This window comes from Wolbachia endosymbiont (group A) of Conops quadrifasciatus (assembly GCF_964027015.1).
Classification (GTDB): Bacteria; Pseudomonadota; Alphaproteobacteria; order Rickettsiales; family Anaplasmataceae; genus Wolbachia.
This window is the reverse complement of sequence record NZ_OZ034722.1, coordinates 403,699-461,369: the sequence shown is the minus strand read 5'-3', so window position 1 is coordinate 461,369 and position 57,671 is coordinate 403,699. Positions and strand designations below refer to the sequence as shown.

Here is a 57,671-nt window from a genome sequence, read left to right as displayed (position 1 = left end):
CGCAAAAAAATAGAAAGCAAAAGATAACTCTTTTTCTGAGTTCCGCAAAGTGCTCACAAAATGAAGCATATTTGTTTGGGTTTCCATTCATACTTTACTATGGCTCAATAATGCTATGTCTAACATTCTCAGCGAAAAAGCCCACTCATTGTCATACCACGCTGCAACTCTACAGATGTCGCCTGTAACATATGTACCAGTTGAATCCACAATTGCGCTATAAGGGTTATGCACAAAGTCTATTGAAACTAAAGGTTCCGTGCATACAGAAAGCACATTGCTTGCTGCATCCTTAAACATTTCATTTATTTCTTTAACGGTCGCTTTCTTATCAGTCGTAAATTTAAAATCAACCATAGAAACATTGCTAACCGGAACTCTGACGGCAGTGCCATCTAGCTTTCCCTTTAATTCAGGAATTATAGAACCAATTGTTTTTGCTGCCCCGGTTGTAGTTGGCACCATAGATAATCCGCAAGCCCTTGCTCTGCATAAGTCTCTATGATTGCCATCAAGAACATTTTGATCATTCGTATAGGCGTGTATAGTAGTCATAAAGCCACTTTTTATACCTAGATTAGAGTGTAGGACTTTCACAATCGGAGCAAGGCAATTTGTAGTGCAAGAACCTGCTGATATTACTTTATGCTCTTTTTTGAGCATATCATTATTCACACCATAAACTATAGTTACATCAGCATCTGGAACTGGAGCAGAGACAATCACTTTCTCTGCATTGTGCCTTATTGCTTCTTCACGCTTGTTAAATGCACCAGTACATTCAAGTATTACATCAACATTCCAAGGAATATTTTCAGGGCTCCGTTCTCTATATAAAGAAAATTTTCTGCCATTTATAGATAGCCAATTTTGAGACTCATTAAAGTCAATATCACCACTGAATTTGCCATGAACAGAATCATATTTAATCAAATGTGCATGCTGCTTTGCACTGAGCGATCCATTCACAGCTACAACTTCTATTTGTTTGCTATATTCTTCTATTTCGAAAATAGCACGCAATACGCCTCTGCCTATTCTACCCAGACCATTAATTCCTACACGAATCGTCATCTCTTCATTCAAAAAATTTAATTATAGAGGATATCGCTTGATATTTCATTTTATTCTTTTGACTGCTAATTGGCATTTCAATCTTTAGTATATTAATATTTATCTTGATTAGATAACTATAGTACTGTATTATTTCACTAAAATATTTAAATATTAATGATAATTATTATGGATTTAAAAAAAATTAAAAAACTTACAACAAGATTTGCTTGGAATAATTTTTCTCATAGTTGCAGAAGCTAGTGAAGAAGAAATAAGCAATATGCAAGATCGAGCGTTAAAGATTATCGATGAATTAAGAGATCATATTAATGATGATATAGAAGTGAATAATAATCTGAGAATGCCAACTTTAGACTGGATTGCCTTTTGTGATAGTCACGATGGTGTAAGGTTAAATAACAGATCGTTGTTAGACTTAGAAGATGCTGTAAAAAGTATCGGAGGGAAAACTTCACAAGAGTTAGAGCGAGTACGTGGAATTCCACAGCAAATAAATAATCTTGGATTAGCGGAAATTTTAGCACAATATCAGGCGCATGTGAGAGAAAGAGAAGAGAGAAATTTAAGGATTATCAACTCAATTGGAATATTCGGTGTAACATTCTTAGGAGCTAATCCTGGAGAATCAGAAGTAGGTGAAATTGTTGGGGCAACATTTGGAGGATTGTTATCTATGCCAATAATGGTTATGTTACCAGCGGCACTGGCATCAATATTTGTACGCGGAGAGCATATTACATCAAGAGAAGTAACACAAGAGCTAATACGCCCAATGAGTGAGCCGATGGCTGGATTATCAGCAGCTTTAGCAGGAGGCACAATAATGTTATTTAGAAGCATAGTTGGAAGCATAGCTGGAACAAATATGGAATTTGGAGAATCATTAAGATCTGGTCTTATAGCTGCAACTGGAGCTGGAATTGGTGCTGCATTGTCAACGGCTTTGGTGAGAAGGACGTTTGCTCCTGTCTCTACAAATTTGGAAAATGTTGCTACTGAACAACCAAATATCCAAGGACAGAACATATAGCTCTTTCCTACTTTCTCCTTTATCGTTATCCCAGTGTTGTGACACTGGGTGTTCCGCTATTTTTGTATTTTGTGGCTAAGCAAAGGATATTATTTTGATGCTAATTGGCAGTTCCAATCCTTAATATATTAATACTAATCTTGACTAAAGAGCTATAATACTGTATCATTTTATTAATAGTATTGAAACTTTAATGGGGGTTAGTGATGACTATAAGAGAATTACAAAAAGAGTTGCTCGAAGAAATTTCGAGTCTAGTTATAGAAGATAATGATAACTCTATAGAAACTAGGCAAAAAAGAGCACTAGAGATTATCAAAAAATTAGAAGGTCATATTAATGATGATATAGAAATTAATGGTAATCTCAGAATAACAGTTCTAGACTGTATTGTTCGTTGTGACAGTCAAAATAACATAAGACTAAATAACAAGTCATTAGTAAACTTAGAAAATGCCATAAAAAATATTGGATGAAAAACTTCACAAGAGTTAGGACGAGAACAAAATGTTGAAAGACTGCAAAATATTAGTCATGAGGATATTAGTCGTTTTGTAGAGCAACTTAGACGTGCAAGAGAAGTACTTGAATCAAGTAGAAAGCGTACAGAAGGGTTCATTAAATTTTTAGATGAACAGCAGAAGTCAAATGACGCAAGTATAAAGTTCTGTGCATTAACATTACCGGCACTCTTTGGAGCATTGATAGGAGTTGGCTTAGCTAAAGATTTGGAAACGATCCAATACTTGGGTTAGTGGTAGGAGCTCTAGTTGGTATAGCAGTTGTTAGTGTACCACTAGTATTATACCTAAAAAAGAGTTCAACCTCTACAAGTTTAGAAAATGTTGCTACTGAACAACCAAATATCCAAGGACAGAACATATAGCTCTCCCTACCCTTCTCCCTACTGTCATCCCAGCGCGTGACGCTGGGATCTTTATTGTTTTCATAGCCTCTTTATTTTGTAACTAAGAAAAGTGCTTCCCCCTTTTAGAGCACTGCATATAATAGAATTATATCGCAGTGCATTGCGAAATAAAATTCCCAATACTACAGGAGGCTTTATGAATAAGAAATTTCTCTATTCACCATTGTCAATAAAAAGCATAGGAGAAAACGGTGTATTTTCTGGTTATGCGAGCGTTTTTAACATAGTTGATAAACAAAATGACCTGATCTTACCCGGAGCATTTAAGGAAAATTTAAACAGAAATAAAATAAAACTCCTTTGGCAGCATAATCCAGGTGAGCCTATAGGTAGTATCATAGATATTTATGAAAATGATGTTGGTCTATATATGACTGCACATCTGCTTTTGGGTATCCAAAAAGCAGAGGAAGTATATTTAATGCTCAAAACTGGGGCAATTAATGGGCTTTCGATTGGCTATATACCTATAGAGTATGATGTTGATCATAAAAGCGGAGCTAGAGTGTTAAAACAAGTGGAATTATGGGAAGTCAGTTTGGTCACTTTTCCTGCAAACTTAGCTGCTCAGGTAATCAATGTGAAAAATCAGAAGAATGAACAGTTAAACGAAAGGAAAAAAAATACAGTTGGTCTACTGTATTTGCTTGGTTGTACTTAAAAACGATTGGACGAATACTACCAAAGAAATGGAACAAATGGGCGGAAAATATTCTATCTAATAAAGTAACATTTCAAGATACGATAATGCAGACCGAATGTGTTGAAACAACGGATAAAAATATTGGAGCTGACTTAAAACCTGAGGTTGCAGAAAAAGGGAGCCAGAGTGAAGTAATAAGTAAGGATGGAGAGGTTCAAACTAATAAAGTAACATTTCACGATATAGCAATGCAGACCGAGTGTGTTGAAACAACGGATAAAAATTTCCAAGCTAATTTAGAATCTGAAGTGGCAGAAAAAGGGAGCCAGAATGAAATAATGAGTGAAGATGAAGGAATTTACTCTGAAGTAAGTAGTGATCTACTGATGAGAGTTTTGATGCTAAATTAAATGATAAATTCATTGATGAAGACTACAATGGTATGGAAGAAGTATGCACAGAAGATGATAAAGAATTGAATGCACAACTGGAGGGTGTAAATCAGGAACTAGAACTTGAACATTCACAAAATGCCTTCTTAAAAAAGGAAAATGAGGATTTGGAATCTAAACTTGCAGAATGCGAAAAAGATTATACGGAATTGGAAGATGTTTCAGGCCAACTAGAGGAAGAGCTCCAAGCAGAATCAGAGGAAAAATCTCAGTTGATATTTGAACTAATCGAAAGATTAATTAAGCGCAGCATAGAATCTCTAAATGAAATAAGAAGACTTCCGGTTGAAGTAGAAAAGGATATGAAAATAAATAGTTTAATGCGGTTAAATGAAGGATTAGATGAAGATTTACAAGGAAAAAATCAAAAACTTGCAGAACAAGAGAAGTTGATTGAGCAGCTAAAAAAGGAACAGAAGCAAGTAGAAGATCAATTGAAAGCTGATATTAAGAAACTACAGGGAGAAAAAGAAAACATGGAAGGTGCGCCAAGAAGTGCGTAAGGAACAGTTGGTGAAAATCTAACTCAGGTAAAGCCTAGCCAGCAATCTGGAACGAACTATTATGCTACGTAAGGTAACAAGCGTAGTAGGGCTAATAGAACGGACAATATAAGACCTGCTGCAAAAGGTGATTGAAAAAATAATGTGAGAGAAGTAGAAGAAGAATAAGCAGATTGAGTAAGGTAAAAAAATGAGCTTTAGTTACTATAACATGAAGAAACACCCAAGAAACTTTCGTAATATAACAGGTTTAACTATAGAGGAGTTCGAAAAGGTAGTGGAAAAAGTGAGGTCTGGGTAGGAAAGACTTGAAAAACAGAAAAAGTGCCATGGTAGAAGATCACAACTACCAACTCTAGAAGATAAGTTATTTTGCGTAATTTTGTACTATCGCACTTACATAACACATAGATTTTTAGGGTGCCTGTTCAATGTTCACAACGCAAATGTATTTAGGTTACTGAAGAAAATAGAGCCATTACTTGCCAAAAAAGTTACTATAACAAAAGATAGAAGTATGACACCAGAAAAAATACTGAAGATTCTGGCTGATGTTACAGAACAGCAAATACAGAGACCAGAAGATAGTAAAAAACGGAAGAAATCATATTCAGGAAAAAAAAGAACCAACACTATGAAAACTGAGATTATTATCGAAGAAGGTGGAAGAATTTTATCAGTGTCAAATTCATATCGTGGTAGAATTAATGATTTTCGCATAAGGAAACAAGAAAAATATTTACCAATCGATAGCATAAAATATGCCGATTCTGGATATCAAGGTTGGCAAAAATTGCAAAGCAATGTTATAATTCCATATAAAAAGTATCGTAAAAAGCCATTAACTCCAGAGCAGAAAGAGCATAATAGAAGATTAGCATCATTTAGAATGAGAGTAGAAAATAAGATCCGTGAGATAAAGATATTTAAGATTATGTCTCATGTTTACCGCAATTTTCAGAAAAAATACAACCTGAGGTTCAATATTATTGCTGGTATTGTGAATCTTAAGCACGCCTTTTAGTTAACCTTGATTTTAGTCACCCTCCTTTCCTTCTTTTTATTGCTTGATTCTCAGCAGGTCTAATTAAGAATAATGAAACAACAACTCTTAAATAATCAAGAACAACAAAAGTTGGAAGAAAAGTTAAAGGATGTTGATAAAAGGTTAGAGGAGATTGATGGAGAAACTCAAAAATCACAAGGACAAACAAAAACTAAAGCGTCAGATACAGTGAGTTTGGTAAGCACAGTATCTACTGCAAAATCAACTACTGGTTCTATGAAATCAACTCGGTCAAACGTTTCAAAGGTTTTCTCTAAGCTTTTTAGGGATAAGAATCTTGATGACTTTTTATCTGATAAAAATAAAGAGTTGAAAGAAAATTTTCCTGAATTTAAAGAAAAGCACTTTTGCCATAACGTACATAATAAAACCATAAAATTTCTATCAAATCAAGATGATGGCAAATTTGAAAGCAGTAAGCTGCTTGAATTATTAGAAAGTAATTTGAAACAATCTGCAAAGGAGATCATAGAAGCCAAGGTTAAAGAAGTTGTCACCTTCTGTTAGAAAATGCGTAAAAAAATTAGAATTTAACAAACAAGAAGAAGGGGTAAATAAGATTGTAGACTCTATCTTGCACAGCTTTAATAGCAAAAATAATAATAATAACGACTCAGGAGAATTACTTAAAGAAATTGTTGTGAAAGAGCTAGTAGAAGCTAGAATGAGATTTTTTTCAGATAAGATTCAAGAGTTACAACTGACATCAAGCATAAGAGATAAATTTTTATCTCCAGATCAGAAAATGTGTAATCAAACTCAAGGAGGAGTAAACTAATACCAATTAACAGAAAAAGCTAAAAAAGAATACACACCTAATTCCTCGATGAGTCACACTAATATTGCAAGCATACATTCATTGAACAGTCGGAAAGCAGTTAGAGTAGGCTCTTAGCATAAAGCACCAGCTCCTCTTTTGTTAAAGTGTAGGAGCTGTCTTCCCAATGTTGTCTTAGCAATTCCAAATTTCTACCTAAACTTTTTCCTGGTTGGTGACCTATACTTATTAAATCATCGCCAGATAAAGGAAATTTTGGAATATTGAATGTATTAGCAAACGAAATGTATTTATCAACATTTTCTCCAGACTCAACACCACAAATTTTTACTAAATCACAATATAATTCTCTACCAAATAAAGATATGTATTTTTTTTGCTCTTTTTCTGAGAGTTCTGTTTTGGTATCGTTGGATAATAAAAATAACAGCTTTTTCTTTTGCTTGTTTGAAAGACGTAGAAACTTACTTACATATTCTCCAAGACTTAGCCTGTCATTTTTGGTGTTCCTAAGGAGTAACGCTAATTTTACTAGTGCATCAGTGCCGAAAAGAAGTGACGAAGACAGAATTTCGCATTTTACTTCTTTTGGGATAATCTTTTGCAAAACATCAGATTCTTGCATGCTCTTAAGTGTTGGAAAAGGATCATTGCACTCCAGCAATTTAAGTATTTCATCTCTTATTCTCTCTCCAGAGAGGTTTTGGATCATATGCGAATGCTTTTTGCATACGCTTAGTATTTCATCACTCAAATCTCCGACACATATTTTTGCATGAAAACGAAATGCTCTTAAAATACGTAGATAGTCTTCTTCAATTCTATCTTCAGCGTTGCCTATAAAGTTTAACCTTCGCGCCTTTAAGTCCTCTATACCACCAAAGTAATCATATATATGGCCATGCTTATCTGCATATAGAGCGTTAAATGTAAAGTCACGCCTTGAAGCATCAGCTTGCCAATTATTAGTAAATTCTACTTTCGCATGCCTGCCATCACATTTCACATCATGCCTTAATGTTGTAATTTCAAAAGACCTCTGATTTAAGATCGCAGTTATAGTTCCATGTTTTAAGCCAGTTGGAATAGTTTTTATATTACGGAGTTTTAGCGCTTTAATCGTTTGATTGGGAAGCAAATTAGTAGCTAAATCGATGTCGTGGACATCACACTGCAAAATTGAGTCTCTCACACACCCGCCGACAAGCCTAGCCTCACCACCAAATTTCTCTATAGCATCAATGATTAAACTAGTTTCATGGTCAACTTGCATTTAGGTTAGTACGTACTGCAAGTTCATATTATATGAAATGCTTGCAAAAGCCCTATATAAAAATATACAGGGCTATGAAAATTTATTTTACAAGTATTGGTTGTGGATGAAATGGTTGTTCTGCCATCGATTCCGTACCACATCTTGAACTTAGTAAACTTGAAGGGTTTTGCTCTTCAGAGCGCTCTATGCGCTGCTTTATATCACTAACGCACTGCTCTACAACATCACAAATTTTTCCATTAGCATTTTCTGCCAATAACTCATCAAATCTCTTTTCAACCTCTGCTCTCTCAGAGATATCCTTTGAAAGGTTACAATATTCCAAGATCTCATCTAGCTGCAGTTTTTTTGCTAATAGAAAGTCTTCTTGCTCTTGCTGCTTTCTTATTAATTCTTGAGTTACAATTTCAGCTCTAGAGTAATGATTCCCTCCAAGATATATTGTTTCTCGCTCTTTACTACCCCATAACTCGTCATTTAATTTATAACTCTCACGATTAAATACCTGATTTAACTGATCATCATTATTTATCATTTGTGGATCTGGCTCAAACTTTTGTTGCTTCTCTCTACCGCTAACTTCACAATGGACATTAATTTCAATATTAGCTAAAGAAGCTAATATCTGAACTTCTTCAATGAAAGGAAAATAACTTTTACTTTCTATTGCTTCTAGATAGGCTTGATAGAGTTCAGGTTTGTCAAGAAATGAGCGTGTAATAAATTCACTGTTATATTGGACATCGTACTCATTTTCATCAAGGGCCTCTGCATATTCTCTTAAATCACGCATAGCTTGATCATGCGATATATTAAATTTGCTAACAGCTTTACTTACTAACCTCTTCACATTACCTTCAGCATTTTTAATTTTCCTATTTGTTTGCTCAACCAACTCCTTTATTCTATCAGACTTACCAGTTAAATCCCCTGGCTTGTTTAAAAACATATTAAAAACCTTTTCTAGCTGAGCTCTTAAAGGAACTGGAATACTTACATCATCTAAAGATGTAAATTGACTTAAAAATTTGCGCCATTCCATTCTCATATCTTGCGCTCTTTCAGCTTTATATGGACCAGAGCTATTATCACCAAACACAGCATGAAAAAAACAATTGCCATCGCCCGCAGTATTATACTTAACTACTTGGCTATTAGTTGGTAATTTCCGTTCCCTAGATTGAAGCATAGTTTTTACCTTAATTTAAGCTATATATTACTATACCAACAAAACTGTCAATAAGTAACTAATTAAGTATAGCAGAAATTCTTAAATTGTGCAATAATTATGGCTTTAAATAGCAAATATGAGCTTTAACTGTGGTATAGTTGGGTTACCAAACATAGGAAAATCAACTTTATTTAATGCACTTACAGAGTCAAGTGCAGCCGAAGCTGCAAATTATCCTTTTTGCACAATCGAGCCAAATATCGGCAAGATTTCGATAAAAGATCAGCGTTTGAAACAAATCGCAGCAATTGCCGGTTCAGAGAAGACAATCTATAACCAATTAGAAGTTGTGGATATTGCAGGTCTTGTAAAGGGCGCAAGCAAAGGTGAAGGACTCGGAAACAAATTTTTGAGTCATATCAGAGAAGTTGATGCCATCGTGCATCTGCTCAGGTGCTTTATAAATGATGATATTAACCATGTACACAATGAAATAGATCCAATATCAGATGCTGAAGTGGTGGAAATGGAATTAATCCTAGCTGATATTGATAGCATAGAAAAAAGGCTTCCTCAATTGGAAAAGAAAGCAAAAAAAGGTGATAAAGAGCTAAAGAGACAACTTGAATTAATGCAAGAGGTATTAGCTACTTTAAAACTCGGTAAACCTGCAAGAAGTTTGGAAAACATGGACGAAGCCGAAATGAAGTCACTTCAATTGCTGACAACAAAGCCCGTTATGTACGTTTGCAATGTTGAAGATACAAATGTTATAACTGGCAATGAATTATCTCAAAAGGTAGAGAGAATGGCGGAGGAAAATAAAAGCAAATTTTATTGCATTTCAGCAAAACTTGAAGCAGATATTGTAAATCTTGATAGTGAAGAGGAAAAACAGAGTTTCTTGTCAGAATTTGGCTTACAAGAATCAGGCCTTGATGGAGTAGCGCGTATTATGTATGAAGTGCTGAGTATGATAACTTTCTTTACTGTGGGCCCCAAAGAAGCACGGGCATGGCCAGTAAAAATAGGATCAACAGCTGATAAGGCAGCAGGTGTAATCCACACTGATTTTGAGAAAGGCTTCATAAAAGCAGAAACTATAAGCTTTGCAGACTACATAAAGTATGGAAGTGAATCAGCTTGCAAAGACGCAGGAAAAATTCGCTTTGAAGGCAGAGATTATATCGTACAAGATGGTGATATAATGCACTTTAGGTTTAATGTGTAGCTTTCTGGGGAGAAGAAACTCCTCCTTCTACAGTGTATTCGTTTAGGGGAGAGGTTTAAGAAGCAATTGACCTTACCCAGAAAAAGTAATGCAAAAAATCTATTGGTTTTTTATAAATAAAATCCTAAGGCATTTTTTACTGTAGATTAATCATTTGATTATAGTATCATCTTAATTAAGCTTATGCTTGGAATATTTATGAAGAGTATTTTATACTTTGTATTATTAGTTGTTGTATTTGGATCACTGAGCCTATTTGCTGTAGAGCAATTTGAAGAAAAGAAAATTGAATCAGTTCATAAAAACGAAAATGTAGGTGTAAGGAAGCAAGATTTACTGAGCAGCACAAATCAAAAAGATGAGTTGAAAAGCAACGTCGATGTTAAACAAACACAAGAGGCTGAGAGCAAAAGAGTAACCGATAAAGAGAAGCTGCAACACAACGAGAATAAAGCTTCTGTGGTTGAAAAAACTATAAGTGAAGGTGAAAGGATTGATAAAGATTTGCCAAATGACCAGCTAGAAGAAAGTACAGGCGAATTTGCTCGAAATTTACCAAATGTGGCCAATAAAGAAGTGAATAAAGATTTGAAACCAGAGCCTTTGCCTTTAAGTGCTGATTTAAATGAGAATACAACTGACCCGCAAAAAAATCTACAAGCTGATCAGAAGATTGATATAAAAGATAATGAACTTTCAAAAAGTGATGCAAGTCAATTATTAGAGGGAAAAAAAGAAAAAGTAGAGAATCAGTTTGAAGAAAAAAAAGTGAAAGAAACAAACAATAATTCTAAGGACCGCAATAGAGTAAAACTTATAACTAAAAAAGATGAAGAAGAGCAAAGTGAAAAGAAAAATTTACAAAAATGGACAAAGCTAAACAGAGAACCAATAAAAGAATGGGGTCATAAAGATATACAAAGCAAGTCAATATATAAACGACAATATGATAGCCTTAATGAGCATCTTCCTACAACTGTATTTATTGATGATTACAGTAAGCAATTTTTTTACTGTATTAAGAAAAATAACTTACCTTGCTTAAGAGGAATAATGAGTAAGCTAGAAAAAATTGGATTAACAACTCAAGAGATACTAAGGTTTAGAAATAAATTGGGTGATACTCCTCTCATTTATTCAGTTAAACAAGGTGAGGTAGACATAGTGCGCTTTCTCTTATTACAAGGCGCTTATCTTAGAGTAGTTAATAATAATTTTCAATCTCCAATTGATATAGCAATCGAAAAAAAGCAGATCAATATAATAAATGCGATTGCCGAAATGATGCCACACCTTTTGGAGGATAGAAAAATAGACAATAAAGAAAGCTCAGCAATGTACGATTGGGCTGTGAAAACGAAAGAAAACAATGAGTCGCAGTGCGATAAGCAAGATGATTAGATTTTTGATATTAATTTTAGTTGGTCATTTATGTTATGGAAACGAAACAAATGATGAAAAAAATCAGATTAGTGATTTTTTAAACGCTCTACATGATGCAAAATACGTATCTTACAGTAAAAAAGACTTTGCTGAATTTTTGGTGCAGTGCCACAAAGAGGGCGTGCCAGAAGATTTTAAGAAAGGTTTTGGTTCTAACTTAAATGGAGCTAATTTTAGCCAACTGTACCTAAGTAAATCTGTTTTTGATGGAGTAAGTCTGATTGGTGCCGATTTTTCTAACACCGATTTATCCGACGTGTCTTTCATTGATGTTGATTTACGTGGTGCTAATTTCTCCAATGCTAATTTACATGGCATTAAAATAAAAGGTACAAATTTGAATTTTACAAAATTTGTTTCTGCAAACTTAACAGATATCGTATTTGATCAGTCTAATGTTAGTTATGCTGATTTTATCAGTTCCGATCTCAAAAAAGTAAGTATGCACAACGTAATTGGTTTGCATACTAATTTCTCGAATGTGAAAATGAATCTCTCCAACTTATCAAACTCGAATGTTAGCTACGTAAATTTTAATGATAGTGAAATAAACGATACTGTTATGCAGAAAAATAACCTTGATAATGCAAGTTTCTTTGGAGTGGATGCATATAAATTAAAGATACAATTTTCTTCATTAAAAAATGCTAACATATATGGTGCAGAGTTAAAAGAATCAGACTTTACAGGTAGCAATCTTTCCGATGCCTGCCTTAATTCTTCTATCATAATTAACAGTAACTTCGACGAAGCTAATTTAAGCAACACACAAATTTCCTATGTGAATGACGATAATTCAAGTTTTGTTCAATCTATACTAAATGGTTCCAAGATAAAACATGTATATGTTTCTGGAGCAAGTCTTCAGGATGCTGATTTATCCAATATTGATTTTAGTTTTAGTGAACTGCATCAAGTTAATGTCTCTAATGCTGACATTCGTCACGGAAAGTTTCATAATACTAAAGTTGCGAATTCTAACATGAATGGCTCATTTTTTGACCATTCACTATTCACCTCTGCGAAGATAGAAGATTCAGACCTTTCTACAACTTCAATGTATAAGATAAAAATCCAAGACTCTCAAGTTTATAACAGTACACTTTTTCACCATAATATTGATTCCAGTGAAATAGAAAATTCAACATTCTTTAATTTATTAGCTGATAATTCGAGCTGGTCCAATTTAAAAGTAACTAATTCAAATTTTATTGAAAGCGATTTCAGATCTTCTTTGCTTCACGCTAATGCCTTTAGGAAAACTAGCTTTTTTCTTAGCAATTTGAGCAATTCAACAATTAGTGATACGTCTTTTTACTCTTCAAGCATATATAAAAGTTCAGTTGCTGATGCTCATTTAACAGATTGCAAGTTTGATAATTCAATTTTGATTGACAATCAAGGGCAGAAAAAACTTGCAGGGTTAGAAAATGCTATAACTTCAATTGGAGATTTGCAAGAGAAAATATCACAGGGTGAAAAATTTAATGTAAATTATTCTTACTTTGAATTTAAGAATATGAATTTAGAAAATGCTGATTTTTCTAATTCAACATTGAGTAGAGCAAAGTTTGTAAACGTTAATTTGAATAAGGCAAATCTTGAAAAAACCGATTTGCGCTATACTGTCTTTGATAACTCTTCTCTCATTGGCAGCAACTTATCAAATTCTAATTTAGAAGGTTCTAGCTTTTTAAACTCTGATCAAAAAAGCGCAATGTTAAAAAATGCAAAGAAAAATGACCGTAAAAAGTGAGGGCGTATTATTGGTTCTATCCTCCCCTTCTGGAGCTGGAAAAACTACTATATCAGCAAAATTACTTGATCAATCAACTAATTTAGTTAGGTCTGTTTCTACGACTACGCGCAAGCCTCGCCCCGGCGAAATAAATGGAAAAGACTATTTTTTCGTTACCGAAGAAAAATTTCACGAGTTATGCGAAGCTGGTCAGATGATTGAATACGCCAAAGTTTTTGAGAATTTTTATGGTATACCAAGAGATTTTATAGAGCAAAACCTGAGCAGTGGAATAAGCGTTTTACTAAGCATAGACTGGCAAGGAGCATTTCACTTATTCAAGCTAATGAGAAAAAAAGTTGTGAGTGTTTTTATACTTCCCCCTTCAATGGAAGAGCTTAGGTTGCGTTTGCAAAAGCGTAATAGTGATGATGCAAGCGAAATAGAGCGCAGATTAGCCGAAGCTCAAAAAGAGATAAGCAAACGTGATAAATATGATTATGTAATAATCAATGATGATATTGATAAAAGTGTAGAAGAGATAAGCTCCATACTAAATAAAGAAAGACTTAAAAAACTAAAAGAAAAACCAAGTCTGGAAGATTTATAAAAGCATCGATCTGCAGCTATAGTTTCTTATCCTATAGCTAACACATCATACCGTCACGAACCGTCATACCGCGATTCATTCGCGGTATCTCAGCATAGATTCCGCTAACACGTAGCGGACCGTCATACCGCCTCGGCATAAGACCTGCTGAGAATCAAGCAATAAAAAGAAGGAAAGGAGGGTGACTAAAATCAAGGTTAACTAAAAGGCGTGCTTAAGATTCACAATACCAGCAATAATATTGAACCTCAGGTTGTATTTTTTCTGAAAATTGCGGTAAACATGAGACATAATCTTAAATATCTTTATCTCACGGATCTTATTTTCTACTCTCATTCTAAATGATGCTAATCTTCTATTATGCTCTTTCTGCTCTGGAGTTAATGGCTTTTTATGATACTTTTTATATGGAATTATAACATTGCTTTGCAATTTTTGCCAACCTTGATATCCAGAATCGGCATATTTTATGCTATCGATTGGTAAATATTTTTCTTGTTTCCTTATGCGAAAATCATTAATTCTACCACGATATGAATTTGACACTGATAAAATTCTTCCACCTTCTTCGATAATAATCTCAGTTTTCATAGTGTTGGTTCTTTTTTTTCCTGAATATGATTTCTTCCGTTTTTTACTATCTTCTGGTCTCTGTATTTGCTGTTCTGTAACATCAGCCAGAATCTTCAGTATTTTTTCTGGTGTCATACTTCTATCTTTTGTTATAGTAACTTTTTTGGCAAGTAATGGCTCTATTTTCTTCAGTAACCTAAATACATTTGCGTTGTGAACATTGAACAGGCACCCTAAAAATCTATGTGTTATGTAAGTGCGATAGTACAAAATTACGCAAAATAACTTATCTTCTAGAGTTGGTAGTTGTGATCTTCTACCATGGCACTTTTTCTGTTTTTCAAGTCTTTCCTACCCAGACCTCACTTTTTCCACTACCTTTTCGAACTCCTCTATAGTTAAACCTGTTATATTACGAAAGTTTCTTGGGTGTTTCTTCATGTTATAGTAACTAAAGCTCATTTTTTTACCTTACTCAATCTGCTTATTCTTCTTCTACTTCTCTCACATTATTTTTTCAATCACCTTTTGCAGCAGGTCTATAGATTCCCCTAACGGGTAGCGGAATGACAGCAATCCTACGTCATACCGCGATTCATTCGCGGTATAGATTCCGCTAACGAGTAGCGGAATGACGGTTTTTCAAATTTGTCGGTAAATCTAAGTCAGTTTAGCTATATTTTAGCCAGCAGCACGTTTTGCAGTTACTCACTTTAGCTATATTTATTATTTTTTAAGATTAAATGGTTAAAATAGTAGACAACTGTTCAAGTGAGGATTTGACTATGATAACAGATTTTCTAATAGAAACTAGTTTTCTGCCTTTCAACCTATATTTTGATCACATATACAACGTTTAGCTCAATTTAAAAGTCAAACTTCTTGGTTGTTAGTTTAGTGCTGACAACTTAAATAGCTTTTAATATTGGGGTTTTAGTATGGGTATAGATCTAAGCACACTAGCTACTAATGCAAATAAATTAGACGAATGCATAGATAAAAATAAAAAGCGAGAGCAGGATAAAAAAGACGAGCAATTGTATGGCACTATAGAGAGAAAGGTAAAAAAAGAAAAACACAAGCGTGAAAAACCAAGAGGTCAAGATGGAACCCTCAAGAAGTGCAAAAGGTTATTTGAGGAAGGTGCTAGCTCTGAAGTATTAACTAAATTAGAAGAATCACTTAGAGAACAAGAAAAATATTATAGGTATTATGTCCAATGCTTTCTTCCGGTATTGAATAGAAAAATATCGAAAGAACTAGACCCTATAAAAAAAGAGGAAATAGGACAAGTAATTTCAGAAATTACTTATAATAGCAGATATTGTTTTACCCACAACCAAAATGATCGTAGGGACAGTGAAACAGAGAGTGGCTACGGTAGCGATGTTGAAAACGATCATAAAGTAACGCATAATAATGTTCAATTATTAAAAGCAATCGAAAATGGAAATAACAGGAAATTTAAAAAATATCTCAAAGATTGCACGGATATTAGCAGCATAAAAGATGAAAAAGGAAATAATATTTTACACCTCATTGCGTCGTTGGAAAAGAAACAGAAATGCAAGTTTCTGGGTATCCTAATAAAAACGGTCACCGAGGAAGATTTAGCACAACTCATTAATAGTGAAAATCAGGACGCTCTTCAGGTGGCACTAATTAACAAGATAACAAAAGAAAAACATGAGTCTCATACGATCCAAAATAATGATAACACACTTAAGTTTCTTACAAAATTGTTAGAGCATGGAGCCAGCTCTGATAATTTAGGATTATCTACAAAAGAATTACAAAACTTAAAAGAAGAGCAAAAGACATACTACCGTAATTTCTTAGAAAAATTAGCAGAGCAAGGAAAGAAATCTAAATTAAAGCCAGAAATAAAAATCAATACAGAAGCAAAAATTAAAGAAATTATACCACGTACCATAAATACTCCAGATAGTAATGATAATTATCAATTACATTTAGCAATTAAAGATAATGATAAAGAACGTTTTGAAGAGTTATTGCAAAAAGGGGCAGATATTAGCCTTAAAGACACAGATGGTAATAATGCTTTACACTTGATTGTTAAACCTGAAACAAAACAAAAACTTAAACTTCTCAATATATTGCTAGAAGCAAGCCAAAAAGAACAATTTATAAAAGCTGTAAATGATAAAAAAGAAGGGCAAACACTGCTCCATCTGGTACTCCAGCGCATACAAGAAAAGAGTAAAGAACCTTCATTGAAAAATAAAATAAAAAATGTAGTAAAAAAAGAATTTAAGGATACTGGCAGGTATAAAGCCTTAGAGTTATTTCTACAAAATGGTGCAGATATTACTGTGCAAGATAAAGATGAAAAAAATGCTCTGCACTATATTGCTTCATTCAAAGGAGAACAAAAAGTTGCATGTTTGAAGTTGATTTCAGATAAAGATGGATTTAGTAATGCTGTAAATACTACTAACAAGGAAGAACAAACACCTCTTCATCAGTTGCTTCAGCATATAAAAGAAAAGAATGAGGATCGATCATGTACAGATAGAAAATTTGAAAAAATAAATAGATATAAAGCCTTAGAGTTATTTTTACAAAATGGTGCAGATATTACTGTGCAAGATAAAGATGAAAAAAATGCTCTGCACTATATTGCTTCATTCAAAGGAGAACAAAAAGTTACATGTTTAGAGTTGATTTTAAATTCGGTGGAAAAAGAGAAATTTAGTAAAGCTGCAAACGCCACTAACGAAAAAGAACGCACACCACTACAAGTAGCGCTAATTACTAAGACGACAAAAGATAAACATAATTTGGTCAATCCTAAGAGCCGTGATAACACGATCAAGTTCTGTGTAAAATTAGTGCAAAATGGTGTTGACCCAAAGCAGTTAATACTACCCGAAAGATTATGGAGCAAAGAGTATTATAAAATTATAAAAGGAATAGAGAAATCAATGGGTAGAGCGCTTATTCCAGATGATATGAGAACTGAACTGAAGTGCAATTTTGGTAAGAAGTTAAAAGCACGCGATATTGTGAAGTATGTCAATAATGTTGTTTGTAAAGTAGTGACAACGCTTGTATTTACTGCTTTAGCCTGTGCGGTAATATTCAGCGCTTCTCAAGGAAGTATTACAATTGCAACTGCCTCATCTATTATAGCAGTTATTGGAGTTTGTTATCTTATTTACTTGAATTTAGAAAATATTTATGAAGGATTTGGAAAAATTAAAGGAAAGTTTACTGAAGAAAAGCAACTTACACTTCAAGATAACGCACCAAAAAATGATACACAATGCAATAACTCTGTTAAGGATATAGAAAATAAGTCCAACGATTTAGAAGAGCAAGAGGTGCAAAAATCATCAAGTCAATCAGAATATACAGAAAACCCAGCTACTAAAATGAGCGATGTATCAATACTACGTCAATTCATGAATAAGCTAGTAGGGAACGTTCTATAGCTAGCTACAATTTGATATGCCGTCATTCCGCTACTCGTTAGCGCCGCGTTATAGCACATTTTGCACCTGTTCACTTTAGCTATATACCAATATTTATCCTTTCTTAAAACTAAACATTTAAAATAGTAGATAATCGTTGAAGTGAGGTTTAACTATGATACTAGCAGAAACGCTCTTCTGCCTGTATTTCGATTACATATACAACATTTTAAAATTTAAATCTAGCTTTTTAGTTGTTAGTTCTCAATCTCAAATTGTTAACACATACAACTACAAAAATATACAAATGGTTAATTTTTAGTGAGGCTTTGGTATGACAAAAGAAAATTCTACATCTAGTGAGTTAGTACACAACAATGAATTATTGAGCATTATAACGAAAAAAGTAACAAAAGGAAAGCACAAACACCTACACCCAGAAGTGGGGAAAGACAAGACTCTCAACAAATGCAAGGGATTGTTCAAGGAAGGGGCTAGTCCTAAGATATTAACCGAAGTGTTAACCAAATTAGGAGAATCACCTGAAGAACAAGAAAAATATTATAAGTATTATACTCAACACTTCCTTCCAGCATTGAAAAAAGAAATCAAACGGTCAAAAAAACTAGACCAACAAAAAAAGAGGAAATAGAACAAGTAATTTCAGAAGCTATTAACAAGAGCAGCAAAAAAGATCATCCTGATAACGTTGATCAAAATGAAACTGGTCGTAGAGGGAGTATGGAGAGTAAAACCGAAAGCGGCAACAGTGGCGAAGCTGAAGATGATCATGCTGACGAGAAAGACCACATTTCGGGTATACCAATTTTCCACACAGCAAATGAAGACCAAGAAGTAGAGAACGGAATAATGAACAGCAGTGTTCAATATACTGATAAGGAACAGCCAATATTCAAAGTAATCAAAAATGGAGATCAAGGGAAATTTAGAGAATATCTGAAAGGTTGCACGGATATTAGCAGTGTAAAAGATAAAAAGGAAAATAATATTTTACACCTAATAGTTACATAATTAGAGAAAAAACAAAAGTTTGATTTTTTAAATACAGTACTAGATGTGAGTAAGAAGGAAGGAAAAGAGCAACTTAAAGCACAACTTGAAAAAGCTGTAAACGATAAAAATGGCAACGGTCAAACACCACTGCAAGCATTGTTACTTAGTAAAGTAACAAAAGAAAAACATAGTTTTGAGACTACACCGAGAAAAACTTTAACACCTTTAAAAAAACTTATACCACACTACGACAATACAATAGTATCTGCTATACAATTGCTCAAATTAGGAGCAAATATTGATGATTTGCAGTTGTCTAAAGAAGAATTACAGGAGTTAAGCGAAAAACAAAAAATATATTATCTTAACTTCTTAGAAAAATTGGCAGAGTCAGTAAAGAAGTCTGAATTAGAACCAGAAATAAAAACCAATACAGAAACAAAAATTAAAGAAATTATAGAGTATACCATAAATACTCCAGATAGTAATCCATTACATTCAGCAATTGAAAATAATGATAAAAAACTTTTTGAGGAGTTACTACAGAAAGGGGCGGATATTAACCTGAAAGACACAAATGGCAACAATGCTTTACATCATATTGCTTTACTCAAAGGAAAGCAAAAAGTTGCATATTTGGAGTTGATTTTGAATTTAGTAGAAAAAGAAGTGATATCTCAAGATAAATTGAGAGAAGCTGTAGATGCTACCAACCAGAAAGAAGACACGCCTCTACAAGCGGTGCTAAAAACAAAAGCAAGGAAAGAAAAAATTGAATATCTAAAGCAAGGAACAATTTTTGATTCAACAGTTAGTTGTAGCAATACAACAAAGTTTTGTGCAATGCTGCTAGAAATGGGCGCTGATCCCTGTTCTCTAGAGTTGGAAGGTCAAACATTTGATACTAAAAAGTATTATCTAACTTTACTTAATTTAAAAGAATATCCAAGAATTACACAAGAAGCACAAAAAAAGGTTAGAGAGCTAAAGGAGAAACTCGAGGAAAAATACCACTGTAAAACTGCTTCAAAAAAATGTCAGTCTGGCATTGAAAAAGCAGGTTCTTTTATAGAAAAAACAGCATCTACTACAGGAAAAGCAGTATCTGCTGCTGGAAAAGTACATAGATCCAGCAAAGAGAACCCGTCAAACATTAGTATCCATAACAACGGTTATTTTCATTTCATCTGTAGCATATAGTGTCTCTCAGGGTTACATTGGGGCCCTTGCCACTTTATTCCTCGCAGCTATTGCTATAGCTACATGTCTTGCTCTCACTTTAGGGTTTAGTGGTGTTAAGAAATGTTTTGAAAAACTAACTAATAAAACAAAGAACCCTACTGACAATGACCGACAGACAAAGCGTGCAAGGTGCGCCAAGAAGTGCGTAAGGAACAGTTGGTGAAAATCTAACTCAGGTAAAGCCGCTGTACAGTCCCAGAGTGTGATAGTATGATAAAATGTGAGAAAAAAATACCATCAAAGGAGGAATTATGGGACAAGTATTACATGGGTGTGCCAAAACAACAGAGACGATTCGTAGAGCAATACAAAATAGTAAAGAGAGCATAGCAAAACTCTCAAAGTATTATAACCTTAATCCAAAAACTATTATTAAGTGGAGAAAACGCTCATTCACTAAAGACGCTGATATGGGTCCAAAACATCCAAGATCAACTGTTCTAACTTTAGAAGAAGAAGCAATAATCGTCGCATTTCGGAAGCATACACTTCTACCATTAGATGATTGCCTTTATGCCTTGCAGTCTACAATTCCGCACTTAACTCGTTCTAGCCTGCATCGCTGTTTACAAAGACATAACATTAGCAAACTGCCAGATGTTGATGGTGAAGCTAAACCAAAAAAGAAATTTAAGAAATATCCTATAGGCTATTTCCATATTGATATTGCAGAAGTCAGAACAGAGGAGGGAAAACTATATCTATTTGTTGCTATAGATAGAACATCCAAATTCACCTATATTGAGTTACATAAAAGTGCTACAAAACCCATAGCTGCTGAGTTTTTACGTAATTTGATTAAAATTCTACCGTATAAAATCCACACTGTTTTGACAGACAACGGTATACAATTTACCAACCAGAAACGCCATAAATACGCTTTCCAACACATATTTGATAGAGTTTGTGAAGAACATAATATTGAACATCGTCTAACAAAAATCAGCCATCCTTAGACAAATGGGCAAGTTGAACGTATGAACAAAACTTTAAAAAATGCTACTGTTAAAAAATACTACTACCAATCACATCAGCAACTCACAAAGCATCTTTATGACTTTGTCATGGCTTACAATTATGCAAAGAGACTCAAAACTCTTAATGGTCTTACTCCTTTTGAATTTACATGTTCTCAGTGGACAAAATCTCCTGAATTGTTTATACTAAATCCTTACCATCACACTCTGGAACCATACATCATGATCGTCTTAAAGAATGGTGGCAGAAACTCAAAACTAAACTAACAGGACACTATAGCTATTTCGGAATTAGCGGAAATTATCGATGTTTAAGTCAATTCTATCGATCGATAACAAGGCTAGCATTTAAGTGGATAAACCGACGTAGTCAAAAGAGAAGTATGAAGTGGGAGCAATTCAACCATTACTTACTAGTCAATCCACTACCAAAGCCAAAAATACACTATTCTTTATATACATGAGAGCGAATGCTATGAATGCTATTATTGTGGAGCCGTGTGCAGGAAAGCTGCATGCAAGGTTCTTGTGGGGAAGTTATAAGAACAAAACTCAAACAAGAGGTATAGGACTATGACTTCTACCGAACAAATCCAAAAAGTGAAATGAAAGATACATCAACAAAATCTCCCGCAGATGGGTTAACAATATAACTAGTATACCCTCTTTTCTGGAGCGATGAAGTCAATTTCATCGCTCAGAGTTTTTTCAGCCACTTTTTTATAATCAATTTTTACGTTAATTTGACCTTTCTTTTCTTCAAGCCACGCTATGGTGTGTTTCATCCAATTTTTATCATCACGCTCAGGAAAATCTTCACGAGCATGAGAACCTCTACTCTCCTCTCGATTGGCTGCGCATTCCATGGTAATAACCGCTTGTGGGATCATGTTAGCAAGCTCCAGTGCTTCAACTAAATCACTGTTCCATATCATACTGCGATCCTCAAGTGAAATATCAGACATCATTTTTGCTACCTTTTTTATAGCTTTTTTGCCTTCTTCTAAAACTTCAGCAACACGAAATACTGATGCGTACTTTTGCATAGTGTTCTGCATTTCACTGCGTATTTTTGCCACCCTAAACTTTCCAGAAGCAAACCGCATTTTACTAAATCTATCTATTATCCAATCTGTACAATCTGAGCTCAATTTTTTATGTGGTGTACCGGATTTTAGTTTCTCTTTTGCTCTGAGCGCTGCAGCTCTACCAAAAACCACAAGATCAAGAAGTGAGTTAGAACCAAGTCGATTTGCACCATGCACAGAGACACACGCAGCTTCTCCAATTGCAAATAGTCCATCTACCACTTCTTCCTTACCTTGCTTCAGCGTGATCACTTCTCCATGATAATTGGTTGGAATGCCGCCCATGTTGTAGTGAACAGTCGGAATGACCGGTATTGGATCTTTAGTGACATCAACTCCAGCAAAAGTTCTTGCGGTTTCGCTGATGCCCGGCAATCTGAGTTTTATTACTTCCGGATCAAGATGCGCTATAGTTAAATACATGTGATCTTTTTTCGGTCCAACTCCCCTTCCCTCTCTAATTTCAATTGTTATTGCACGACTTACCACATCACGGGAAGCTAAATCTTTTGCTTTTGGCGCGTAGCATTCCATAAACTTTTCGCCCTGAGAATTAACGAGATATCCCCCTTCACCACGGCACCCTTCTGTCATCAAGCACCCTGAGCCATATATTCCTGTTGGATGAAATTGTACAAATTCCATATCTTCAAGTGGTAATCCAGCCCTTACTACCATGCCATTACCATCACCTGTGCAGGTATGCGCACTTGTTGCAGAGAAATAAACACGTCCATATCCACCTGTTGCTAACACCACTTTATGCGCACGAAATTTATGTAATGTGCCGTCGCATAGCGACCAAACAAGAACTCCACAGCATGCTCCGGTTTCGCTATCCATAATTAAATCAATCACAAAGTATTCAACAAAAAATTCAGCGTTGAATTTAAGACACTGCTGATATAGAGTGTGAAGGATTGCGTGCCCAGTTTTGTCTGCTGCCGCACAAGTGCGTTGAGCTGATTTTCCTTTACCAAAGTGAGTTGTCATTCCACCAAAAGAGCGCTGGTATATTTTGCCATTTTCTGTACGAGAAAAAGGTACGCCAAAATTTTCAAGTTCAATAACAGCTTTAGCAGCGTTTTTACACATATATTCTATTGCATCTTGATCACCAAGCCAGTCTGAACCTTTTATTGTGTCATATGCATGCCAGCGCCAATCGTCTTCACCAATATTACCTAAAGCTGCACTAATTCCGCCTTGTGCTGCAACTGTATGACTTCGTGTAGGAAAAATTTTAGAAATGCAGGCAACTGAAAAATTAGTTGCAGCCATCCCAAGCGTTGCTCTGAGCCCTGCTCCACCTGCACCCACTACTACCACATCATACTCATGTTCTATGATCTCATACGCTGACTTATCCATATTTGCTTATTTTATCATTACAGGCTTATGATATCACAGAAGTAGAAAAAATCTATACAAGTTTTCTATAGCTAATACCAATTCTCATTATTAGTGAACCACTTTTTCATCCAATAATTTTGATCTTAATGCCATTTAAACCTCGCTATTTTACTTACTTCAGGTGGAACATACAATAAAATGGTTGAGTCTTTATCTGGCTTGCATCCATCGGTAGTTATTACACTAAATAAACAGGAAGTTGTTGGAATGATAAAAGAAACGATTACTCAAAAATTTTCTGAAATGGCCAGGGAAAACCTTGGCAATTTCTCTGAGGAAGAGCAGGAAAAGATTCGTAATGAGTTGCCGGAATTATCGTCTGAAACAGTAAGATAGCTACACGCTTAGCTCTTGAGAAAAAGTGTCAGGGGTTTAGCAGTGGACTAGATAATGATAAAAAGGAGGAAATACTAGGAGAATGTATGAGTAATTTATCCTATGTTGAACTGGAGAATCAAAACGAAGTGGTAAGGTAAATTATATTTTATTAAAGTTATTTATCTTGAAACATAAGCAGGATTTTGTATAGTTGTTTCAATTTGGGTCTGTATATTGAAACAATGCGTGAAAATGACAGGTCATTGTACAAGAGGTACCTAATTTGCCGACAAGAATGCTAGATAAAGAAACTTACATTTCAATTATTTCATAATTTCTGTATAATCTTACAAGCTCAATTGGTACATTATGAAGATAATAATAGGTAATGCTAGTAAAGAATTAGGGGAATCAGTAGTTAACCGGCTAGATGTTCAACCATCCTCTGCTTGGATATCAAAGTTTACCGATGGCGAGTTAAATGTAGAAGTAGCAAATGATCTATATAATCAAGAAGTATACATAGTACAATCTCTTTCTCCCCCTGTGAATGATAACCTTATGGAGCTTCTGCTTATAATTGATGCAGTAAATAGATTAGGAGCCAAAAGGATAGTAGTAATTATTCCTTATTATGGATATAGCAGACAAGATAGAATTATCAAGAACAATGATATGCAATCTGCTTTAAATGCCAAATTAGTTACAAATCTTATTCAAACTGCAGGTGCAAGTAGTGTTGCAGTGATTGATTTGCACTCAAGTCAAATTGAAGGATTCTTTGATGTACCGATAACTAATTTGAACTGCTTTGAAGCATTTGTTGATTGTATACACACGGAAAATTTGGCAATTGTTGCACCTGATGTTGGAGCAATTAGCAGAGCACGTGCTTTTGCAAAGACTTTAGAGGAAAAGTACAAGATAGGGTTGAGTGATAAGATTATTGTAGTAGATAAATATAGGGAGAAAGCAGGCACATCTCAAGTAATGAACATAATAGGAGAAGTTGCGAATAAAAATTGTGTCATTGTTGATGATATAGTTGACTCTGGTGGAACATTGTGTAATGCAGCCCTTGCTTTAAAAAATTGCGGAGCAAAGTCCGTAATTTCATTCATCACACATGGCGTGCTTTCAGGAAGTGCAGTTGAAAAAATTTCTTCCTCTTCTTTAGATAAATTAGTGATTACGGATACTATACTTCACAAACTTGAAAAAACTGGTAAAATAGAAGTTGTTTCGGTCGTAGATATTTTAACTCACTTCATCCAAGGAGGTAAAGATGCCAGCTAAGTCAACAGAAGACGTTATTACTTCACTAATAGAATTTGCAAATAAGAGAAAAATAACAATTACCAAGGAAGAAATGCTTAAAATTGCACAGCTTGTAAGGATTAAGTTATCAAATGACAATATTGATCACTACTCCAAAGAACTGACAATGCTGGATTGGATACATGATACTTTATTGCAAGTTAATACTGAAGGTGTTTCTCCTATGCGTTATGGCAGTATAGACAAGGACATTCATGTACGCGATGATGTTATAAATTCTCAAAACATTAAAGAAGAGATATTGTCCAATACAAAACCTGAGCATGGGTATTTCGTAGTGCCAAAGGTTATAAACGATTAGGGTAAAATAAGGCTCATATCAATTCTATAATAGATCTACTTTCAAAGTATCCGTTCAGCAGAGTGGCAAAACAGGTATAGCTAACCCAAGAAGGTTTCCCTACGTCATACCGCCGTGGCGCTAACAAGTAGCGGAATAACGAATTTGTTGTTTTTCAAATTGTAGGTAAACCTAAGTCACTTTAGCTATAGTTTACTTGCCCCATGATTTTCTTTATTATCAGATATTGCTTTAAATAATATGGAGGGGTAAGTCGTCAGCAATTGCCATTATTGATTTTGGTTCACGTACGATATCGGTAGTTAACATTAGCTACCTGAGGGTCAGAGTCGCCTTTTTTAAAGATATTTTAAGTATACTAGATGTATTATTGATACGTGATAATAAAACTGGGGGTTTTTATGGAAACATCTGAATTAACTTTACTCGACTTGCAGAACTTTTTTTAAAAATTAAAAGGGCATGTACGTAGTGAAGTAGAAAAATATGTAGATGGAGAGGCAAAAGAAATTAAGGACAAGGACAAAGCAGCAACTTATATAACAAACAAAGTGTTAAATAATATGGTGGGTAATAAACCGATAGGTGAACTCCAAACAGATAAACCCAAAACAGATAAGCCTAAAAAAGTTAGGGTAGCTGAGAATCAATATACTGGAGTACAAAATAAAGAGGTCATCAAAGCTCTATTTATAGGGAAAATACTTATATGGGATCGCTCAAATAGTGGCCAGAAATACGAAATTAAAATTGAGGGAGTGGAAAAGTTTGTAGACAACAAGACTGGAAAAGTGATTGAGGCTAAGTCTCTATCTGCAGTGTGTATAGCATTGGTTGGTGGTGGAAGTGATAGTGGTTGGGAAGAATTGGAAGTATGTCTTAACCCTAAAGAGAGGCTGCAACTTCTGAAGTACCACCGTAAAAAGTTCTTCTTAGATAAAAAGTAGATCATAGCTAACGTTTAAGTCATACATCAAAGCTTTTAAGAGATCTTAGTTTACTTACTTCTTTATTTTCTTTATTATCAGATATCACTTTTAAATAATATGGAGGAGCAAATTGTCAGCAATTGCCATTATTGATTTTGGTTCACAATTTACACAGCTTATCGCAAGACAAGTCAGGGAAATGGGTTTGTATTGCGAAATATTTCCAAGCAACATCAGTTTTGAAACAATATCAAAATTCAATGGTTTTATTCTCTCTGGAGGACCACAATCTGTAAATGATGATTGTTCTGAAACAAGTAGAGTAGTACATGAAATTATAAAACTTAATAAGGCAACAAACGTTCCTATACTTGGAATATGCTATGGACAGCAACTCATTTGTCATTATTTTGGAGCAAAAGTAAAAGAGAGTTTCAAACAGGAGTTTGGCAGAACTAAAATCAAGATACTAAAAGAATCCCCCATTATAAAGGATACCTGGGATGTTAATTCCGAAGTGGATGTATTAATGAACCATGAGGACAGTGTTGATACTATACCACAGGGATTTACTGTTATCGCATCGGGTGTAATAAATCAAACAATTGCAATAATTGTCAACGAACAGCGGAAGATTTACTGTACTCAGTTCCATCCTGAAGTGAGGCCCACAACAAATGGCAGTAAATTGCTCTCTAACTTCTTGGATATTGCAAATTGCGAGAGAGACTGGACAATGAAATCGTTTATTGAAAAGCAGAAGGAAAAAATCAAAAATGTAGTAGGAGAGAAAAAAGTAATCGCTGCAGTAAGTGGTGGGGTTGATTCAAGTGTTGCAGCGGCTCTCACACATAAAGCTATAGGAAAACAATTGAACTGTATTTTTATCGATACTGGGTTGTTACGCAAGAACCAGACCATTACTATGTTAAAAGAGATTCCGATAAACTACGTTGATAAATCAAATTTATTTTTGAGTAGGTTGAAGGGGATAACTGATCCAGAAGAAAAGCGAAAAATTATCGGTAACGCTTTCATTGAAGTGTTTGAAGAAGAAGCAAAAAAAATAGGTGATGTGGATTTTTTGATGCAAGGTACCATCTACTCTGATGTAGTTGAGTCAGGGCATGCCTCAGACAACACTAGTACAATTAAGTCTCACCATAATGTTGGTGGGTTGCCAGAAAAGATGAACCTGAAGCTAGTGGAGCCTTTACGTTACCTCTTTAAAGATGAGGTAAGGCTACTTGGAAAAGAAATTGGGCTTTCAGACGAGATAATATTTCAACATCCATTTCCTGGACCCGGACTTGCAGTGAGGATTATAAGTGAAGTCGATGAAGAAAAGGTGCGAATATTGCAAGAAGTAGATGAAATATATATTAATACGATGAAAAATTACGATCTATACGATAAGATATGGCAAGCTTTTGCTGTATTATTACCAATAAAAACTGTAGGCGTCATGGGAGATGGTCGTACATACGGATATGTTTGTGCTTTAAGGGCTGTAACATCGTCCGATGGTATGACGGCTGATGCATTTCCATTTGAAGATAAGGATCAGCATTCGCTAGTGTTTTGGGACTTTTTACAGAATGTTGGCAGTATAATTATTAATAACGTTTCCGGAGTAAATAGAGTTGTCTATGACTTAACTTCTAAACCACCAGCAACCATTGAGTGGGAGTAAATCAAAAAGTCTAGTCATCCCGCTTTGTTAGCGGTTGAGATACCGTGAATAAATCACGGTATGACGTTAAGTAACTCGTCATCCCGCTACGTGTTAGCGGGATCTAGAGATACTGCGGCGGTATGAAGGTTCGCAGCGGAATGACGAATTTGTTGTTTTTCAAATTGTAGGTAAACCTAAAGCTATAGAAAAAAAGAAGAACCAGTTTCTTAGTTCTTCATTGACATAATCCACTTCATATGCCATAATAAAGCTTTAAGATTTGGAGAGAAAAAATGCAAGGTGCGCCAAGAAGTGCGTAAGGAACAGTTGGTGAAAATCTAACTCAGGTAAAGCCTAGCCAGCAATCTGGAACGAACTATTATGCTACGTAAGGTAACAAGCGTAGTAGGGCTAATAGAAGGGACAATATAGGATGCAACGAAAGTGAAGGTATTGAGTCCCGAAATTTTTGACGATATGGAGGTTGACGCTCTCTTGCAGGCGGAAGACAAAATAAGTGATAACGAAAAGGCAAGATATCACTTGCTCCATCGGGATCTAAGGCCGTGTCATGTGTTGAGATGGAACTTACGTGAACTTTGGGAGATCCTTTGTATTCCCAATAGGGTACTCTAGAACAAGTCAATAAAGGCGAGGACTGGGGAAAGATACGAAGGAAGTCGGACTAACTGATAGTACTCAGAGTGTGGGAAAGCCACATACAAGGGGAAGCGGTTAGCAATATAGTAACTGGTATAGGGATTGCTATACAAATACAACAGAGATTGGAGGAATATGCAAGGAAAACTAGACCAGATAGTAGAAAGAGCGAAGCGAGATAAACGATTGAAATTCACATCGTTAGTGCATCTGATAAATGCAGAGAATCTTGCAGAGTGCTATAAGGAACTAAAACGAAACAAGGCTTGCGGTATAGACCAGGTAACAGTGGAAACTTACGGAGAAAATCTTGAAGAGAAGCTTAGAACTCTAGTGGATAGCATGAAGAAAAAGCAGTATCAACCGCAACCGGTGAAAAGGGTATATATACCAAAAACTGGGAGCAAAGAGAAACGCGGGCTCGGAATACCATCAACAGAAGATAAGTTGGTACAGATAATGTTAAAGAAGATACTAGAAAGTATTTATGAAACAAATTTTCTGGACAACTCTTATGGATTTCAACCAGGAAGAAGCTGTCATCAAGCGGTCAAAACACTGAATAAAGCAGTTATGGACAAACCAATTAATTACATTGTAGAAGTGGATATCAAGAAGTTCTATGATAATATTCAGCATAAATGGCTAATGAGATGTCTGAGAGAGAGGATAACAGACCCCAACTTATTGTGGTTAGTAAAACGGTTTCTCAAGGCAGGAATAGTTGAAGCTGGACATTATGAAGCAACCGAACAAGGTACACCACAAGGCGGTATAGTAAGCCCAATATTAGCTAAAATATACCTACATTATGTATTGGATTTGTGGTTTGAAAAGAAATTTAAACCTAGATCCAGAGTGAGTATGCAGCTAATAAGGTTTTGCGACGATTTTGTAGTGTGCTGCGAAAAGGAAGAAGATGCGAAAGAGTTCTTGGAATTGCTGAAACAAAGATTAAGAAAATTTGGATTGGAAATATCTGAAAACAAAACAAGAATAGTAAAGTTTGGCAAGAGAGAATGGTATCAAGCAGAAAGAGAGAAACGAAGAAAGAATAGCTTCAAATTTCTTGGATTTACCCATTATTGTGGAAAGAGTCGTAATGGTAGACTAATGATAAAACAGAAAACTGTAAAAACAAGTCTAGCCAGAAAGATTAAAGAAATCAAAGAATGGATGAAGAGAATTCGAAATCACGATCGTCTTAAAGAATGGTGGCAGAAACTCAAAACTAAACTAACAGGACACTATAGCTATTTCGGAATTAGCGGAAATTATCGATGTTTAAGTCAATTCTATCGATCGATAACAAGGCTAGCATTTAAGTGGATAAACCGACGTAGTCAAAAGAGAAGTATGAAGTGGGAGCAATTCAACCATTACTTACTAGTCAATCCACTACCAAAGCCAAAAATACACTATTCTTTATATACATGAGAGCGAATGCTATGAATGCTATTATTGTGGAGCCGTGTGCGGGAAAGCTGCATGCAAGGTTCTTGTAGGGAAGTTATAAGAACAAAACTCAAACAAGAGGTATAGGACTATGACTTCTACCGAACAATTAGATAAAATACTAATAGCAGTCAATTTTAGCCAAGGTCTGAATAAGGAAAATATAGCTGATAAAATAAAAGCGAAAATAGAAGCTAAGCTAGAAGAAAATTTAGATGAGCAAACTAAGGAAGATTTAGAAAAATATCTTGAGAGGTGGGAAAAAGATAATTTTGATTTAAAGAAATTTCCATGTGGTGATTTACTAAAATTAGCAGCTGAGTTTAATTGTGAAAAACTAGCAAAGCCTTTGTTGGCAAATGGTTTTGATATTAATGATGGCTTTCCTTTGCATTGTGCTGCTAGAAAGAAAAGTCAAGAAGTATTGGTATTTCTGATACAAGAGGGAGCAAAGGTTAATCTACAAGGTAAAGATGGAAAAACTCCTTTGCATTATGCTGCTGAGAACGGGTATACACAAATAGTGAAAATCTTACTTGCAGCAAAAGCAAACGTTAGTATGCAAGATGACAGGGGATTTACTCCTTTGGATTATGCTGTTTATCATGGAGATAGAGAGATAGAAATGGTGAAATCTCTGTTAAGAGCAGGAGCTACTAATGTACAAAGTAAATGTGGATTCACTCCTTTGCATTATGTTGCTCAGCGTGGATATGTGCAAATAATAGAAACTCTACTAAAAGAAGGACATGCAGACGTTAATGTGCAAGATAAAAATGGAAAAACTACTTTGCATTATGCTACTGATAGGGAAGGAGAACATATACAAGTAACAAAAGTCCTATTACAAAAAGAAGCAAAGGTTGATGTACAAGATAAAGATGGAAAAACTCCTTTGCATTATGCTGCTGAGAATGAGTACACACAAATAGCAGAGGCTCTATCAAAAGGAGGGGCAGGTGTTGATGTACAAGATAAAGACGGAAGGACTCCTTTATATTATGCTGTTTATTACACTCATGGTGAATATCCAAGACTAAATTATCAACATCCAAAAGTAGCAAAACTTCTACTAAATTATGGTGCAGATCCATCATTTATTCATAGACCTAAAGCTACAAAAGCAGGAGCCGCTGGGGTTGTTATATCTGCTGTTGTAGTTCCATTAGCACTCGTTTACGCTACTGCATTACCTGCACTAGCAATAATTGGAATTACTGTAACATCTGCACTGATAGTTGGTAGTATTACCTATGGAGTTACATATAAGTCATCAGAGCATTCATTAAACAGTAAGCTAAGTGAGGTTAGCTGCAGTAATGTTGATGGAAATAAACAAACTGTACAACCATAATTATTAGCTCACCACAGTAACCGCGCCGTGGCAGTGTTTGTATTTCTTTCCGGAGTTGCAAGGACATTTGTCGTTTCTTGAGACTTTGGGAAGTCTGCTGTTTCTAGCAGAATGTAACCTATTGCCTATCTCTTGGTTGTCTGCCAACTTAAAGTGTGCTAAGCGATGAATGGTGAGTTCCTTACATTTTTCAAGCATTGACTCAAACATTAAGAAAGCTTCGCGTTTAAATTCATTCAGTGGATCTTTCTGCCCCATGGCACGTAAGCTTATGCTCTGTCTTAAGCTTTCTAAAGTTGAAAGGTGTTCCCTCCATAAATGATCAAGTGTCATTATCATCATTTGCTTCACGATCGTATTCCACAAATCTGTAGTGTGCTGACTGTTGAAATATTTTTCTTTCTCAGTAAAAAATTCTTGTATCTTATCATTTATATAATTCAAAGCTTCTTGTTTGTTTAAAAACTTTGCTAAATCTTCTTTATCAATCGTTATTCCATACCTTGTATGGAATTCTTTGACTATATCTTCAATATAATCCTCATAATAGCCACTTTGGATTATACCTTCTACTATGCTCTCATTTACTTCGCTATATACTTCAAGTAAATCATTAATTTCGTTGCCTAAAATATTGTTTCTCTTCTTAAAAATAACTTTACGTTGGTTGTTGATTACGTCATCAAACTTAAGCAAAGACTTCCGCACATCATAGTTTCTAGCTTCAACTTTCTTCTGTGCCTTCTCAAGTGCCTTATTGATCCATGGATGATGAATAGCTTCGTTATTCTTTAACCCTACTTTTTGTAAAAAGCTTCTCATTCTATCAGAACCAAATATTCTCATTAGGTCATCTTCAAGCGATAAAAAGAACTTAGAAAGTCCAGGATCCCCCTGACGACCAGAACGGCCGCGTAATTGATCATCTATTCTCCTGCTTTCATGTCTTTCGGTTCCAACCACGCATAAACCACCAGCTTTTATAGCAATTTCCTTATCTTTTTTTACTCTTTCGACTATTTCTTGGTATTTTTTTTCTCTTTCATCAGCATTTTTTATCTTCTTTAGCTCTACCTTTGCAATCATTTCAGCGTTTCCACCGAGTTGAATATCAGTTCCACGTCCTGCCATGTTAGTTGCTATAGTGATACTACCTGGCACTCCAGCTTGCGCTATTATGTACGCCTCTTGTTCATGATAACGAGCATTCAATACTGAATGCTTAAGAGAATGGCTTTGCAAAAGCGCAGAAAGCTTCTCAGAGTTTTCGATGCTTACCGTGCCAACAAGGACCGGTTGAAGGCGTTTGTGGCATTCTTCTATAAACTTCAACACAGCATTAAATTTTTCTTTTCCTGTGCCATAAATTTCATCATCAATATCAACTCTTTTTACAGGTACATTGGTTGGAATTTTTACTACATTTAGTCTGTATATATCACGAAACTCTTCTGCCTCTGTTGCTGCTGTTCCAGTCATTCCGGAAAGTTTATTGTACATACGAAAGTAATTCTGAAATGTGACCGATGCTAAAGTTTGGTTTTCATGCTGAATTTCAAGATTCTCCTTCGCTTCAAGTGCCTGATGAAGACCATCGGAATATCTCCTGCCCTCCATCATACGCCCAGTAAATTCATCAATAATCACTACCTTGCCATCCTTTACTATATAATCTTTATCAGCAGTAAACAGCTTATGTGCACGTAATGCTTGGTCTATATAATGAGTCATTATCATGCTGTCAGTATCATAGAGCGAGGAATTTTCAGGAATGAGATTGTATGACCTGAGTAGTTCTTCCACTCGTGAAATACCATCTTCAGTAAGGAACACTGCCCTACCCTTTTCATCCACCTCATAATCAGAGTCAACTAATTTGGTTACTATTTTATTGATATGCTTATATATCTGATTGTTTTCCTCAATCTGGCCAGAAATAATAAGCGGAGTGCGAGCTTCATCAATGAGTATTGAGTCTACTTCATCAACTATTCCGTAGTGAAAGCCTCTCTGAACCATGTCTTCTTGAGAAAATTTCATATTGTCTCGCAGGTAATCAAAGGCAAGCTCGTTATTTGTGGAATACACGATATCTGCACTGTAAGCCTCTTTTCTCTCTTCATCTGTCAAGTTATTCGTGATAAACGCAACAGAAACCCCAAGAGAATTATATAATTTGCTCATCCACTCTGTGTCTCGTTTTGCAAGATAATCGTTAACAGTTACGACGTGCACGCCTTTCCCTTCTAAAGAATTAAGGTATGCAGCTAAAGTTGCAACGAGTGTCTTTCCCTCTCCTGTTTTCATTTCTGATATCATGCCGTTATGGAGCACCATTCCACCGATCAGTTGAACATCGAAGTGTCTCATGTTAAGAAACCTTCGAGAGGCTTCGCGCACAACCGCAAATGCAGGTACGAGAAGATCATTTAACGTTTTTCCATTTTTCAATTCTCGTTTGAATTCTTCAGTTCTACCAGCAAGCTCCTTATCAGATAAGCTCTGCATTTCTGTTTCTAATGCATTTATTTGCTGAACAATTTTCCTAAAGGATTTTATTATCTTCTTGTTTGTTGACCCAAATATCTTTATTATAAAAAAGAATGACAACGTAAAAATGAAAAATATAAGAATGGCTGTCAAAATTAGCGGAGAATCTAGCATAAACTTAAGTAACGTCTTATTTAATATGAGATTATATTACTAAATGCAGCCTACAGCAATGACATATTAGATTCGGGGAATCTTTGGAAAGTCTTTTTTAAATCAAGAATTAAGAGTTTGCCAGGCAATTCCTACCCTCGAAGGCCTTTCTATCAACACATAAAGACTCTATTGCATTATTTTAGGTGTTTGGTAATCTTTAATTCTAGATCAAACAAATTTATAGCAGCCTGTATGAGGTAACTAGTTATGCACGGTATAATATCCTACCAGCTAAAGGTATTGATGCTATTTTTGCATCGCGGAGTGCTCTATCAGCACTCTTTTCGCTTAGGTACAGAAATAGAAGAAGCCAGGAAATTCGATGATTTAGTATTTGAATGTATCCAAGGTAGTAAGAAAGTATACCGCTTTTTGCAGGCCAAACACACACAAGATGAAGATAACAAGAAAATTGGAGTAGGGAACTTACTTACAAAAGATAAAAGTGGTGAATTTGGATTAGCAAATTATTTCATTTCTTACCTAAAGATCAAAAATAATCAAGATTTTGCAGATGGTAACCTGAAAGATTTTATTATCTGCACTAATATCGATTTTGATCTGGACCAAAGCACAGCACAAAACACAGTGAAGAAGTTGAAGGTAAAAACTTCAGGACCAAACAATGAAATAGAAATTTTAGTTGAAGTAATCGACACTAGTGATGTCTTTTTTAAAGACGGCGGCACTAGATATAAGTTCTCTTGTATTCATAATAATATGATTTCGGTAGTGCAACCGACATTTGAGAGTGCTGTGGAAGAGACGATAGAAGAATTAGAAAAGGAGATAGAAAAACTTCAAAGTAAATCAGATCAGGATTCAAAAAGGAAATTGGGAAGAAATCAAAAGTGGCAAAACGAATTTAAACAAATAATAAAGAGCAGGTTAGAAGAGAGTATAAAAGAATTTTTTGATAAATTAGTATTTGCAGTAAATCAGCCGAATGAGACGAAACTAGCGGAAATCATTAAGAATGAGCTGGGCGAGCAATTTAATGATATTGACAGAAAAAATGTTTACGCTCGCTTCCAAGAAAAAATGCTAGATTGGCTGAAAGAAAAAGGGAGACGTTTTCTTACACATGAAGACGGAAGAGAATTCTTTCGCAAGATGAAAGAAGAAATCTTAGGAGGCTTTCGATTTGAGGTGAGAAATCCAGTAGGATCGTTTACTGGAAGAAAAACAGAGCTAGAAAAACTGCATGAGTCAATACAAGAGAGTCAAGGTGTAGCCACAGTAATATCGCAACTGGTTTCTATCAGTGGGTTGGGAGGAGTAGGTAAGACTGAGTTAGTCAGAAAATATATTGAAGAACACAGTAAAGATTACGATAACAACATTATATGGGTAAATGCTGCAACCTATGAAACCATGGTGCGGTCTTTTCTGAAGTTGGCTAATGAACTTTTAGGCATTACTACAGAAGATAGGGATGTTGAATCTATTGTAAGAGATATATACGCTTTTTTCGCAAAGAGAAAAAGTCTTTTTGTTTTTGATAACGCAGAAGAATATAGAAGTGAAGGTCAAGATGCTGGTATTAGTCAATTTTTACCGTCCCACTTTTTATCATCTGATGATAATAAACCTAGTGTTCTGATTACTTCTCGTAATAAGAAATGGGGAGATATAAAACCATTAACATTGGGTGCATTTACTGAACCAGAATCAATAGATTTCATTAGAAAAGCATTGGATATAAAGGATGGATCACAAGAACATGAAATAAAGAATTTAGCAGAAACATTACAGCATTTTCCTTTAGCTCTGCAGCAGGCAGTTGCATACATAAAAGAAAGGGATATAGCATTAAAGAATGTAGGTTCGAAGTTTGAAATTGGTGATTACTTAAAGAGATATAAAGAGGAAACAGAAAAATTACTTGATTTTAAGTTTCCTAAAGACAACAACGATAACTACACTGAGACAACTTTTATAACCTGGAGAATTACTATTGATAAAATCCAAGATAACTTAGAGTATGGTTAGCAAGCTAAGGAAATTTTGGATATTATTGCCTATATTGCTCCTGACAACATTCCTGTAGAAATATTTAGGATTAGAAAGTAATAAAGAAAAGTTAGGTGATGCTATCCAACTACTTAAGCAATATTTGATGATTAACTCAGGAGAAGAGCAAAGTTCAGTCAATATTCACAGGTTAGTACAGCAAGTAACAAGGATAGAGTTAGAAAAACAAGGCAAAGAGAAAGTTGTGAAAAAGACTTTTGAATTACTGAAAGAAAGCTTTCCTTATGGCAGTGATAAATTAGAAGATTATGCTAAGAAACGACAATTATTACCACATTTAGAAGCATTTTTATCACATATAGATAACTGGCTAAAAGAAAATCCTTTAAAAAAACAAACAATAGAGAAGGATTATCTTGTAGATTTGTTAATGTGGATGGATAATGGACACTCTGATTTAGGTAATCCTAGAGGACAAAAGGAATTGCTTGAACGGGCTTTACCTATCCTTAAGAAACATTATGGCTCTGATCATTTTACAGTTGCCATAATACTAGAAGACCTCGGCAATTCTTATGGCGCTTTGGGTAATCCTCAGAAACAAAAGGAATTGCTCGAACATGCTCTACCTATCCTTAAGAAATATTATGGCTCTGATCATTTTGAAGTTGCTAGAGCACTAGTAAGTCTCGGTACCGCTTATAGGGCTTTAGGTAACCCTCAAAAAGCAAAAGAGTTGCTTGAACGGGCTTTACCTACCTTTAAGGAATATTATGGCTCTGATCACTTTACATTTGCTATAATATTAGGAAACCTCGGTATTGCTTGTAGTACTTTAGGCAATTATAAGAAGGCAAAAGAACTGCTTGAACAAGCCTTAGCAATTCAAGAGAAACATTATGGCTTTGACCATTTCGAAGTTGCTAGAGCACTGACAAACCTCGGTATCACTTATTGTGCTTTAGGTAGCCCTCAGATTATAGGGCTTTAGGTAATCCTAAGAAGGCAAAAGAGTTACTTGAACAAGCTTTTACAATTCAAGAGAAACATTATGGGCCTAACCATTTTGAAGTTGCCAGGACACTGACAAACCTCGGTATCACTTATTATGCTTTAGGTAATCCTCAGAAAACAAGAGAGTTGCTTGAACAGGCTTTACCTATTTTTGAGAAACATTATGGCTCTGTTCATATTCAAGTTGCTAAGCTACTGGTAAGCCACGGTAGCGCTCATGGGGACTTAGGTGACCATAAGAAAAAAAGGAGCTGCTTGAACAGGCCTTGCCTGTTTTTGAGGAACATTACGGCCCTGATCATCCGGAAGTTGCCAAGCTACTGGCAGACCTATGTGACGTTTATGGTGCTCTAGGTGACCACAAGAAACAAGAGGAATTGTTTGAACGGGCTTTATCTATCTTTAAGGCACACCAGAGCCCTAACCATTTCTGAAGTTGTTAGGCTTCTGGCAGAACTAGATGATATTTAGGCTTTTAGCAACACTAGATTAACAACAACTCATTTGAGCTACACTTCCAAAATTAATCTATTTGGATCTTCTATGTAATTTTTTATTTTAACGAGGAAAGTCACTGCCCCTTTGCCATCAACTATTCTGTGATCATAAGAGAGAGCAATGTACATCATAGGTCTGATTTCTACTGCATTGCCCACGGCAACTGGCCTATTTTGTATTGAATGCATTCCAAGTATTCCAGATTGCGGAGGGTTTATTATCGGAGTGGAAAGGAGCGAGCCGTATACTCCACCGTTTGAGATGGTAAATGTTGCACCTTCCATTTCTGATACTTGTAATTTGCCTTCTCGTGCTTTTTTGCCAAGAGCAACTAAAGTCAACTCAATTTCCGCAAATGACATCTGATCAGCATTTCGAATAACTGGTACAACAAGACCTTTATCGGTGCCAACAGCAACACCTACGTCATAGTAATGTTTATATATGATCTCATCGCCTGAGATTTCAGCGTTAATTTCAGGGATCTCTTTCAGTGCTTGCACCGCTGCCTTTATAAAAAACGACATAAAACCAAGTTTTATTCCATATTTTTTTTCAAAAGTGTCCTTATATTTTGCTCTTAGATCCATGACATTTTTCATGTCAATTTCATTGAACGTGGTCAGTATTGCGGCAGTATTTTGCGACGCTTTCAAACGAGCGGCAATTACTTGCCTTATTTTGCTCATTTTTATTCGTTCTTCTCTTTGCTCTCCACTTACTACACTTTTTGGCAATTCATATTGTTTTATTGCAGGCTGTTCTGCTTTGTTCATATGGCCTATCACATCTGCCTTTGTTACTCTGCCTCCCATGCCAGTTCCTTTGACACTTTCTGCATTAATTGCATTTTCTCCCATAATTTTGCGAGCTGATGGAGCATCTTTTTTAGCAGAACTTTCTCTTTTATCTTCTTTTCTCGCTTCCTCTTTTACTTCTCCCACAGAAAGCTTCGCTAACAATTGATCAGGACTTATCAAATCATCTTCCTTTACAAGAAATTCAGTTATTTGCCCTGAAGCTTCTGCAGTTAATTCAAGCGCTGTTTTGTCAGTCTCAATTTCAAAGATCAAGTCATCTACTTTTACTGCTTCTCCAATATTTTTCTTTATTTTTACTATACCTTCCGTAACTGACTCACCACCAAGAGTTTTTGGCGCTCTGATTTCTATAATTTTGCTCATAAAACAACTTCCGTATAAAACTTTCTATAGATTTATACATGAAAAGAGATATGTAATAAACTAATAAATTCATTGAGGCTCTTATCATTTAGAAGTGACAAACGGATAACATACTCCCAAATGTCATTCCAGCGCGTGACGCTAGGCCATAAAAATTCCTTGACAAACTCCGCCAGCCCCTTCTCTCGGCTATGGTATTGCTAATCAAACAATGACTATGCAAAAGACCTAATAACATGTATAATCCATAAATAATTTTTGAGGTAGATTGTGAAACTAGGCGTTAATATTGATCACGTTGCAACCCTCCGCAACGCACGCGGAACTTCCTACCCAGATCCATTGAAAGCAGCAGAAATAGCCATTGACGCTGGAGCAGACTTTATTACTGTACACTTACGAGAAGATAGAAGGCATATTAGAGATGAAGATGTATTTAACCTAAAAAAAAGCATTAGTACTGAGCTAAATCTTGAAATTGCAGCCACGGAAGAAATGCTTGAAATAGCAAAAAAGGTAAAACCCTATTCGATTAGTATAGTACCAGAAAAAAGAGAAGAATTAACAACCGAAGGTGGCCTGGATATCATTAATATGCACAGCAAACTTTCTAGTATAATAGAAGAAATGCATAGCTCTAGCATAAAAGTCTCACTGTTTATCGATCCAAATATTAATCAACTAAAATATCTTGAGAAGCTAGAGATAAAACCTGACATAATAGAAATTCACACAGGGAATTACTGTGATAATCCATCAGAGAAAAAGTTACAGTTAATTACTAATGCTGCAGAGTACGTCAATAAATTAGGAATAGAATGCCACGCAGGACATGGCATAACTTATAAACATGCTAAGAAGATGACAAGAATACCTCACATCTCAGCTCTTAACATAGGCCACTATTTAATTAGCGAAGCTGTATTTTATGGCTTACACAGCGTAGTAAAAACAATGAAAATGATAATGTCTAACTAACTGCTGCTTTTTCCTTCTCATTTAAAATACTTAAAAGAGTTTGGCTTGCTTTAAATTTTATCCTTGTCTTTTCAGGAACAGTCATGATCTCACCATTTTGGGGGTTACGACATTGTTTCTCCTGACTTATAGCAGTAGAAAATGTTCCTATTCCATGCAAACGTATTTCACCTTTCCCATGCAGCTCATCCTTTATTATTTTAATAAACGCATCATGAATCTTGCTCAAATCAGATTTTGTTATATCTATATTCTGACCAGAACAATCTTCCTTTAATTGTTTTATTATATCTTCTTTACTCATAAATTACCTTAATATTGAAAAAATCACACAAATAGCATATTATGTTGACACCGATAGTCAACTAAATTCATCACAAAAATAGAGGATATCATACACTTTTGCAAATATTTGTATAATACTTACAAAAAAACACCACTATGAAATAACTATCTCTTAGAAAATTGACACTTTTTCCGAGCTTTATGTTGACCATATTTCTTACGTTCAACAACACGCGAATCTCTAGTTAAGAACTCATCATTACGTAATATAGAATGCAAATCTTGGCTTACACTACTTAAAGCTCTGCTTATTCCATGAGCTAGAGCACCTGCTTGACCAGATAGCCCTCCACCTTTTACAGTTGCAAATACATCATATTTGTCTAACGTAGAAGTTGCTACAAATGGCATTTTCACTATTTGGCACACTGACTCTCTTTTAAAATAAGAAATTAGATCGCCTTTTTTGTTAACACTAAATTTTCCACTTCCCGGCTTTATCCATACTCTTGCTGCAGATTCTTTTCTTCGGCCTGTAGCATATAAACGACCAAGCGAATCAACTGCTGATTTAATTGTCTTTTCTGACCAATCATTATTATTTATTGTAGAACTCTTCATTTTTACTCCATTACTTTTTATTTTTACGATTCAAAGAGGCAAAATCTATCTTTTCAGGTTGCTGCCCTTGATGCTTATGCTCTGAACCAGAATAAACATACAAATTTTCAAAGCGTCTACGCGCCATAGGGCCATCATCAAGCATCCTTTTCACTGCCATTTTTATTACACGCTCAGGAAATTTGCCATTTAAAATATTATCTGGAGTAGTTTTCTTCAAACCACCAGAATAACCTGTATGCTTATAGTAAATTTTATCTTTAAGCTTCTTCCCGGTAAAATGCACCTTTTCTGCGTTGATAATAATTACATTATCGCCACAATCCATATGAGGTGTATACTCAGGTTTATGCTTTCCACGTAATAGTGTCGCTACAAATGCTGCAAGCCTTCCTACCACTAATCCTTCTGCATCTATGACAAACCATTTTTTGTCGATTTGTTTCTCTTTTAAGAAAAAAGTTTTCATTGTAATTTAACTAAAAAATAGTAAGCTACTATATACTTAATTTCTCAATAGTGTCAACAATATTAGTTATTGATTATTAAAGTAATTTATGTTAGTAATTGAGCTGCGCAACCAATATGCACAGGAAATAGAATGTTTCGATTGATTATTATACTTGCGATCATTTTTGGTACTATAAGTTGCTATGCAACCGATGTGGGAGAAGTTATAAGCAAAGCGATCAAAAATAGCTCAAAAATAAAATCTCAATTTTACCAATATAAAAGCGCAGAAAAACAGCTTAAGTCTTCTGGGTTAGCTGGATTTTTACCTGACATTAGTTTGCAGTACAATTTTGATAGTAATTTTAATTTTTATAATCAACCTAATTTACCTGGAAAACGTCTGATATTAAGCCAAAGGATAATAGATGGCGGTGTCACCTTTGCCACATTCAGTCGATCAAGTCATCTTCTCAAAGCAGAAAAAATGCGATTTCAGCAATTAAAACAAGAGGTTGCACTTAATGCTGTGAAAGCATATGTTGGTGTTTTACAAAAGACAGAAATATTAAAGCTCAGAGAACATAAAGAACGCGTTTCTTTGGAACATTTGTCAGCTATGAAAAAACGCTTTTCCCTTGGAGAGGTAACCAATGCTGAAGTTTTGTTAGCAAAAGCAAAATTTTCGTCTTCTATATCCGAAAGAGTTGATGCTGAAGGTAAATTAAAGTTGGCAAATATTGCTTATTATCATTTGATTGGCGAAGATGCTGATGACCTTTCTGAGGCTAATGATAAACTACTTTCTGTTCCAGAGCTAAATGAATGTTTACAATTAGCAAGAACCAATAATTTATCCCTAAAAGCAGCAATTTATCAAAAAAGAGCAGCCGGAATGGAAGTGATTGCTGAGAGCTCCAAGTGGCTTCCTTCTTTAAATCTCACTTTAAATCTCAGCGCAAGCAAAAATTTTGGGGAGGATGGTATAAAATTAGACAGGCTGTTAGAAAATGTTCACGTAGTTTTTACTCTTGATGTTCCAATTTTTAAAAAAGGAGCGAATGCTTTTGGTGTCAGTAGAGCTAAAATGGATGCAAAAAAATCTACCTACGATTATTATGAAACAGTAAAAAATATAGAACAAGCAGTTGTAAATGCTTGGAATAATGTGCTAACAGCAAAAGCCATTATTAAAGCAAGTCAAGAAGCGGAAAAAGCAGCAGCTTTAGCATTGGAAGGAGTTGAGCAAGAGGTAAACTTAAGTTTAAAGAGTACATCTGACCTTTTGGACACTGAAGATGCATTATTTAAAGCACGTTCAGACTTAGTTGAAGCAAAAAGCAATTATGTGATTAGTGTTTATAATTTGCTTTTTATAATAAATAGTATAAATCTCTAAATTTAATGGTATTAGCACTATGCATGATGAACAGGGCAATCAATCTGTAAAAGATATCCTAGAAGATATAAAAAAAGCTATATCGGGTAAAAACGCAAGTAACGATAAAGCAGAAATAAAGGATGAAAATGATGATGTGCTATGCCTTGAAGAAGAGTATCCAGAAGACATGGAAGAAGATGGCAAAAAAGAAAATGGTAAAGAAGAGGACATTGATAATGATGACCAAAGTGAGGAAATGGCTTGCAACAATAACCAATTTAATGGCCATAGCTACAATTCAGAAGAAAAAAAAGATATTTATTTGTACGATAATATCCAAATGAGTAATAACAAAGCGAGTAATAGCGGCTTACAAGCGCAAAATAACGATCATCTAATTTTAAAAGAGAATATCGAAGAGATCAAAGCGCTGCTTGGAAAAATGCAAAACGAATTGCAGCATAAACAACAAAAAAGAGCGAATCTTACTGTTGAAGAATTAGTTACATCTCTTTTAAAACCTCAGCTCTCAGAATGGCTGAATAAATATCTACATGCACTGGTAAAAGAAGTAGTTGAAAAAGAGCTCAAAGATATAATCAATAATAAGTAGGGTATTAGCAATAAAAACTAGAGTAAAGACGGCTAGAGGCAGAAAACTATCTTCAACAAGGTGGCTACATCGTCATTTGAATGATCAGTATGTGCGAAAAACTAGCAAGGATGGTTATAGGTCACGCTCAGCATATAAGCTGGTAGAAATGGATAATAAATTTAAATTATTCCAAGAAGGGCAAAAAATTATTGATCTTGGTGCTTCTCCTGGTGGATGGTCACAAGTCGCGTCTCAGAAAGGTGCAAATGTAGTTGCTCTTGACATGAAACCAATGAACGCAATTAATGGAGTAGAGTTTATACAATGTGATATTATCAATGGGCTTGAAATTTTAAGAGAAAAATTCAAGGATCAAAAATTTGATGTAATTTTATCTGACATGGCGCCCGAATCTTGTGGTTTAAAATCGTTGGATCATATCAGAATTATGCTTTTATGTGAGGCAGCGCTCAATTTTGCAAAGCATTTCTTGAGCCATGGTGGCACGTTTATAGTAAAAATTTTCCAAGGAGAATCTGATAAAGATTTTTGTAACGAGCTAAAAAAAATGTTTAAAACAGTAAAATATTTTAAACCAAAGTCAAGTAGATCTGAATCTACAGAAATGTATTTGGTAAGTTTAGGCTTTATTGGCAGCAGACCTCCTATATAATATTAACCCAGGTAGCCCGCAGAAACGAAAAAACTTCCTTGACAAACTCCGCCAGCCCCCTCATCATAACACTGAAGCTATTTATTTATCTTCGCAATCTCTGCAGTGGATTAATGACAAAAAAACTTAATGTATTTGGCGTAAATCATGCTTAATTTTTTGCACTATGTGCACCTCATGTCTTTATAAAACTTTTAGGTTTCTACCTATACAAGCCGAAACGCGCTTATAAAGCGTTTAAAACAGTAAAACGCGTTTAATACAATGTTGCAAATTCTCCTCCTGCGCTAGTTCTTTGATCCGAAATGCTACTTCCACCTTATCAAGACCAATGTTAATTTGCTTTATCAATGTCCTAACAATACCACGTTTAGTTTGCCAATCTAGGTAGTCTAGGTTCGATTTAACACTAGAATAAAAACCCTTTATTCTATTGATAATAATGCTCATTCTCTCCTGTAGTGTCTTTTGATCAATAACTTTTTTCTTCTCTTTTTCTACCACTTTTAAACGTTCATTAAGTTTTTCTTTTGTCCGCTTAAATTCTCCCTCGCTTATATATCCTTTCTCTCCTGCATTTTCTTGACTATAATAATCTTCCATTAATTTTTCGATACCTTCTTTTATTTGATTTTCCCTTCTTGCAAATTCTTCATCTTATGATTCATCATTTTTCTTTTCTGAAGCTCTACTTTGGTACTCCTTTTTAATCCTCTCTGGGTTCTTTAACAAACTTTTTACTTCTTCCCATATAACCATTTCTAACATATCTGCACGGATATATTTATTGCTACATTTATCGTGACTATTAATCATAACACGCGCATTACAACGATAGTAGCTATATGTTTTTTCCCCACTTTCCCAATGCGAACCGGTATAAGCATATCCACAGTTTTGACATACAACTAGACCTTGTAGTAAATTTTTCTCTTTTCTTTTCACTTTCTGCATTCTTGCTCTTTTTTTATTTTCCTTCAGCTGCTCTTGTACTATATCAAATAATTCTTCATCAACTATTTTTAGTACTGGTATACCAATCCAATTCTCTTTATCTGTACGGTGAACAGAAATTTTTTTCATCTTTCGTTTACACCTTCTTCCTGTTGCCTTCCATGATGCTGTTTCAATCTTTTTTAATCTACCAAAAGCTGCTAGTCCTTTATATGTAGGATTTTTTAACATGCCACTAATCGTTGCTGGATACCAATTCTCCTTTCCACTTCTTGTTCTTATTGACCTATCTCTTAGTCTACGTATAGCTGCACTTATACTTATTCTTTCTTGACCTATCCACTCAAATAGTTCGCGCACTACTTTTGCTTCCTCTTCATTTATTTCATATTTGGCTTCTCCTGTTACATGCCTTTTTATATATTGATAACCATAAGGTGCTTTGCTCATTACACTTACACAACCTTTTTTTGCTCTATGGCGTTTTCCTCTACGACTACGTTCCATAGTCTTTGCACATTCATATTCTGCCACTAATCCTTGCATTCCTAGCAACAATTTGGACTCTGGATTATTTTCTGTCTTATGATTTAAGAATATTACTTCTACTTCTGCTTTCTCAAACTCGTCAAGTAATACTGTTTGGTATGCAGATTTTCTTGACAACCGGTCAGGTGAATGAATATAAATTTTATTAATTTGGCCTTCTGCTACTCTATCACGTAACGTATCTAAACCTTCACGCTCTAAATTCCACCCACTAAAGCCATTATCCTTAAATTCATACTCATCTAACAACTCATATTTGTCTTCAGCAATTCTACTCTTAAGTTCTGCAATTTGGCTCTCTATTGTATTGTTCTGCGCTTGGCTCCTCGATGAAACTCTCGCATACAAGGCCACTGTTGTCATTTGTTTCTACCTCCTTTTCGTTGTTTCTTTTTACCGCATACCATAAGACCTGCTGCAAAAGGTGATTGAAAAAATAATGTGAGAGAAGTAGAAGAAGAATAAGCAGATTGAGTAAGGTAAAAAAATGAGCTTTAGTTACTATAACATGAAGAAACACCCAAGAAACTTTCGTAATATAACAGGTTTAACTATAGAGGAGTTCGAAAAGGTAGTGGAAAAAGTTAGGTCTGGGTGGGAAAGAGTTGAAAAACAGAAAAAGTGCCATGGTAGAAGATCACAACTACCAACTCTAGAAGATAAGTTATTTTGCGTAATTTTGTACTATCGCACTTACATAACACATAGATTTTTAGGGTGCCTGTTCAATGTGCACAACGCAAATGTATGTAGGTTACTGAAGAAAATAGAGCCATTACTTGCCAAAAAAGTTACTATAACAAAAGATAGAAGTATGACACCAGAAAAAATACTGAAGATTCTGGCTGATGTTACAGAACAGCAAATACAGAGACCAGAAGATAGTAAAAAACGGAAGAAATCATATTCAGGAAAAAAAAGAACCAACACTATGAAAACTGAGATTGTTATCGAAGAAGGTGGAAGAATTTTATCAGTGTCAAATTCATATCGTGGTAGAATTAATGATTTTCGCATAAGGAAACAAGAAAAATATTTACCAATCGATAGCATAAAATATGCCGATTCTGGATATCAAGGTTGGCAAAAATTGCAAAGCAATGTTATAACTCCATATAAAAAGTATCGTAAAAAGCCATTAACTCCAGAGCAGAAAGAGCATAATAGAAGATTAGCATCATTTAGAATGAGAGTAGAAAATAAGATCCGTGAGATAAAGATATTTAAGATTATGTCTCATATTTACCGCAATTTTCAGAAAAAATACGACCTGAGGTTCAATATTATTGCTGGTATTGTGAATCTTAAGCACGCCTTTTAGTTAACCTTGATTTTAGTCACCTTCCTTTCCTTCTTTTTATTGCTTGATTCGCAGCAGGTTTTTAGTAACAGCTCGTAAGCGTCTGATAGATGATTATCTGCTAACTTATCAGGCTCATATCGACAAGTCACAGTTAACGTTCTTTTTCTCATAGTTTTTCCCCATAAATGTTTTCTTAGTTCAGGAGCTTACCCACCCCTTTTTCCCATAAATCCATTTATCATTGCGAAAAAAACGCAACTGTTAATCTTTATTTCTCTCAGCTTTTATGCAAAATTTTAGAAACACATAGCTGCATCCTCTATCTTTCATCAATTAAGCACTCTCCCAAATCATCAAATAATTGTCCCTTTTCCCTCAGCTCTTCCAACGCTTTTTTCTCTAAATTCAATACTTTCTTTTCTATTTCTTCCTTTTTTTCCATATACCTTCAGCTCTCAGTCTTTCATATCTTCTTCTATCAACTCTTCCTTTGCCACTATCACACCTGCTGCTGATACGACCCTTATTTTTTCTATGAACTCTCTCTATTTATTTGCCATTTTTACGTTCTCTAACACTTCTTTTATCTCTTTATAATTTCTCGCATAATCCATTGGGGTTTTGCCAAATTTATCCTTTTGCTCTATATTCGCTCCGGCTTTTACTAGCTCTTCTACTATTTTTATCTCTGCCACCATGCAGGCAAGGTGCAACGGAGCAAATTTGCTACTTCGTTCCACTGCGTTTACCTCCACTCCTGCCTTTATCAGCTCTTTTGTATTTTCTACACGGTGCCCCATTACTGCTAAGTGCAGTGGTCTATATTGTCCCGCATCCGCCACATTTATATCTGCTCCTTTTTGGATTAATAACCTCACTTTTTTTGGATCTGGCATGCCTACCACGTAATGTAGTATCGTCCTTCCTTTTGTGTCTTTTTTATTAATATTTTCTATTGAGTTATCTAATACTTCTTTCCACGACTTATTAAATTCTTCTCTTTCTTTCTTACTAAATTTTACCATAACTTTCCTCAGCTTTTAATGCAATATAAAGTGCCTCCAATTTGGCTCACTTTAGCGCTTAGCAAATCTTGTTTATTTACTAGCTACTTTTTCACTTAGGACTGTTTTGGCATAAAAAGCAAGTTTTTTTTTGCTAAATTTACACATTTTTTCCACATATTATATTAAGATATAAATCTATATGCTTAATCTGTTAAATAATAGCATCTACCTCCTGCTGTTGTCAGCTTTTCTCTCTTTCTTTTAAATTTAGGCTTGATTTCCCCTATTTTTCCTATTATCTTGTAGCCAACCTTTTACTCCCTTCTCTTACAGAAAGCTCTTTTTATAGCCCTTTTATCTTCTCATCCATATCTTCTAGCTCTTTTTCCACTTCCATCAGTACCTTCTTGACCAATGGCGCTTCTTCTAACTTTTCCCTTATTTCTTCAAACCTTCTTTCTCCTTTTTCTTTTAAATCTAGGCTCAATATCGCATCTACTGTCCGCTCCGATAACTCCTTTAGTTTTTCTAGCAACTCTCGCATAATACATTGCTGTAATGCCAACTCTTGATCTACTTTGGCTCCAGCTTTTACTAGCTCTTTTATTATCTCTTTTGTTTCTCCTGTCTTGCATGCTATATGTAGTGGTGTATATCCTTTTTGGTCTTTCGCATTTACGTCACCTCCCGCTTCTAATATTGCCCTCACGTTCCCTATTTCCCTCATAAATACTGCTTCATGCAGGGGGGGTCCTTCCTATTTCATTTCCTATATTTACTTTTGACCCTCCTTTTATTAGCTCTCTTACCGTCTCTTCATACCCCATTAGGCTCGCATAATGTAATGCCGTATTTCTCTTACCGTTTCTAGCATTTACATCTGCTCCTTCTTCCAACAGTACTTTTACATTCTCTACCTTTCCATAGAATGCTGCTAGGTGTAATGGTCTGTCTCCGCTATTATTTTCTATATTTATTTCTGCTCCTTTTTCTATTAGTAACTTTATTACTTTTTCATCAGAAAGGTATGCTGCTAAATGCAACACAGTGTTACCATCTTCTCCTCTCTCATCTATTTTTCTAAATGAATTCTCCTTTAATTTTTCTAGTCTTTTATTTAAAATGAACATCTTAGTTACCCCACTATAAAAACATACATAAAATGGCCAATTTGGCTCATTCTAGCGTAAAGTAAACTTCTTATGTTTACCCACTACTATTCTAGTTATGCCTGTTTTGACATCAAAAAGCAACTTCTTTTTTTCAAAAAACACACATTTTACCAAATCTTAATGTAGTGTATGAAGATATAAATATATGTATTTAATTCATTAAGCATATAGGTTGTTTTTCTTCCCAGGACCTGTTCAAATGTCGATGTTCGTGCCATGTTAGTACACCTGGGTAAAACACTAAAATGTAATTTTCCGGTTCATGTATTGAATCCTTTTGCTCTGAATTTAAATCGCTTTCAAAATGAACATTGTGTTCTGCTAAACCAAATCTTATAACTTTTTGATCGGTAGAGTTTTCTACTTTGTAATGATAGGTAACGCTAAACCTTTCTAAAATTGGCTTGTACTTTAAGTTCCACAGTTCTTCAGACAGTTTACTACTTCCTAGTAAAAATTTACTTCCTTTTTCTTCCACACTACCAACTGGAAAACATGCGTTTATTTCCCCCAATTTCCAACTGTCCGATAATACTATCTGCGCTTTAGGCAAATTTAATCTCAGGTAATAAGCTCTGTGGTAGCGGATATAACGTTTTTAAATTATTCCACTGATGACTTCTTTCATAAATACCGTTATAATTCTTTGTGTGAGGCTCGGTTTCTCCAAGTATTGCTACATCTAGCCTATACAGATCATTACTTAATGCCTGCTCATAATGAATCCGAAAAGTACCAAACTTAAAAGTTGGATTTAAGATTTTTAGCTCAAATGTGTTCTTCCGACCAAATGATAACACTGGCTCATCTTTTTCTATTTTTACCCTTGAATAATCCGATAACAAACTGCCAAAAAAGCTTTCATCTAAAATAAATCTTCCAATATTATAGTGGTCATTGAAAAGCCTCATTAACCTCGATCTTGAAGGTAGTGATAGTTTTGCTAGGTTCTACAACTGCATCAACGAAGAAGTCGTTTGGTACGTCTCTTATCCCTATCTGTAATTCAAAAAAGTGTTCTCCAGGTGGCTCTTCAATAATTGTAATATCTTCATTTATATTTGCCCACTTCAGTGCTATTTTCAGTGACGCCGGTGTTCCTCTTAAACGCTGAAATTTTATTCCTTCTTTTATCGCCTTTCTTTTGTCTTTTACCCAGCGTAGAATTTCCCCCAATCCATATTCTTCAACCAAACACGGCAATATTTTTTTCCCTAGGCTAAATTTAAATCCTTTTACACAGCTTGGGTCTACTTTGTAATCGATTGCATCAATCAGCGCTTTTTCTTGTTTTGTTGCGTTTGGCGGTAATAGCATTAATTTAACTCAACATTTAAACTTCTTAAGGCAGCACACTCATTCCCCTATACCACAACATCTTCTCTTGGCTCGATTAATTCTACGTTTTCTACCCCATCCACAAACAGGTTGGCTATAATCCATGATTTCGTTACTTTCCATCCTAATCTTTTCGTTGTTTCAAATTTTTCTATAAATTGCTTCTTCACCGTTTCAATAATATCTGGTCTTTTAATGCTAATTCTACTGTGGATATCTACTTCTATAATATTGCAACTTACCACTTCAATTGTATCTGTTAAAATCCTCACATCCTCCCTGTTTAGCTGATTTCTGACAATTTCTAGTAATTCTTCTGGGGGTATGCCAGTTGTGGATAATTGTGTTGATAAGATCGAAACTTGTACTTTTCCTGGTACAGGTGATTCTACTAATGCATCTTTTACTCTCGTATCTGCTGATAATGCATAATACCGATAATTTCCTCCAGTACTCCAGCCAACTATCTTTGCTTTAATCCTTTTCCTAAAATTTTCATCTTTTTCTTCTTTTTCCCTTTCAACTCCGTAAAATTCAGCTAAATTATCAAGATCATTTCCCGTCGCAAACTTAAGTAAATTACTTTTTACCGCTTCGTTTATTCTTTCTCTCAGCAAAAGTTCTCGCCATGCTGCTATTTCTAAGATCTTTATCGCTGGATCGCTTTCAATAAGAGCAGTAAAGCTTGGGTCACGAAGAACTAACTCTTCCTTCATTCTCGAGAATATTTCTTCATAGCTCAGTTTTTCAATTATCTCTGGCTGCTGCATTTTTAAACAACTACTCCATTAATATTTATGAACTTACCTTCTGAAAGATAGACACCTTCTAAATCCAATGTTACTCTCCCTTCTTTTACGTCTGTTATCTTCACTTTCTCTAATTTAAACCTTCTCTCCCATTTTTGTAGAGCTTCTGCTGTGGCCGAGAAAATTTCCAGCGTAAAATCCCTATTGATTGGCTTGTCAACTAATTCAAATACTCTAGAACCATACTCCCGTTTCATAATCCTTGATCCTATAGGAGTGGTTAAGATATCAATAATTGATTGTTTAAGATGGTCTATTCCTTCTAATTCTTTACCTGTTTCTTTGCTCATCCCTTTCATTTTTAGCCTGCAAACACGTTTTCACTTCCACTTATTACCTTAAAACCACAAGATACTGAATCCCCAACTCTTCCTATACCATGACCATTTGCAAACACTGCTTTCAACCCTTGTGCCATTACCTTACCTTCTGTAAAACTATCTCCTTGCCGACAAACTGGTCTTCCGTTTACAAGTATATTTCTGCTTCCACTTATACAAAAATGCGGCAACGCTTCCCCGCAGTGATCTCCTAGGCATATAACTGATTTATTCATTCCTTTTCCTAATTTAGATTTATTCTTTGTGCCTTAAGTTTTATTCCATCCTTTGTCATCTCTACGCTTGATCCTTCTACTTTCAACGTTATTTTATCTACTACATCTATAGACCTGCTGCGAATCAAGCAATAAAAAGAAGGAAAGGAGGATGACTAAAATCAAGGTTAACTAAAAGGCGTGCTTAAGATTCACAATACCAGCAATAATATTGAACCTCAGGTTGTATTTTTTCTGAAAATTGCGGTAAACATGAGACATAATCTTAAATATCTTTATCTCACGGATCTTATTTTCTACTCTCATTCTAAATGATGCTAATCTTCTATTATGCTCTTTCTGCTCTGGAGTTAATGGCTTTTTACGATACTTTTTATATGGAATTATAACATTGCTTTGCAATTTTTGCCAACCTTGATATCCAGAATCGGCATATTTTATGCTATCGATTGGTAAATATTTTTCTTGTTTCCTTATGCGAAAATCATTAATTCTACCACGATATGAATTTGACACTGATAAAATTCTTCCACCTTCTTCGATAACAATCTCAGTTTTCATAGTGTTGGTTCTTTTTTTTCCTGAATATGATTTCTTCCGTTTTTTACTATCTTCTGGTCTCTGTATTTGCTATTCTGTAACATCAGCCAGAATCTTCAGTATTTTTTCTGGTGTCATACTTCTATCTTTTGTTATAGTAACTTTTTTGGCAAGTAATGGCTCTATTTTCTTCAGTAACCTAAATACATTTGCGTTGTGAACATTGAACAGGCACCCTAAAAATCTATGTGTTATGTAAGTGCGATAGTACAAAATTACGCAAAATAACTTATCTTCTAGAGTTGGTAGTTGTGATCTTCTACCATGGCACTTTTTCTGTTTTTCAAGTCTTTCCCACCCAGACCTCACTTTTTCCACTACCTTTTCGAACTCCTCTATAGTTAAACCTGTTATATTACGAAAGTTTCTTGGGTGTTTCTTCATGTTATAGTAACTAAAGCTCATTTTTTTACCTTACTCAATCTCTTATTCTTCTTCTACTTCTCTCACATTATTTTTTCAATCACCTTTTGCAGCAGGTCTTATCTCAAGATGATGATTCTCCTTTTCATACGATAATTTTGTTCCATCTTTAAATACTACACTACTTACTTCTTTTTTACTTTCCGGAGGAGGATACTTTTCCTGATATATTGCAGGTAACACCACCCCTAATGACAACTCTCCATATGGCGATAATACTATTACTTGCTCATCAATATTCGGCGCAAACCAACTTCTATCTTCTCCTGCTCTTGCCGTTACCCACGGAAGCCAATCGGTTATAAACTCTCCTACTTTTACCCGCACTCTCGCTTTTTCATAATCTACTTCTTTAATAAGCCCAATACGGATAATATTCGCTAACTTCCTATTCAGCTCTGAAATCGCAAAATTATGGTCCAACACGTACGTCACCTATCTCTATAATATGCGGCTTAATTCCAGTTTCTGACCACACTGACTTCCCTACATGGATTTCATTCACCCATTCAACCATCCACACTAGATATGCATCTAATTCTGGCCTAAAATCATCTCCTCCTGCTGATAAAAACTCTCCAGGTGCAATATTTTTCATGTTCCAAGTATTTTTACTTACAACCCTTGCAACTTCCGCTGCCAGTGCCCTTACAACCACCAAGCAATTCTCAACTGTTCCATCAACTACAATTCTCGCTTCAAATCTTGCTCTTAGCGCCAATTCCTCTGTTCCCGGATCTTTCCCTGGTTCTAAACTTGCAAGCTCTACAAACACTGCTGGCGCTATTATTTCCCGACGTTCTGTTGGATACATTTCGCACGTTTGTATTGCTGGGATTTCTTCTTTTAGCGTTGTGCAAATCTTCTGATGTAGATCTCTCCAAAACATACGTTATGATCCTCTTAAAATAAAATTAAGTTCATGGTCGAAATACTTCTCAAATACTCTTTCTACTTCATTATCAACTAACTCTTTCATTATTTTCCGAGCTTGCGTGTTTACTTTAATTTCATCTATTGGTAACGGTGTCATGTACCTTCTTTTGAATATTCCTATGTGACCATTTTTCATCGTTGCTATAAATGCTCCTTCATACGTACGGCTTCCTACTTTTGCTCCTATCTTTGTCTGTTTTATGCTCCCAAGTTTTGCTACTCCTATCCACTGCGAACTGAGCTTTACTATCGACCATAAACGCTTTCTATTTGCTTTATCCACACTTAACTTTTTTCTCATTGCTTTTTTTGGTATTTGTTTTGCTTGTTTGACAGTTTGCGATCTTACCCATAGTGCTGTTTTGTTTAATACCCTCACCGTCGCTTTTTCCACTTTTTTCCTTTCAGCATCCATACTTTGTATAATACTACCGGTGACTTCGATGTTAATACGCATTTATACCCTCGACGCTTGAATTTTCCAGATCATTCCAGAGTTATCTCTGAGTGGCGGTGAGTGTACTCTGTATCTACAACTAGCTATGGAAAAAGTATCTCCCACCATTGGCTTTAATACATCAAACACACTTACTTCTAAAGTCAAAATTTCTCCTACAAATTGTCCTTCACCAATTCCATATAATTTATCTGACTGTTGCTTTAATATCTGCACCATGTATGACTTATCCTTTGATTCATACAACGCTTGCTGCCCCAGATGTGCAAAACAATCTGCAAATAATCTTTTTATTTTTTCTTGCATACCTTACCTTTATGCACTAATCTCTAAATGCTAAGAAGGGACATACAGGTAGAGTATTTCCATCCCTCACCACTTTTGTAGTTGCTCTACCAGTATTGTTATGCTGCAACGACCTTGACTAATATTCCTGGACAATGGCACATTGGTAAAGGATTTGACTGAGTATGTAAATCGGTCCCTCTATCAAATCTTCTTGGCTCTTGTTTTGCATATAATGGCTGTCCAAGGGTATTCACTGTTTCATTGAAGTCCGCTAGGGAAAAGTATGTCGTAAATGTGCTTGCTGTTCCTAGTGGAAAACAGTGTCCCGTGTCTTTTTCTATAAATCTTCTCACAATTCTTTCAGGGTCAGTTGCTTGCCCTCTATACTCCTCAAATGTTATTCCACAGAACGTAAATCCTGATCTCATATCATTCCGAAGTGCCGCTCCTTCTTGCCATCTCTCCTATGCTTCTTTTACTTTAGCATGAGAAGTTAGTGCATCAAAAAACTCAGGACTTACCAACGCATGAATCCCAGTCATATATTCACCACTTAAGTTATCCTCAACATGTCTCAATACTTCCAGAAACTTACGCTTGACATCGGTGGTTGCTGTTCCCAGTGCAAAATTTACTACTTTTGGCGTAATTTCAAATTCGTTATAAAGGTTCAATAACTCGCTGCCATCTGCGTCTAAAATTATTCCTTTGAGCGCCCCCATCCGCAAATGTTCTAACGTTATCGCGTGCTTGTTTCTCATCAATTCCAGATGATCTGTTACCACGTTAGCCAACGCTTTCAGTTCATTCTCTGACCCAAATGCTCTTATCCCTTGCACTTCCTCAGGTAACACTACGTCATCATGGGGAATATGTGGTATCGTAAATGTTCTTATTTTTCGTTTTCCACGTTTTCCCACTGTTGCTGGTGCTCCGGGAACTTGAGTTGGTAATAAACTCAATACTCCGTTTTGCTCTTCTATAGACCTGCTGCAAAAGGTGATTGAAAAAATAATGTGAGAGAAGTAGAAGAAGAATAAGCAGATTGAGTAAGGTAAAAAAATGAGCTTTAGTTACTATAACATGAAGAAACACCCAAGAAACTTTCGTAGTATAACAGGTTTAACTATAGAGGAGTTCGAAAAGGTAGTGGAAAAAGTTAGGTCTGGGTGGGAAAGACTTGAAAAACAGAAAAAGTGCCATGGTAGAAGATCACAACTACCAACTCTAGAAGATAAGTTATTTTGCGTAATTTTGTACTATCGCACTTACATAACACATAGATTTTTAGGGTGCCTGTTCAATGTTCACAACGCAAATGTATTTAGGTTACTGAAGAAAATAGAGCCATTACTTGCCAAAAAAGTTACTATAACAAAAGATAGAAGTATGACACCAGAAAAAATACTGAAGATTCTGGCTGATGTTACAGAATAGCAAATACAGAGACCAGAAGATAGTAAAAAACGGAAGAAATCATATTCAGGAAAAAAAAGAACCAACACTATGAAAACTGAGATTGTTATCGAAGAAGGTGGAAGAATTTTATCAGTGTCAAATTCATATCGTGGTAGAATTAATGATTTTCGCATAAGGAAACAAGAAAAATATTTACCAATCGATAGCATAAAATATGCCGATTCTGGATATCAAGGTTGGCAAAAATTGCAAAGCAATGTTATAATTCCATATAAAAAGTATCGTAAAAAGCCATTAACTCCAGAGCAGAAAGAGCATAATAGAAGATTAGCATCATTTAGAATGAGAGTAGAAAATAAGATCCGTGAGATAAAGATATTTAAGATTATGTCTCATGTTTACCGCAATTTTCAGAAAAAATACAACCTGAGGTTCAATATTATTGCTGGTATTGTGAATCTTAAGCACGCCTTTTAGTTAACCTTGATTTTAGTCACCCTCCTTTCCTTCTTTTTATTGCTTGATTCTCAGCAGGTCTTATGCTCCGCGCGCCTCTGCTACCAAGTCTTCTGATGAACTTTGTGGTAATGTGCTTGAGTTTTATTGTGTAAAGTTTGCATTTGAGGCAAAACTGGTTATAAAATACACTTGATATAAATGTTTTCATATATTAATATTAGATGCTTCTTTTAATATACAGATAATGTGTACTAAAGTTTTATGTTGTAGGTTTTTAAATAAATTGTATGTCTAGAATATCGTTTTTATTGATCCTTATACTGGCAGTAGCAAGTTTACCAGTAATAAACAATTGGCTTTCAAATCTCAGCCAAATGCTAAGCGATGATTATATAGGTGAGAAATTAGATAATTATATAAGTAGAAATTTTGATAAGATCATAAAAACTCTCAAAGAGGAGTCGATTAAAAGTAGTTACGCTGCTCGAGATAATGTGACCAAAAGTAAAATTTCACAATACAAGGATCAAATATTTGACCTTACTTATCCTTACTCCGGAAATGAAAATAGTAGTGTTATAGCTGTAGGTTTCTTTGACTATTCTTGTGGATATTGCAAGACTATAAAAGACGATATAAAACAGTTAATTAACGACGGTAAAATTAAGTATATCTTTAGGGATGCTCCAATACTTGGTAATGACTCTTTAAGGGCAGCAAAAAGCGCTTTAGCTGTTTACTTTATTGATAAAGAAAAATATTTCGACTTTCACTATTCTGCTTTAAGTTACAAAGGAGGATTTTCAGACGAAAGCATATTGGATATAGTGAAAAGCATAGGGATTGATGAGGACGATTTTAATAGTTCCATGAAAAATAATGCAAACAAAATTGAGCAAATGATAAATGGCAGTAAGCTCCTAGTAAGAGATTTGGGAGTAGGTGGCACACCTTTTTTAATAATTGGGGATAGTCTGTTTGTAGGAGCAACTGATTTGAATGTATTACGCAAAAAAGTAGATGAATTAAGTCGCAAGCAAAAACTAGCTTCAGCGATTAATTTGCTATAAAATTTTATTTTTTTACTTGACAATGTAAACGAATCTAATTATGAATGTGACAAGTAGCAATACGTATAAGATACGCAGTAGCTCAAGAAAAGCAGGTGATGCCTACAGTCGAGCATAACCTTAGCCTGCAAAGGTTAACTAATCCATTAAAAAGTGTTAAACTCAATATATAATTACCATTCTAGAGTTACAATATGAAAGAGCTTAATTATACAAGAGAACCAATTGCTCTTTTTTGACAAATCAAAGAAAAGA

General features: G+C 35.1%; 53 protein-coding genes and 10 pseudogenes (1 of these 63 running past the window's edge). 35 read left to right on the top strand and 28 right to left on the bottom strand.

Translation table 11 applies throughout. The features are described 5' to 3' along the window. Together tatC and gap are read right to left on the bottom strand one after the other, a co-directional pair. Positions 1-91: the start of a twin-arginine translocase subunit TatC gene (tatC, locus tag AAGD69_RS02360; RefSeq protein WP_341812465.1), read on the bottom strand. Its footprint begins 674 nt before the window's first position; the window shows 91 of its 765 coding nt (coding positions 1-91); it begins with the start codon at positions 89-91; its stop codon lies beyond the left edge, outside the window. Further along, entirely contained in the window at positions 88-1,074 is a 987-nt protein-coding gene (gene gap, locus AAGD69_RS02355; protein WP_264329389.1) for a type I glyceraldehyde-3-phosphate dehydrogenase, read from the bottom strand. Before gap ends, tatC begins: the two co-directional genes overlap by 4 nt. Positions 1,075-1,279: 205 nt before the next feature. Here gap and AAGD69_RS02350 point away from each other — a divergent pair, with 205 nt between their 5' ends. The 8 genes and pseudogenes from AAGD69_RS02350 (at position 1,280) to AAGD69_RS02315 (ending at position 6,477) form a co-directional block, all read left to right on the top strand. Next, the gene (locus AAGD69_RS02350; protein ID WP_341812464.1) at positions 1,280-2,107 is read left to right on the top strand and encodes a hypothetical protein; all 828 of its coding nucleotides are present in this window, start codon (positions 1,280-1,282) and stop codon (positions 2,105-2,107) included. A 206-nt stretch (positions 2,108-2,313) separates the two neighbouring features. Beyond that, positions 2,314-2,583, top strand: a complete 270-nt coding sequence (locus AAGD69_RS02345; RefSeq protein ID WP_341812463.1) for a hypothetical protein — start codon at positions 2,314-2,316, stop codon at positions 2,581-2,583. A gap of 588 nt (positions 2,584-3,171) precedes the next feature. After that, the gene (locus tag AAGD69_RS02340; protein ID WP_341812462.1) at positions 3,172-3,696 is read left to right on the top strand and encodes an HK97 family phage prohead protease; all 525 of its coding nucleotides are present in this window, start codon (positions 3,172-3,174) and stop codon (positions 3,694-3,696) included. Further along, positions 3,687-4,088, top strand: a complete 402-nt coding sequence (locus AAGD69_RS02335) for a hypothetical protein (RefSeq protein WP_341812461.1) — start codon at positions 3,687-3,689, stop codon at positions 4,086-4,088. The genes AAGD69_RS02340 and AAGD69_RS02335 overlap by 10 nt, the downstream gene beginning before the upstream one ends. A gap of 32 nt (positions 4,089-4,120) precedes the next feature. Continuing rightward, positions 4,121-4,633 (top strand): hypothetical protein, encoded by a 513-nt coding sequence (locus tag AAGD69_RS02330; RefSeq protein ID WP_341812460.1) that lies wholly within the window; start codon positions 4,121-4,123, stop codon positions 4,631-4,633. A gap of 190 nt (positions 4,634-4,823) precedes the next feature. After that, a pseudogene (locus AAGD69_RS02325) lies at positions 4,824-5,657 on the top strand (transposase family protein). A gap of 72 nt (positions 5,658-5,729) precedes the next feature. After that, a complete protein-coding gene (locus tag AAGD69_RS02320; protein ID WP_341812459.1) occupies positions 5,730-6,206 on the top strand; it encodes a hypothetical protein in 477 nt (158 codons plus the stop codon). After that, positions 6,190-6,477 (top strand): hypothetical protein, encoded by a 288-nt coding sequence (locus AAGD69_RS02315; RefSeq protein WP_341812458.1) that lies wholly within the window; start codon positions 6,190-6,192, stop codon positions 6,475-6,477. The genes AAGD69_RS02320 and AAGD69_RS02315 overlap by 17 nt, the downstream gene beginning before the upstream one ends. A gap of 100 nt (positions 6,478-6,577) precedes the next feature. Here the strand turns inward: AAGD69_RS02315 and AAGD69_RS02310 are convergent, their stop codons facing one another. Beyond that, the gene (locus tag AAGD69_RS02310; RefSeq protein ID WP_341812457.1) at positions 6,578-7,750 is read right to left on the bottom strand and encodes a CCA tRNA nucleotidyltransferase; all 1,173 of its coding nucleotides are present in this window, start codon (positions 7,748-7,750) and stop codon (positions 6,578-6,580) included. An 82-nt stretch (positions 7,751-7,832) separates the two neighbouring features. Beyond that, positions 7,833-8,942: a hypothetical protein gene (locus tag AAGD69_RS02305; RefSeq protein WP_341812456.1), complete on the bottom strand. Its 1,110-nt coding sequence runs from the start codon at positions 8,940-8,942 to the stop codon at positions 7,833-7,835. A 118-nt stretch (positions 8,943-9,060) separates the two neighbouring features. Between AAGD69_RS02305 and ychF the strand changes: the two genes are divergently transcribed. From ychF to gmk, 4 genes are all read left to right on the top strand, one after another. After that, positions 9,061-10,155 carry a redox-regulated ATPase YchF gene (gene ychF, locus AAGD69_RS02300; protein ID WP_341812455.1) on the top strand — a complete coding sequence of 365 codons (1,095 nt, stop codon included), beginning with the start codon at positions 9,061-9,063 and terminating at the stop codon, positions 10,153-10,155. 198 nt (positions 10,156-10,353) lie between these two features. Then, positions 10,354-11,556 (top strand): ankyrin repeat domain-containing protein, encoded by a 1,203-nt coding sequence (locus tag AAGD69_RS02295; protein WP_341812454.1) that lies wholly within the window; start codon positions 10,354-10,356, stop codon positions 11,554-11,556. Continuing rightward, positions 11,549-13,354, top strand: coding sequence for a pentapeptide repeat-containing protein (locus AAGD69_RS02290; protein WP_341812630.1), 1,806 nt, complete (start codon positions 11,549-11,551; stop codon positions 13,352-13,354). The genes AAGD69_RS02295 and AAGD69_RS02290 overlap by 8 nt, the downstream gene beginning before the upstream one ends. After that, on the top strand, positions 13,338-13,946 hold the full coding sequence (gene gmk, locus AAGD69_RS02285; RefSeq protein WP_341812629.1) for a guanylate kinase: 609 nt from the start codon (positions 13,338-13,340) through the stop codon (positions 13,944-13,946). The genes AAGD69_RS02290 and gmk overlap by 17 nt, the downstream gene beginning before the upstream one ends. Positions 13,947-14,147: 201 nt before the next feature. On the opposite strand, the pseudogene AAGD69_RS02280 reads toward gmk, so the two are convergent. Continuing rightward, positions 14,148-14,981: pseudogene (locus tag AAGD69_RS02280) on the bottom strand (transposase family protein). Between the two features lie 476 nt (positions 14,982-15,457). Here AAGD69_RS02280 and AAGD69_RS02275 point away from each other — a divergent pair. The 5 genes and pseudogenes from AAGD69_RS02275 (at position 15,458) to AAGD69_RS02255 (ending at position 21,453) form a co-directional block, all read left to right on the top strand. After that, entirely contained in the window at positions 15,458-17,974 is a 2,517-nt protein-coding gene (locus AAGD69_RS02275) for an ankyrin repeat domain-containing protein (protein ID WP_341812453.1), read from the top strand. A 313-nt stretch (positions 17,975-18,287) separates the two neighbouring features. Beyond that, a complete protein-coding gene (locus AAGD69_RS02270; RefSeq protein ID WP_341812452.1) occupies positions 18,288-18,605 on the top strand; it encodes a hypothetical protein in 318 nt (105 codons plus the stop codon). Between the two features lie 89 nt (positions 18,606-18,694). Continuing rightward, entirely contained in the window at positions 18,695-18,985 is a 291-nt protein-coding gene (locus AAGD69_RS02265; RefSeq protein ID WP_341812451.1) for a hypothetical protein, read from the top strand. Between the two features lie 45 nt (positions 18,986-19,030). After that, positions 19,031-20,167 (top strand): ankyrin repeat domain-containing protein, encoded by a 1,137-nt coding sequence (locus AAGD69_RS02260; RefSeq protein ID WP_341812450.1) that lies wholly within the window; start codon positions 19,031-19,033, stop codon positions 20,165-20,167. 293 nt (positions 20,168-20,460) lie between these two features. Continuing rightward, a pseudogene (locus tag AAGD69_RS02255) lies at positions 20,461-21,453 on the top strand (IS481 family transposase). 386 nt (positions 21,454-21,839) lie between these two features. On the opposite strand, the gene sdhA reads toward AAGD69_RS02255, so the two are convergent. Continuing rightward, on the bottom strand, positions 21,840-23,645 hold the full coding sequence (sdhA, locus tag AAGD69_RS02250) for a succinate dehydrogenase flavoprotein subunit (protein ID WP_341812449.1): 1,806 nt from the start codon (positions 23,643-23,645) through the stop codon (positions 21,840-21,842). Positions 23,646-23,825: 180 nt separating this feature from the next. On the opposite strand from sdhA, the gene AAGD69_RS02245 reads away from it, so the two are divergent. From AAGD69_RS02245 to AAGD69_RS02215, 7 genes are all read left to right on the top strand, one after another. After that, positions 23,826-24,023 (top strand): hypothetical protein, encoded by a 198-nt coding sequence (locus AAGD69_RS02245; protein ID WP_341812448.1) that lies wholly within the window; start codon positions 23,826-23,828, stop codon positions 24,021-24,023. Positions 24,024-24,374: 351 nt separating this feature from the next. Next, on the top strand, positions 24,375-25,301 hold the full coding sequence (locus tag AAGD69_RS02240) for a ribose-phosphate diphosphokinase (protein WP_341812447.1): 927 nt from the start codon (positions 24,375-24,377) through the stop codon (positions 25,299-25,301). Next, positions 25,291-25,644: an Asp-tRNA(Asn)/Glu-tRNA(Gln) amidotransferase subunit GatC gene (gatC, locus tag AAGD69_RS02235; RefSeq protein WP_341812446.1), complete on the top strand. Its 354-nt coding sequence runs from the start codon at positions 25,291-25,293 to the stop codon at positions 25,642-25,644. Before AAGD69_RS02240 ends, gatC begins: the two co-directional genes overlap by 11 nt. 551 nt (positions 25,645-26,195) lie before the next feature. Next, positions 26,196-26,591, top strand: coding sequence for a hypothetical protein (locus AAGD69_RS02230; RefSeq protein ID WP_341812445.1), 396 nt, complete (start codon positions 26,196-26,198; stop codon positions 26,589-26,591). Between the two features lie 112 nt (positions 26,592-26,703). Further along, positions 26,704-28,266, top strand: a complete 1,563-nt coding sequence (gene guaA, locus AAGD69_RS02225) for a glutamine-hydrolyzing GMP synthase (protein WP_341812444.1) — start codon at positions 26,704-26,706, stop codon at positions 28,264-28,266. 777 nt (positions 28,267-29,043) lie between these two features. Then, positions 29,044-30,345, top strand: coding sequence for a group II intron reverse transcriptase/maturase (ltrA, locus tag AAGD69_RS02220; RefSeq protein ID WP_341811720.1), 1,302 nt, complete (start codon positions 29,044-29,046; stop codon positions 30,343-30,345). Positions 30,346-30,454: 109 nt separating this feature from the next. Beyond that, the gene (locus AAGD69_RS02215) at positions 30,455-31,717 is read left to right on the top strand and encodes an ankyrin repeat domain-containing protein (protein WP_341812443.1); all 1,263 of its coding nucleotides are present in this window, start codon (positions 30,455-30,457) and stop codon (positions 31,715-31,717) included. 3 nt (positions 31,718-31,720) lie between these two features. Here AAGD69_RS02215 and secA read toward each other — a convergent pair whose 3' ends face one another. Beyond that, a complete protein-coding gene (secA, locus tag AAGD69_RS02210) occupies positions 31,721-34,381 on the bottom strand; it encodes a preprotein translocase subunit SecA (protein WP_341812442.1) in 2,661 nt (886 codons plus the stop codon). 249 nt (positions 34,382-34,630) lie between these two features. On the opposite strand from secA, the gene AAGD69_RS02205 reads away from it, so the two are divergent. The 4 genes and pseudogenes from AAGD69_RS02205 (at position 34,631) to AAGD69_RS02190 (ending at position 37,845) form a co-directional block, all read left to right on the top strand. Beyond that, the gene (locus AAGD69_RS02205; protein WP_341812441.1) at positions 34,631-36,415 is read left to right on the top strand and encodes an NB-ARC domain-containing protein; all 1,785 of its coding nucleotides are present in this window, start codon (positions 34,631-34,633) and stop codon (positions 36,413-36,415) included. A 127-nt stretch (positions 36,416-36,542) separates the two neighbouring features. Further along, positions 36,543-37,388 carry a tetratricopeptide repeat protein gene (locus tag AAGD69_RS02200; protein ID WP_341812440.1) on the top strand — a complete coding sequence of 282 codons (846 nt, stop codon included), beginning with the start codon at positions 36,543-36,545 and terminating at the stop codon, positions 37,386-37,388. 20 nt (positions 37,389-37,408) lie between these two features. Continuing rightward, a pseudogene (locus AAGD69_RS06950) lies at positions 37,409-37,534 on the top strand (tetratricopeptide repeat protein); the annotation flags it as partial. Positions 37,535-37,677: 143 nt separating this feature from the next. Continuing rightward, positions 37,678-37,845 carry a tetratricopeptide repeat protein gene (locus AAGD69_RS02190; RefSeq protein WP_341812439.1) on the top strand — a complete coding sequence of 56 codons (168 nt, stop codon included), beginning with the start codon at positions 37,678-37,680 and terminating at the stop codon, positions 37,843-37,845. Between the two features lie 75 nt (positions 37,846-37,920). On the opposite strand, the gene odhB is transcribed toward AAGD69_RS02190, so the two are convergent. Further along, entirely contained in the window at positions 37,921-39,093 is a 1,173-nt protein-coding gene (gene odhB, locus AAGD69_RS02185; protein ID WP_341812438.1) for a 2-oxoglutarate dehydrogenase complex dihydrolipoyllysine-residue succinyltransferase, read from the bottom strand. 270 nt (positions 39,094-39,363) lie between these two features. Here odhB and AAGD69_RS02180 point away from each other — a divergent pair, with 270 nt between their 5' ends. Beyond that, positions 39,364-40,071: a pyridoxine 5'-phosphate synthase gene (locus AAGD69_RS02180; RefSeq protein ID WP_341812437.1), complete on the top strand. Its 708-nt coding sequence runs from the start codon at positions 39,364-39,366 to the stop codon at positions 40,069-40,071. Here AAGD69_RS02180 and AAGD69_RS02175 read toward each other — a convergent pair. The 3 genes from AAGD69_RS02175 to rplM form a co-directional block, all read right to left on the bottom strand. After that, entirely contained in the window at positions 40,064-40,375 is a 312-nt protein-coding gene (locus AAGD69_RS02175; RefSeq protein WP_341812436.1) for an HU family DNA-binding protein, read from the bottom strand. The two genes, AAGD69_RS02180 and AAGD69_RS02175, sit on opposite strands and share 8 nt — an antisense overlap. Positions 40,376-40,521: 146 nt before the next feature. After that, positions 40,522-40,977 (bottom strand): 30S ribosomal protein S9, encoded by a 456-nt coding sequence (gene rpsI / locus AAGD69_RS02170; protein ID WP_341812435.1) that lies wholly within the window; start codon positions 40,975-40,977, stop codon positions 40,522-40,524. A 10-nt stretch (positions 40,978-40,987) separates the two neighbouring features. Then, the gene (rplM, locus tag AAGD69_RS02165) at positions 40,988-41,446 is read right to left on the bottom strand and encodes a 50S ribosomal protein L13 (RefSeq protein ID WP_253309391.1); all 459 of its coding nucleotides are present in this window, start codon (positions 41,444-41,446) and stop codon (positions 40,988-40,990) included. Positions 41,447-41,578: 132 nt separating this feature from the next. On the opposite strand from rplM, the gene AAGD69_RS02160 reads away from it, so the two are divergent. The 3 genes from AAGD69_RS02160 to AAGD69_RS02150 all read left to right on the top strand — a co-directional run bounded on the left by AAGD69_RS02160 (position 41,579) and on the right by AAGD69_RS02150 (position 44,076). Next, positions 41,579-42,826, top strand: coding sequence for a TolC family protein (locus AAGD69_RS02160; protein WP_341812434.1), 1,248 nt, complete (start codon positions 41,579-41,581; stop codon positions 42,824-42,826). Between the two features lie 19 nt (positions 42,827-42,845). Next, the gene (locus AAGD69_RS02155; protein WP_341812433.1) at positions 42,846-43,421 is read left to right on the top strand and encodes a DUF2497 domain-containing protein; all 576 of its coding nucleotides are present in this window, start codon (positions 42,846-42,848) and stop codon (positions 43,419-43,421) included. A gap of 76 nt (positions 43,422-43,497) precedes the next feature. Then, positions 43,498-44,076, top strand: coding sequence for an RlmE family RNA methyltransferase (locus AAGD69_RS02150; protein ID WP_341812432.1), 579 nt, complete (start codon positions 43,498-43,500; stop codon positions 44,074-44,076). Between the two features lie 237 nt (positions 44,077-44,313). Here AAGD69_RS02150 and AAGD69_RS02145 read toward each other — a convergent pair whose 3' ends face one another. Then, entirely contained in the window at positions 44,314-44,679 is a 366-nt protein-coding gene (locus tag AAGD69_RS02145) for a hypothetical protein (RefSeq protein ID WP_341812431.1), read from the bottom strand. Between the two features lie 54 nt (positions 44,680-44,733). After that, positions 44,734-45,942, bottom strand: a complete 1,209-nt coding sequence (locus AAGD69_RS02140) for a recombinase family protein (protein WP_341812430.1) — start codon at positions 45,940-45,942, stop codon at positions 44,734-44,736. 145 nt (positions 45,943-46,087) lie between these two features. Between AAGD69_RS02140 and AAGD69_RS02135 the strand changes: the two genes are divergently transcribed. After that, entirely contained in the window at positions 46,088-46,900 is an 813-nt protein-coding gene (locus tag AAGD69_RS02135; protein WP_410529862.1) for a transposase family protein, read from the top strand. Positions 46,901-47,201: 301 nt separating this feature from the next. Here AAGD69_RS02135 and AAGD69_RS02130 read toward each other — a convergent pair whose 3' ends face one another. The 15 genes and pseudogenes from AAGD69_RS02130 to AAGD69_RS02060 form a co-directional block, all read right to left on the bottom strand. Next, complete coding sequence (locus AAGD69_RS02130; RefSeq protein WP_341812428.1) at positions 47,202-47,324, bottom strand: hypothetical protein; 123 nt, start codon at positions 47,322-47,324, stop codon at positions 47,202-47,204. A gap of 103 nt (positions 47,325-47,427) precedes the next feature. After that, positions 47,428-47,907, bottom strand: a complete 480-nt coding sequence (locus AAGD69_RS02125) for an ankyrin repeat domain-containing protein (RefSeq protein WP_341812427.1) — start codon at positions 47,905-47,907, stop codon at positions 47,428-47,430. A gap of 325 nt (positions 47,908-48,232) precedes the next feature. After that, on the bottom strand, positions 48,233-48,616 hold the full coding sequence (locus AAGD69_RS02120; RefSeq protein ID WP_341812426.1) for an ankyrin repeat domain-containing protein: 384 nt from the start codon (positions 48,614-48,616) through the stop codon (positions 48,233-48,235). Between the two features lie 10 nt (positions 48,617-48,626). Further along, positions 48,627-49,019, bottom strand: a complete 393-nt coding sequence (locus AAGD69_RS02115) for an ankyrin repeat domain-containing protein (protein WP_341812425.1) — start codon at positions 49,017-49,019, stop codon at positions 48,627-48,629. A 193-nt stretch (positions 49,020-49,212) separates the two neighbouring features. After that, a pseudogene (locus AAGD69_RS02110) lies at positions 49,213-50,378 on the bottom strand (phage tail protein). A 47-nt stretch (positions 50,379-50,425) separates the two neighbouring features. Beyond that, complete coding sequence (locus AAGD69_RS02105; RefSeq protein ID WP_341812424.1) at positions 50,426-51,169, bottom strand: baseplate J/gp47 family protein; 744 nt, start codon at positions 51,167-51,169, stop codon at positions 50,426-50,428. A 2-nt stretch (positions 51,170-51,171) separates the two neighbouring features. Then, complete coding sequence (locus AAGD69_RS02100; protein WP_341812423.1) at positions 51,172-51,507, bottom strand: GPW/gp25 family protein; 336 nt, start codon at positions 51,505-51,507, stop codon at positions 51,172-51,174. 2 nt (positions 51,508-51,509) lie between these two features. After that, entirely contained in the window at positions 51,510-51,764 is a 255-nt protein-coding gene (locus AAGD69_RS02095; protein ID WP_341812422.1) for a PAAR domain-containing protein, read from the bottom strand. An 8-nt stretch (positions 51,765-51,772) separates the two neighbouring features. Continuing rightward, positions 51,773-51,874, bottom strand: a pseudogene (locus AAGD69_RS02090) (phage baseplate assembly protein V); the annotation flags it as partial. A 61-nt stretch (positions 51,875-51,935) separates the two neighbouring features. After that, positions 51,936-52,769, bottom strand: a pseudogene (locus tag AAGD69_RS02085) (transposase family protein). A gap of 63 nt (positions 52,770-52,832) precedes the next feature. Continuing rightward, positions 52,833-53,213 (bottom strand): annotated as a pseudogene (locus tag AAGD69_RS02080) (phage baseplate assembly protein V); the annotation flags it as partial. Next, positions 53,200-53,676 (bottom strand): hypothetical protein, encoded by a 477-nt coding sequence (locus tag AAGD69_RS02075; RefSeq protein ID WP_341812420.1) that lies wholly within the window; start codon positions 53,674-53,676, stop codon positions 53,200-53,202. The pseudogene AAGD69_RS02080 and the gene AAGD69_RS02075, both read right to left, overlap by 14 nt. A gap of 3 nt (positions 53,677-53,679) precedes the next feature. Beyond that, positions 53,680-54,138 (bottom strand): phage tail protein, encoded by a 459-nt coding sequence (locus AAGD69_RS02070; protein ID WP_341812419.1) that lies wholly within the window; start codon positions 54,136-54,138, stop codon positions 53,680-53,682. 42 nt (positions 54,139-54,180) lie between these two features. Then, positions 54,181-54,486, bottom strand: a complete 306-nt coding sequence (locus tag AAGD69_RS02065; RefSeq protein WP_341812418.1) for a hypothetical protein — start codon at positions 54,484-54,486, stop codon at positions 54,181-54,183. A gap of 98 nt (positions 54,487-54,584) precedes the next feature. After that, positions 54,585-55,457, bottom strand: a pseudogene (locus tag AAGD69_RS02060) (major capsid protein); the annotation flags it as partial. Between the two features lie 73 nt (positions 55,458-55,530). Between AAGD69_RS02060 and AAGD69_RS02055 the strand changes: the two are divergent. Both AAGD69_RS02055 and AAGD69_RS02050 read left to right on the top strand, forming a co-directional pair. Further along, a pseudogene (locus AAGD69_RS02055) lies at positions 55,531-56,364 on the top strand (transposase family protein). Between the two features lie 269 nt (positions 56,365-56,633). Next, positions 56,634-57,416: a DsbA family protein gene (locus tag AAGD69_RS02050; RefSeq protein WP_341812417.1), complete on the top strand. Its 783-nt coding sequence runs from the start codon at positions 56,634-56,636 to the stop codon at positions 57,414-57,416. Positions 57,417-57,671: the final 255 nt, after the last annotated feature.

Coding starts and splice junctions, on each gene's coding strand:
- gmk (WP_341812629.1), top strand. CDS start 13,338: ATGACCGTAAAAAGTGAGGGCGTATTATTGGTTCTATCCTCCCCTTCT.
- AAGD69_RS02140 (WP_341812430.1), bottom strand. CDS start 45,942: ATGACAACAGTGGCCTTGTATGCGAGAGTTTCATCGAGGAGCCAAGCG.
- AAGD69_RS02245 (WP_341812448.1), top strand. CDS start 23,826: ATGGTTGAGTCTTTATCTGGCTTGCATCCATCGGTAGTTATTACACTA.
- gap (WP_264329389.1), bottom strand. CDS start 1,074: ATGACGATTCGTGTAGGAATTAATGGTCTGGGTAGAATAGGCAGAGGC.
- secA (WP_341812442.1), bottom strand. CDS start 34,381: ATGCTAGATTCTCCGCTAATTTTGACAGCCATTCTTATATTTTTCATT.
- AAGD69_RS02345 (WP_341812463.1), top strand. CDS start 2,314: ATGACTATAAGAGAATTACAAAAAGAGTTGCTCGAAGAAATTTCGAGT.
- AAGD69_RS02100 (WP_341812423.1), bottom strand. CDS start 51,507: ATGAAAGGGATGAGCAAAGAAACAGGTAAAGAATTAGAAGGAATAGAC.
- AAGD69_RS02095 (WP_341812422.1), bottom strand. CDS start 51,764: ATGAATAAATCAGTTATATGCCTAGGAGATCACTGCGGGGAAGCGTTG.
- AAGD69_RS02075 (WP_341812420.1), bottom strand. CDS start 53,676: ATGTTTTGGAGAGATCTACATCAGAAGATTTGCACAACGCTAAAAGAA.
- AAGD69_RS02275 (WP_341812453.1), top strand. CDS start 15,458: ATGGGTATAGATCTAAGCACACTAGCTACTAATGCAAATAAATTAGAC.
- AAGD69_RS02340 (WP_341812462.1), top strand. CDS start 3,172: ATGAATAAGAAATTTCTCTATTCACCATTGTCAATAAAAAGCATAGGA.
- rpsI (WP_341812435.1), bottom strand. CDS start 40,977: ATGAAGAGTTCTACAATAAATAATAATGATTGGTCAGAAAAGACAATT.
- AAGD69_RS02175 (WP_341812436.1), bottom strand. CDS start 40,375: ATGAGTAAAGAAGATATAATAAAACAATTAAAGGAAGATTGTTCTGGT.
- AAGD69_RS02215 (WP_341812443.1), top strand. CDS start 30,455: ATGACTTCTACCGAACAATTAGATAAAATACTAATAGCAGTCAATTTT.
- AAGD69_RS02330 (WP_341812460.1), top strand. CDS start 4,121: ATGGAAGAAGTATGCACAGAAGATGATAAAGAATTGAATGCACAACTG.
- AAGD69_RS02320 (WP_341812459.1), top strand. CDS start 5,730: ATGAAACAACAACTCTTAAATAATCAAGAACAACAAAAGTTGGAAGAA.
- AAGD69_RS02070 (WP_341812419.1), bottom strand. CDS start 54,138: ATGGATGCTGAAAGGAAAAAAGTGGAAAAAGCGACGGTGAGGGTATTA.
- AAGD69_RS02155 (WP_341812433.1), top strand. CDS start 42,846: ATGCATGATGAACAGGGCAATCAATCTGTAAAAGATATCCTAGAAGAT.
- ychF (WP_341812455.1), top strand. CDS start 9,061: ATGAGCTTTAACTGTGGTATAGTTGGGTTACCAAACATAGGAAAATCA.
- AAGD69_RS02160 (WP_341812434.1), top strand. CDS start 41,579: ATGTTTCGATTGATTATTATACTTGCGATCATTTTTGGTACTATAAGT.
- AAGD69_RS02050 (WP_341812417.1), top strand. CDS start 56,634: ATGTCTAGAATATCGTTTTTATTGATCCTTATACTGGCAGTAGCAAGT.
- AAGD69_RS02135 (WP_410529862.1), top strand. CDS start 46,088: ATGAAGAAACACCCAAGAAACTTTCGTAATATAACAGGTTTAACTATA.
- rplM (WP_253309391.1), bottom strand. CDS start 41,446: ATGAAAACTTTTTTCTTAAAAGAGAAACAAATCGACAAAAAATGGTTT.
- AAGD69_RS02125 (WP_341812427.1), bottom strand. CDS start 47,907: ATGGTAAAATTTAGTAAGAAAGAAAGAGAAGAATTTAATAAGTCGTGG.
- AAGD69_RS02295 (WP_341812454.1), top strand. CDS start 10,354: ATGAAGAGTATTTTATACTTTGTATTATTAGTTGTTGTATTTGGATCA.
- AAGD69_RS02115 (WP_341812425.1), bottom strand. CDS start 49,019: ATGTTCATTTTAAATAAAAGACTAGAAAAATTAAAGGAGAATTCATTT.
- sdhA (WP_341812449.1), bottom strand. CDS start 23,645: ATGGATAAGTCAGCGTATGAGATCATAGAACATGAGTATGATGTGGTA.
- AAGD69_RS02205 (WP_341812441.1), top strand. CDS start 34,631: ATGCACGGTATAATATCCTACCAGCTAAAGGTATTGATGCTATTTTTG.
- AAGD69_RS02120 (WP_341812426.1), bottom strand. CDS start 48,616: ATGAGGGAAATAGGGAACGTGAGGGCAATATTAGAAGCGGGAGGTGAC.
- AAGD69_RS02065 (WP_341812418.1), bottom strand. CDS start 54,486: ATGCAAGAAAAAATAAAAAGATTATTTGCAGATTGTTTTGCACATCTG.
- AAGD69_RS02265 (WP_341812451.1), top strand. CDS start 18,695: ATGGAGAGTAAAACCGAAAGCGGCAACAGTGGCGAAGCTGAAGATGAT.
- AAGD69_RS02240 (WP_341812447.1), top strand. CDS start 24,375: ATGAAGATAATAATAGGTAATGCTAGTAAAGAATTAGGGGAATCAGTA.
- AAGD69_RS02305 (WP_341812456.1), bottom strand. CDS start 8,942: ATGCTTCAATCTAGGGAACGGAAATTACCAACTAATAGCCAAGTAGTT.
- AAGD69_RS02270 (WP_341812452.1), top strand. CDS start 18,288: ATGACAAAAGAAAATTCTACATCTAGTGAGTTAGTACACAACAATGAA.
- AAGD69_RS02200 (WP_341812440.1), top strand. CDS start 36,543: ATGATTAACTCAGGAGAAGAGCAAAGTTCAGTCAATATTCACAGGTTA.
- AAGD69_RS02130 (WP_341812428.1), bottom strand. CDS start 47,324: ATGGAAAAAAAGGAAGAAATAGAAAAGAAAGTATTGAATTTAGAGAAA.
- gatC (WP_341812446.1), top strand. CDS start 25,291: ATGCCAGCTAAGTCAACAGAAGACGTTATTACTTCACTAATAGAATTT.
- AAGD69_RS02105 (WP_341812424.1), bottom strand. CDS start 51,169: ATGCAGCAGCCAGAGATAATTGAAAAACTGAGCTATGAAGAAATATTC.
- odhB (WP_341812438.1), bottom strand. CDS start 39,093: ATGAGCAAAATTATAGAAATCAGAGCGCCAAAAACTCTTGGTGGTGAG.
- ltrA (WP_341811720.1), top strand. CDS start 29,044: ATGCAAGGAAAACTAGACCAGATAGTAGAAAGAGCGAAGCGAGATAAA.
- AAGD69_RS02310 (WP_341812457.1), bottom strand. CDS start 7,750: ATGCAAGTTGACCATGAAACTAGTTTAATCATTGATGCTATAGAGAAA.
- AAGD69_RS02145 (WP_341812431.1), bottom strand. CDS start 44,679: ATGGAAGATTATTATAGTCAAGAAAATGCAGGAGAGAAAGGATATATA.
- AAGD69_RS02290 (WP_341812630.1), top strand. CDS start 11,549: ATGATTAGATTTTTGATATTAATTTTAGTTGGTCATTTATGTTATGGA.